Annotated in this window: 55 protein-coding genes (2 of these 55 cut by a window edge); 22 read left to right on the forward strand and 33 right to left on the reverse strand. The window is 40.8% G+C overall.

The features are described from left to right. Positions 1 to 409, reverse strand: partial view of a helix-turn-helix transcriptional regulator gene (locus tag D0T08_RS09895; RefSeq protein WP_116982457.1) — the 5' portion only. Its footprint begins 377 nt before the window's first position; the window shows 409 of its 786 coding nt (coding positions 1-409); its start codon is at positions 407 to 409; its stop codon lies off the left edge, out of view. 123 nt (positions 410 to 532) lie between these two features. Here D0T08_RS09895 and D0T08_RS09900 point away from each other — a divergent pair, with 123 nt between their 5' ends. From D0T08_RS09900 to D0T08_RS09925, 7 genes are all read left to right on the forward strand, one after another. Beyond that, complete coding sequence (locus tag D0T08_RS09900) at positions 533 to 787, forward strand: hypothetical protein (protein ID WP_116982458.1); 255 nt, start codon at positions 533 to 535, stop codon at positions 785 to 787. A gap of 74 nt (positions 788 to 861) precedes the next feature. Then, a complete protein-coding gene (locus D0T08_RS27430; RefSeq protein ID WP_147322744.1) occupies positions 862 to 1,089 on the forward strand; it encodes a hypothetical protein in 228 nt (75 codons plus the stop codon). Between the two features lie 88 nt (positions 1,090 to 1,177). Beyond that, complete coding sequence (locus D0T08_RS09905) at positions 1,178 to 1,423, forward strand: hypothetical protein (protein WP_116982459.1); 246 nt, start codon at positions 1,178 to 1,180, stop codon at positions 1,421 to 1,423. Between the two features lie 4 nt (positions 1,424 to 1,427). Then, positions 1,428 to 1,673: a hypothetical protein gene (locus D0T08_RS09910; protein WP_116982460.1), complete on the forward strand. Its 246-nt coding sequence runs from the start codon at positions 1,428 to 1,430 to the stop codon at positions 1,671 to 1,673. Positions 1,674 to 1,873: 200 nt separating this feature from the next. Then, on the forward strand, positions 1,874 to 2,785 hold the full coding sequence (locus D0T08_RS09915) for a hypothetical protein (protein ID WP_116982461.1): 912 nt from the start codon (positions 1,874 to 1,876) through the stop codon (positions 2,783 to 2,785). 55 nt (positions 2,786 to 2,840) lie between these two features. Next, entirely contained in the window at positions 2,841 to 3,638 is a 798-nt protein-coding gene (locus D0T08_RS09920) for a hypothetical protein (RefSeq protein WP_116982462.1), read from the forward strand. Positions 3,639 to 3,945: 307 nt separating this feature from the next. Next, positions 3,946 to 4,347 carry a hypothetical protein gene (locus D0T08_RS09925; protein WP_116982463.1) on the forward strand — a complete coding sequence of 134 codons (402 nt, stop codon included), beginning with the start codon at positions 3,946 to 3,948 and terminating at the stop codon, positions 4,345 to 4,347. A gap of 179 nt (positions 4,348 to 4,526) precedes the next feature. Here D0T08_RS09925 and D0T08_RS09930 read toward each other — a convergent pair whose 3' ends face one another. The 21 genes from D0T08_RS09930 to D0T08_RS10025 form a co-directional block, all read right to left on the reverse strand. Then, complete coding sequence (locus D0T08_RS09930) at positions 4,527 to 4,913, reverse strand: hypothetical protein (RefSeq protein ID WP_116982464.1); 387 nt, start codon at positions 4,911 to 4,913, stop codon at positions 4,527 to 4,529. After that, positions 4,903 to 5,427, reverse strand: a complete 525-nt coding sequence (locus D0T08_RS09935; protein ID WP_116982465.1) for a phage holin family protein — start codon at positions 5,425 to 5,427, stop codon at positions 4,903 to 4,905. The genes D0T08_RS09930 and D0T08_RS09935 overlap by 11 nt, the downstream gene beginning before the upstream one ends. Positions 5,428 to 5,465: 38 nt before the next feature. Next, positions 5,466 to 5,723, reverse strand: a complete 258-nt coding sequence (locus D0T08_RS09940) for a hypothetical protein (RefSeq protein WP_147322745.1) — start codon at positions 5,721 to 5,723, stop codon at positions 5,466 to 5,468. A gap of 131 nt (positions 5,724 to 5,854) precedes the next feature. After that, on the reverse strand, positions 5,855 to 6,334 hold the full coding sequence (locus D0T08_RS09945; RefSeq protein WP_116982467.1) for a lysozyme: 480 nt from the start codon (positions 6,332 to 6,334) through the stop codon (positions 5,855 to 5,857). Between the two features lie 4 nt (positions 6,335 to 6,338). Then, complete coding sequence (locus D0T08_RS09950; RefSeq protein ID WP_116982468.1) at positions 6,339 to 7,214, reverse strand: hypothetical protein; 876 nt, start codon at positions 7,212 to 7,214, stop codon at positions 6,339 to 6,341. Between the two features lie 23 nt (positions 7,215 to 7,237). After that, positions 7,238 to 9,529: a hypothetical protein gene (locus D0T08_RS09955; protein WP_116982469.1), complete on the reverse strand. Its 2,292-nt coding sequence runs from the start codon at positions 9,527 to 9,529 to the stop codon at positions 7,238 to 7,240. A 1-nt stretch (position 9,530) separates the two neighbouring features. Next, the gene (locus tag D0T08_RS09960) at positions 9,531 to 9,818 is read right to left on the reverse strand and encodes a hypothetical protein (protein ID WP_116982470.1); all 288 of its coding nucleotides are present in this window, start codon (positions 9,816 to 9,818) and stop codon (positions 9,531 to 9,533) included. Positions 9,819 to 9,860: 42 nt separating this feature from the next. Continuing rightward, a complete protein-coding gene (locus D0T08_RS09965; RefSeq protein ID WP_116982471.1) occupies positions 9,861 to 16,382 on the reverse strand; it encodes a hypothetical protein in 6,522 nt (2,173 codons plus the stop codon). Between the two features lie 64 nt (positions 16,383 to 16,446). Further along, positions 16,447 to 17,463 carry a hypothetical protein gene (locus tag D0T08_RS09970; RefSeq protein WP_116982472.1) on the reverse strand — a complete coding sequence of 339 codons (1,017 nt, stop codon included), beginning with the start codon at positions 17,461 to 17,463 and terminating at the stop codon, positions 16,447 to 16,449. Positions 17,464 to 17,466: 3 nt separating this feature from the next. Continuing rightward, positions 17,467 to 19,959, reverse strand: a complete 2,493-nt coding sequence (locus D0T08_RS09975; protein ID WP_116982473.1) for a hypothetical protein — start codon at positions 19,957 to 19,959, stop codon at positions 17,467 to 17,469. A gap of 2 nt (positions 19,960 to 19,961) precedes the next feature. Next, positions 19,962 to 22,670: a hypothetical protein gene (locus D0T08_RS09980; protein WP_116982474.1), complete on the reverse strand. Its 2,709-nt coding sequence runs from the start codon at positions 22,668 to 22,670 to the stop codon at positions 19,962 to 19,964. Continuing rightward, on the reverse strand, positions 22,654 to 22,911 hold the full coding sequence (locus tag D0T08_RS27435; RefSeq protein WP_147322746.1) for a hypothetical protein: 258 nt from the start codon (positions 22,909 to 22,911) through the stop codon (positions 22,654 to 22,656). Before D0T08_RS27435 ends, D0T08_RS09980 begins: the two co-directional genes overlap by 17 nt. Before the next feature lie 53 nt (positions 22,912 to 22,964). Further along, a complete protein-coding gene (locus D0T08_RS09985; protein WP_116982475.1) occupies positions 22,965 to 23,363 on the reverse strand; it encodes a hypothetical protein in 399 nt (132 codons plus the stop codon). 106 nt (positions 23,364 to 23,469) lie between these two features. Beyond that, positions 23,470 to 23,922 (reverse strand): hypothetical protein, encoded by a 453-nt coding sequence (locus D0T08_RS09990; protein ID WP_116982476.1) that lies wholly within the window; start codon positions 23,920 to 23,922, stop codon positions 23,470 to 23,472. A 1-nt stretch (position 23,923) separates the two neighbouring features. Continuing rightward, complete coding sequence (locus D0T08_RS09995; RefSeq protein ID WP_116982477.1) at positions 23,924 to 24,367, reverse strand: hypothetical protein; 444 nt, start codon at positions 24,365 to 24,367, stop codon at positions 23,924 to 23,926. A 142-nt stretch (positions 24,368 to 24,509) separates the two neighbouring features. Further along, on the reverse strand, positions 24,510 to 24,833 hold the full coding sequence (locus D0T08_RS10000; protein WP_116982478.1) for a hypothetical protein: 324 nt from the start codon (positions 24,831 to 24,833) through the stop codon (positions 24,510 to 24,512). 2 nt (positions 24,834 to 24,835) lie between these two features. Beyond that, positions 24,836 to 25,024 carry a hypothetical protein gene (locus D0T08_RS10005; RefSeq protein ID WP_116982479.1) on the reverse strand — a complete coding sequence of 63 codons (189 nt, stop codon included), beginning with the start codon at positions 25,022 to 25,024 and terminating at the stop codon, positions 24,836 to 24,838. Beyond that, a complete protein-coding gene (locus D0T08_RS10010; protein WP_116982480.1) occupies positions 25,021 to 25,554 on the reverse strand; it encodes a hypothetical protein in 534 nt (177 codons plus the stop codon). The genes D0T08_RS10005 and D0T08_RS10010 overlap by 4 nt, the downstream gene beginning before the upstream one ends. 198 nt (positions 25,555 to 25,752) lie before the next feature. Beyond that, entirely contained in the window at positions 25,753 to 26,160 is a 408-nt protein-coding gene (locus tag D0T08_RS10015) for a hypothetical protein (RefSeq protein ID WP_116982481.1), read from the reverse strand. Between the two features lie 183 nt (positions 26,161 to 26,343). After that, positions 26,344 to 27,564: a phage major capsid protein gene (locus D0T08_RS10020; RefSeq protein ID WP_116982482.1), complete on the reverse strand. Its 1,221-nt coding sequence runs from the start codon at positions 27,562 to 27,564 to the stop codon at positions 26,344 to 26,346. A 107-nt stretch (positions 27,565 to 27,671) separates the two neighbouring features. Then, positions 27,672 to 28,406 (reverse strand): HK97 family phage prohead protease, encoded by a 735-nt coding sequence (locus tag D0T08_RS10025; RefSeq protein WP_116982483.1) that lies wholly within the window; start codon positions 28,404 to 28,406, stop codon positions 27,672 to 27,674. Between the two features lie 108 nt (positions 28,407 to 28,514). Between D0T08_RS10025 and D0T08_RS10030 the strand changes: the two genes are divergently transcribed. The 3 genes from D0T08_RS10030 to D0T08_RS10040 all read left to right on the forward strand — a co-directional run bounded on the left by D0T08_RS10030 (position 28,515) and on the right by D0T08_RS10040 (position 31,005). Continuing rightward, a complete protein-coding gene (locus D0T08_RS10030) occupies positions 28,515 to 28,703 on the forward strand; it encodes a hypothetical protein (protein WP_147322747.1) in 189 nt (62 codons plus the stop codon). Positions 28,704 to 28,798: 95 nt separating this feature from the next. Beyond that, positions 28,799 to 30,715 (forward strand): HNH endonuclease, encoded by a 1,917-nt coding sequence (locus tag D0T08_RS10035; protein ID WP_147322748.1) that lies wholly within the window; start codon positions 28,799 to 28,801, stop codon positions 30,713 to 30,715. Positions 30,716 to 30,807: 92 nt separating this feature from the next. Beyond that, on the forward strand, positions 30,808 to 31,005 hold the full coding sequence (locus tag D0T08_RS10040) for a hypothetical protein (protein WP_116982486.1): 198 nt from the start codon (positions 30,808 to 30,810) through the stop codon (positions 31,003 to 31,005). Here the strand turns inward: D0T08_RS10040 and D0T08_RS10045 are convergent. The 3 genes from D0T08_RS10045 to D0T08_RS27580 all read right to left on the reverse strand — a co-directional run bounded on the left by D0T08_RS10045 (position 30,995) and on the right by D0T08_RS27580 (position 34,402). After that, a complete protein-coding gene (locus tag D0T08_RS10045; RefSeq protein WP_116982487.1) occupies positions 30,995 to 31,489 on the reverse strand; it encodes a hypothetical protein in 495 nt (164 codons plus the stop codon). The two genes, D0T08_RS10040 and D0T08_RS10045, sit on opposite strands and share 11 nt — an antisense overlap. A 1,056-nt stretch (positions 31,490 to 32,545) precedes the next feature. Beyond that, on the reverse strand, positions 32,546 to 34,084 hold the full coding sequence (locus D0T08_RS10050; RefSeq protein WP_116982488.1) for an SBBP repeat-containing protein: 1,539 nt from the start codon (positions 34,082 to 34,084) through the stop codon (positions 32,546 to 32,548). 180 nt (positions 34,085 to 34,264) lie between these two features. Next, on the reverse strand, positions 34,265 to 34,402 hold the full coding sequence (locus D0T08_RS27580) for a hypothetical protein (protein WP_158561237.1): 138 nt from the start codon (positions 34,400 to 34,402) through the stop codon (positions 34,265 to 34,267). A gap of 86 nt (positions 34,403 to 34,488) precedes the next feature. Between D0T08_RS27580 and D0T08_RS10055 the strand changes: the two genes are divergently transcribed. Together D0T08_RS10055 and D0T08_RS10060 are read left to right on the forward strand one after the other, a co-directional pair. Beyond that, entirely contained in the window at positions 34,489 to 35,835 is a 1,347-nt protein-coding gene (locus D0T08_RS10055) for a hypothetical protein (RefSeq protein ID WP_116982489.1), read from the forward strand. Positions 35,836 to 36,788: 953 nt separating this feature from the next. After that, positions 36,789 to 37,922, forward strand: a complete 1,134-nt coding sequence (locus D0T08_RS10060) for a tail fiber domain-containing protein (RefSeq protein ID WP_116982490.1) — start codon at positions 36,789 to 36,791, stop codon at positions 37,920 to 37,922. A 120-nt stretch (positions 37,923 to 38,042) separates the two neighbouring features. Here D0T08_RS10060 and D0T08_RS10065 read toward each other — a convergent pair whose 3' ends face one another. Then, positions 38,043 to 38,288: a hypothetical protein gene (locus D0T08_RS10065; protein WP_116982491.1), complete on the reverse strand. Its 246-nt coding sequence runs from the start codon at positions 38,286 to 38,288 to the stop codon at positions 38,043 to 38,045. Between the two features lie 400 nt (positions 38,289 to 38,688). Between D0T08_RS10065 and D0T08_RS10070 the strand changes: the two genes are divergently transcribed. Beyond that, on the forward strand, positions 38,689 to 41,556 hold the full coding sequence (locus D0T08_RS10070) for a PAS domain S-box protein (protein ID WP_116982492.1): 2,868 nt from the start codon (positions 38,689 to 38,691) through the stop codon (positions 41,554 to 41,556). A 150-nt stretch (positions 41,557 to 41,706) separates the two neighbouring features. Here D0T08_RS10070 and D0T08_RS10075 read toward each other — a convergent pair whose 3' ends face one another. Continuing rightward, positions 41,707 to 42,135 (reverse strand): response regulator, encoded by a 429-nt coding sequence (locus D0T08_RS10075; RefSeq protein WP_116982493.1) that lies wholly within the window; start codon positions 42,133 to 42,135, stop codon positions 41,707 to 41,709. A 338-nt stretch (positions 42,136 to 42,473) separates the two neighbouring features. On the opposite strand from D0T08_RS10075, the gene D0T08_RS10080 reads away from it, so the two are divergent. Beyond that, positions 42,474 to 42,863: a hypothetical protein gene (locus D0T08_RS10080; protein ID WP_116982494.1), complete on the forward strand. Its 390-nt coding sequence runs from the start codon at positions 42,474 to 42,476 to the stop codon at positions 42,861 to 42,863. Positions 42,864 to 43,076: 213 nt separating this feature from the next. On the opposite strand, the gene D0T08_RS10085 is transcribed toward D0T08_RS10080, so the two are convergent. Beyond that, positions 43,077 to 44,855 (reverse strand): glycosyl hydrolase family 28-related protein, encoded by a 1,779-nt coding sequence (locus D0T08_RS10085; RefSeq protein ID WP_116982495.1) that lies wholly within the window; start codon positions 44,853 to 44,855, stop codon positions 43,077 to 43,079. A gap of 55 nt (positions 44,856 to 44,910) precedes the next feature. Continuing rightward, a complete protein-coding gene (locus tag D0T08_RS10090; RefSeq protein ID WP_116982496.1) occupies positions 44,911 to 46,323 on the reverse strand; it encodes a phage portal protein in 1,413 nt (470 codons plus the stop codon). A 158-nt stretch (positions 46,324 to 46,481) separates the two neighbouring features. Between D0T08_RS10090 and D0T08_RS10095 the strand changes: the two genes are divergently transcribed. From D0T08_RS10095 to D0T08_RS10105, 3 genes are all read left to right on the forward strand, one after another. After that, positions 46,482 to 46,871 carry a hypothetical protein gene (locus D0T08_RS10095; RefSeq protein ID WP_116982497.1) on the forward strand — a complete coding sequence of 130 codons (390 nt, stop codon included), beginning with the start codon at positions 46,482 to 46,484 and terminating at the stop codon, positions 46,869 to 46,871. A gap of 525 nt (positions 46,872 to 47,396) precedes the next feature. After that, positions 47,397 to 47,933, forward strand: coding sequence for an RNA polymerase sigma-70 factor (locus D0T08_RS10100; RefSeq protein ID WP_116982498.1), 537 nt, complete (start codon positions 47,397 to 47,399; stop codon positions 47,931 to 47,933). A 1-nt stretch (position 47,934) separates the two neighbouring features. Beyond that, positions 47,935 to 49,074, forward strand: coding sequence for a FecR domain-containing protein (locus tag D0T08_RS10105; RefSeq protein WP_116982499.1), 1,140 nt, complete (start codon positions 47,935 to 47,937; stop codon positions 49,072 to 49,074). A gap of 102 nt (positions 49,075 to 49,176) precedes the next feature. Here D0T08_RS10105 and D0T08_RS10110 read toward each other — a convergent pair whose 3' ends face one another. The 3 genes from D0T08_RS10110 to D0T08_RS10120 form a co-directional block, all read right to left on the reverse strand. Further along, positions 49,177 to 52,080, reverse strand: coding sequence for a 3-coathanger stack domain-containing protein (locus D0T08_RS10110; RefSeq protein ID WP_116982500.1), 2,904 nt, complete (start codon positions 52,078 to 52,080; stop codon positions 49,177 to 49,179). A 136-nt stretch (positions 52,081 to 52,216) separates the two neighbouring features. Continuing rightward, positions 52,217 to 52,933 (reverse strand): SHOCT domain-containing protein, encoded by a 717-nt coding sequence (locus D0T08_RS27785; protein WP_199538143.1) that lies wholly within the window; start codon positions 52,931 to 52,933, stop codon positions 52,217 to 52,219. 149 nt (positions 52,934 to 53,082) lie between these two features. Next, positions 53,083 to 53,841, reverse strand: a complete 759-nt coding sequence (locus D0T08_RS10120; RefSeq protein ID WP_199538144.1) for an SHOCT domain-containing protein — start codon at positions 53,839 to 53,841, stop codon at positions 53,083 to 53,085. 209 nt (positions 53,842 to 54,050) lie between these two features. Here D0T08_RS10120 and D0T08_RS10125 point away from each other — a divergent pair, with 209 nt between their 5' ends. The 3 genes from D0T08_RS10125 (at position 54,051) to D0T08_RS10135 (ending at position 56,138) form a co-directional block, all read left to right on the forward strand. Beyond that, the gene (locus D0T08_RS10125; protein WP_116982502.1) at positions 54,051 to 54,626 is read left to right on the forward strand and encodes a Crp/Fnr family transcriptional regulator; all 576 of its coding nucleotides are present in this window, start codon (positions 54,051 to 54,053) and stop codon (positions 54,624 to 54,626) included. Positions 54,627 to 54,735: 109 nt separating this feature from the next. After that, a complete protein-coding gene (locus D0T08_RS10130; RefSeq protein WP_116982503.1) occupies positions 54,736 to 55,383 on the forward strand; it encodes an NADPH-dependent F420 reductase in 648 nt (215 codons plus the stop codon). A gap of 224 nt (positions 55,384 to 55,607) precedes the next feature. Continuing rightward, positions 55,608 to 56,138: a DinB family protein gene (locus D0T08_RS10135; protein ID WP_116982504.1), complete on the forward strand. Its 531-nt coding sequence runs from the start codon at positions 55,608 to 55,610 to the stop codon at positions 56,136 to 56,138. 59 nt (positions 56,139 to 56,197) lie between these two features. On the opposite strand, the gene D0T08_RS10140 is transcribed toward D0T08_RS10135, so the two are convergent. Then, entirely contained in the window at positions 56,198 to 56,515 is a 318-nt protein-coding gene (locus tag D0T08_RS10140) for a hypothetical protein (RefSeq protein ID WP_116982505.1), read from the reverse strand. Positions 56,516 to 56,681: 166 nt separating this feature from the next. Here D0T08_RS10140 and D0T08_RS10145 point away from each other — a divergent pair, with 166 nt between their 5' ends. Both D0T08_RS10145 and D0T08_RS10150 read left to right on the forward strand, forming a co-directional pair. Continuing rightward, the gene (locus tag D0T08_RS10145; protein WP_116982506.1) at positions 56,682 to 57,449 is read left to right on the forward strand and encodes a hypothetical protein; all 768 of its coding nucleotides are present in this window, start codon (positions 56,682 to 56,684) and stop codon (positions 57,447 to 57,449) included. A 109-nt stretch (positions 57,450 to 57,558) separates the two neighbouring features. Continuing rightward, positions 57,559 to 57,671: the 5' portion of an NAD(P)-dependent alcohol dehydrogenase gene (locus tag D0T08_RS10150; RefSeq protein WP_116982507.1), read on the forward strand. Its footprint extends 931 nt past the window's final position; 113 of the gene's 1,044 nt are visible here — the first part of the coding sequence; its start codon is at positions 57,559 to 57,561; its stop codon lies off the right edge, out of view.

Raw genomic sequence — 57,671 nt, forward strand, 5'->3', positions numbered from 1 at the left:
CTTCCGAAATCTCGTCCAGATACCGCGCATAAGCTTCATAGTTCAGCAAAGGCACCTCTATTATTGTTTCGCCGTCTACTCGCGTAAAACGGTTTCCGTGTGTATTTATATACTCTTCTAAAACTTCACTAGTATCAATCGAGACTATGAGCGCATCCGGCTTGTTTACCTCAATTTTCTGTTTTCTTACACGTTCAATCTGCCCTGATTGTTGCAGGGATTCTTCAAACATAATTGTCTGAATTTTTTCTACAAGCTCGTCTGTCAGATTCCGCTCGCCTTTATACAATTTGTACAACAGACTAGTGGAAATACCTAGCCTGGTGGCCACTTCTTCGGTTTTCAAGCGTTTGCTTTTCTGAAAATCAATAAGGTTAATTACCTTATTATCAACGATTTGGGTTTTCATTGGTATGGATGCATAAAAATTGTACAAAAAATTTGTACAATTTGTTGAATTTTGTACAAAAGTGCCGTACATTTGTACAGTTCAATTGTAAGTCTGTATCGTAATACAAAACAAATAAAAAAAATGGACAACACAAAACCATTTCATTCTTTAAATATGATTGCGCTTCCGCCCAGTGTTTATGAGATGTATCAGGCACAATTATCGAAGCGAAAAGGGTCGAAAGAAAAGGCGTTGGCCTACTCGGGTCTCAGCCGATATTCTTATTTTAATGTAATGAGAGGCCGACACGCCAAACGCTCAACTGTACAGCGGGTAGTAAGCGCCAACCTGAAAGTGATTAAATTATTTATTAATCCTGAAACGCATCAGGCGTAAGGGAGTGAATGATAAAATCGTCTTTACTGTGATTAAAAAAAGCACCAAATCCACACAACAAAACACCTACAACCATGCACCTATCCATTAATTTAGCTGATGCACGCCTACTGCTTGCTGTGCTAATACTGGTGAGTCTGTTAGCCCTCACACTGGGGCTGACAGTCTGCCTGAGCAAACCCGAAAACTTGCAATCAAGACAGTATTATTCGCAGGATTTCGACCGGGGGGCTTTTCGTGAATTACTACTCATGGCATTGATACTTCTGCCATTTATTCTGCTGTTTGTGATTGGGAACTGAGAGACCTCCGACATAAGTAAATCTTAATACTACATTTTTTCTGCGCAATAGCGCCGGCCGCACTTGCTTTATATAAACCAAATAACAAATGAATTCAATAGAAGAAAAAATCAATGAACTGACAACGGGCGATGAGGTAATTGTCTACTCGAAAGAAATTACGGCTCATGACACACAGCCATTGCCCGAACAGGGTGTGTTTCTGCAACACCGATTCTCAGAATCGTATCATTACCCGCTCTGGATAGAGATTCTTCAGGAGAGGGGTCATAGGAAAGTTACGCTGACTTTCCCGGTAGCTAATATTCAGTCAATCAAGGTTCTTAATCAATAAAGAGATGTCGAACTACAAAATAGCCAAATCGCTCAAAGAGGGGCAACTGGTCAATATCATTACCACGCTCAAAAACGCGTCGAATCAGAACAAGGAGTTTTACGGCACATTTGTGCGGTTTGAAGAAAAGGGGAGTAACTATAGCATTATTATCCAAAGGAAAACCGATTTCAAGAGCCTCACCGATAAGCCTTTGTATGAAGAACTACGGGTAAGTGGAGAGAATATTTCGAAGATTAATGGATATTAGGTGGGTAATTGAGTGATTTAGTGAATGAGTGAATGATTAATTTTTACTCTTTTACAAATGCTCCTTGCAATGCTTTCATTTAGTATTATTTACTCAATTGTCACAATGTCATTAAATCATAAAATCTATCTCTGCACTGAGCTCATTCAATTCCAACCTAATCACTCATTCACAAAATCACTCAATCACTCAATTTTTAAATGAACGGTTATAATTTATCAAGAAGTTGGTTTGATTGGGCTTTTGAGAATCCTGATATTAATACGCCTGCGCATACAGCTTTGTTTATGTGGGTGATAGAGAAATGGAACAGACTGGGGCAAAAAGAAAAATTCGGACTGTCGACCTCTGAAGCCATGGAGGTGCTGGGTATCCGTTCGGTCAATACCTATAAAAAGGTATTCGATAATCTGGTTGAATGGGGTTTTATTGAGGTAATACAGCAGAGTAAAAATCAGCATACTGCTACCATAGTTGCTTTGTCAAAATTTGATAAAGCAACTGGTAACGCACTTGATAAAGCACTGATAAAGCACGTGACAAAGCAAAGTGAAAGCACCCGACAAAGCACTGTTAGTATAGATAAACCAGAGAATCAGGAAACAAAGAAACCAACTAACCAGGAAACAAGTCAGGATGTCGAAACAGAAGTTCCGACGATAGACACGGTGACAGAGTTTGATGAAACAGCAGAGGAGAAGCCAGAAAATACCTCCCCCCAACTTGCGCCAGGCCCCCCTCCATCAACAGAAGTGATGGGAGAAAGCGTGAGTTTTCAGCAGATATGGGATACTTACGACAAAAAAATCGGCGACAGGCAGCGCTGTGAGAAAAAATGGTATGCCCTGAGCGATAAGGAAAAGTGGCTGGCCTGGCAGCATATTCCGGCGTATGTACGGTCGACGCCTGAGAAGAAATACCGGGCCAATCTGGAAACATACCTGAACCAAAAACGATGGAACAACGAAATCATTCACAGCCATGCAAAACCCGGAAATAAAGCTGCCGGAGCATCCGCGGCGTCAGCAAAACCATTCCTTGAAAAACCAAGAGCTACTAGCGGAAACCCCGTACGCAAAAATATTTTCGGAAAAGAAGAAAAGACTGGCTGAAACCCTACTGCCTCAACTGAAAAATCTCTTTGAAAATGAAGCAAAAACACATGGTGTGGACGAAACCTTTTTAGACAAGCTTTTTGCGACATTGGCTCATGATTTTGCCGGAAACTTCTACTATCAGGTAGCTTGCACGGTTGATGAACAGAAAAAAGTCGAGGAACGTCGCCGCTACGAGGAGTCAGAAAAGGAGCGGTTGGAAGCTCTGAAACCCTTGCAATTAAGTTTTGATGAGTTCAGGGATACGATTATCGGAAAGTGGCGGGCCATTGTAATGCAGGAGGATACAAATGCCGAATTTGCGATTGACCAGTACTGTTCGGCTGAATTAAACGGCCTTCTAGACTATTTCTATGGAAGGAACCTTTTTTCAGGGCTTGATGTGCGCAAGGGTTTTCTGATAATGGGTCCTGTAGGTTGCCGCAAAACCTCAATGATGCAGGCGTTTCAGAATAACCCATTTGCTTCATTCCGGATTGTTGAAGCGCAGGAAATGGTACAAGCCTACAAAGAAGTGGGCGAGGCTGCCTTTAACTATTTTCATATTACGGATAAGCGTAACAAATTCGGACATGAGCATTACGAAATCTGTATCGACGAAGTGGGGCGGGAGGAGCGGAGTGTGATAGCCAAGGGCGCGTCATTTGCATCAACCCATATCAATTTTATAGAAGAGTACATTTTCAGGCTTTATAAGAGCCCAAGGCGATTGCACCTGATTACCAACGCCACTAGTTATGATGATCTGGTGAAGACCTATTCAGAAGCGGCAGCCAGCCGGTTGTTGAAGTTATTCAATGTAGTGATTTTCCCGGAGAACAGCCCGAATTATCGGTTGGTGGGAGTGTAGGGCTACTGTGGCACGCATATACTCGTCCGAAAACGGCCGTGGCACGGGGACACCCAGTCGGTTGAGCAGAGGAGCCTATGCTCTTAATTATTCCGTTTTCTTATACCTCAAAGAAGTATTGAGGGGAGCAGATTTTTAGGAATTGGTAAATGCATACTCCAGATAGAAAGTCAGATAGATATAGTTAATAAAAATATTTCAAGAAAATTTGGTAATAAAAGAATATTTCTGTAAATTTTGGTCAAATGTAAAGAAAAACTGACTGGTACAATTTTTTAGTATTTAAATACATAAAAAATTCTACACAATGAGAAAGAATCATACAAACAAACGGATTTCTGATACGGTTCTGTATGCGTATCTTATGTGTGCGTTTTGCACTGCTAGCTCTTACTTTATTTTCGAGGGAAAATACTTCGAATTAACGTTACAAGTCGCTATTCTTGCATTTCTTTTGATTTGCACCATAACGGCTTTAAAAATATCGTCGATTGACAATTTTTATTTTCCTCCGGTAGAAATACCGGTATCGAATAAACGCTGGCAAAAATGTATAGAATGGTGGAGCAATTTATCTGACGATGAATTGATGGTGAATATCCGCAAGCTAAAGGCAATGAATCAGAAAAATGCCGATACCCTGCTCAGGGCGTTTGAGCATTCAGAACTTTTTGAGAAGTGCTCAATTATCAAGCGTGCGATTAATTAAAATAATTGTATTATAGATTGAAAAGTCCACTTCTATCGGGGTGGCTTTTTTTGTTTTGGGAGTGAGGTGAGTTGAAGGGAATTTATTTGTGCAAATAGGGATATTATACTTAAATGGATCATTCCAAAAAAACACCACCCCAAGGGGGTGGCTTTTCTGAAAACCCAAAAAGTAAAAAGCTATAAGAACTTTCGTTTTTTTCTGGCACTTACTAAGTCCTTTTCTAATTCCAGTACCCTCGCTTCTAAAGTGGCTCTGTCATGATTGATGCTGATGACACTATCCCGCATCACTTTAATGACCGACTGGAACGAGGCAGTCATGCCCTTGGTAAGGGTATATAGTTCAGTGGCATTTTTAGTATCAATCAAGGCTTTTGCCAGCCACTCTTTATGAAGTTGCAATGAGTCAACCAAGACCTTGTTGGTTTGTTGCAGTGCTTTGTTTTGTTTTTCGAACTGGTCGCGTTCTTTGAGTTTCTTAAAGGCATGTTGCAGCCAGAGAGTGGCCGCTACAATGCCTAAGATGCCTGCGCCTGCTATAATGAGTTTCAGCTTATTCATCATGTTTTGATTTAGTTAAGTTGTCAATATCTTTTCCGCCATTGCCTACAAAATGCTCTACTTTCTCGACTACCGAGGCAGGTGTACGAATGCCGAAAGTCCTGGTCACGTTGTCTTTGATAGACAGAAACTCAATTCCGGCAAAGAACAGGATGGTAGTCATCATCGGTACGTTCAGGTAATAGCTATTGATAACGGTTTCACCGTCTTTGATATTCATCAGAAAGAGCATCATTGTGAATGTCCAGAGTGCTATCAGGAACGTGATATAGCCTAATACTTTTTTGACGAATTTGTCTTTCAATACCTTATAATCGTAATTCTGGCGACTTTTGGCCAGTTTAATTCCTGACCATGTATCGATGGCTATCATGATAAACAGGAAAATGAACAGAACACCATCAACCTGCCACGATTGCAGAACGAATTTCAACAAGGTGGAAAGTAATGCCAGAAACGAAACCATATAGGGATGGTTTACGAGCTGGTCTTTTAGCTCTATTAGTGTAGATTTCATGGTTATAAAAATGTGTGGATAATGTATTTAGGTACTTGTCAGTGCCTGAGATGTGTAGACTCAGCACCTGAACCGTGATTTTCAAGACGTCGGTTGATTTGCCTGATTTCCTTGATGATTTTCGTTAAATCAGCATAGATTTCGGCAAAGGTTTTTTCCTGCGATGATTCGGCAGTAAAACAGGCATTCTGGTGTTGCAGCGTGGCGTTGTCTCGTAGAGCCTGATAAAGCTTTAGGCCGAGTAGGAGGCAGGTACCGAAAAGCACCGCTAAGGCTATGGCTAATGTCGGTATCAAATGAGTATCATTAGCATTTTCCATGGTAGTTGTGTGGATGGTGAAAGTTTTTACAGCTTTATTTTACTATTGGTAATGAATGTATGTGAGAAAGGTAACTCTTCGACAAAATTTAATAAAAAGAATTGATTTTATTTATGTCCCTCTTTCGAAGGTTCTACTGTGGTAAAATACAATTTAGCCTCCCGTTTCCGTCTATTCGTCAGACCCTTTGACACCACCTTTTTCCCCTCTTTAGTTACTTTGTTCCATTTCAGAAATTCAGCCTTAATTGTTACGTCGTTCGAATTAGCAAGCACCTTTTTCTTCAGGGTCGATTTATTAAAACCTGCCTTGCCTACATTGTAGATAAAAGAGGCCAGTGCATCATATTGATTCTGGTTAAGACCCTCAGGGATATTTGGGGCAAAATCCTGATTGAATACATGCAGTAGCAATTCGCTGGCCTGTGGTTCTGTTATCGGCGCATCTGTTTTAGTTACTTTTGTTCCATCAGGATAGTAGGTTGAGCCATACCCGATTGTCCAGACACCCACAATATCCTGATAGGGCTTTGCTCTGAAAGCCTCTGATGATTTTATCTCCTTGAGTCCGTTTTCTGATAATTTCATGTTTCTATAGTTTTCCGTTCATGTTTATCTTAATTGCCCTCTTGTATGGAGGCATTTCTCTTAATTCGGCTGTGTGAAGGGTATATATATCCTGCTGATGAATACCCAAATCGGTGCGGTACATTCTTTGTTCATGCCCGTCTTCACTCCAGGGATGATGAATCCAGAAATCGACTATCATATTACCTTTACTGAGTACCTTAATCTGATACGTCCGGTTAATGGGCAGATAGATATTACAATCTTCTTTAAGTCCTGAAAGATACTGTTTATCCGGATGATTATTTCCATAAGACCCACCTAATCTGCTTTCAATACTTGCCTCTTTCTGGATTACCCGCACCCACACTTTGCCCGATAAGTCTGTAATTTCATAATCAACCTTACTTCGCTTGTCGCCGATATTTTCGCCCAGACTAATGCTGTGTATGGCTAGTTGTACGTTCAGCCTGTTATCATTCTTTACTTTTAAGGTTTCATCTGCCAGAAAAATATCTGACACTCCCTCGTATCCATCTATTTGTAACCTTACCATTCCCGCTGGGGCTTCATTAGATAAAGGAGGATAGGAAGGCTCCACAGAGGGTGGCTGAGGTGCCGGAATATTTTCTATTCGTGGTAGAAAATCATAGATATTCGGTGAGATCTGTTGGGTCGGGGCGAATCCCACTAATTCTATCCCGCTATTGGCTTCAATAATCCGTCCAATGGTGGCTTCATCGATAAACACCCTTACGTTGTGGATTTTGTAATAGGTATCAATGCCATCGCCTCTCCGAAACACCAGAAAAGCATTGGTGGCGTCTTTGGGAATCAAAGGTTGTCCCACCGATACAAGGTTGATAAGGGGCAAAAGCCCCAAAAACAATAATTTTCTCATATAATTTTTCAGTTGTGTATGCCCTATGGCCAGAGATTATTATTAATCTTGATTAATCGCTGATGAATATTCGACTGTGTTAGCTGACTCCCGTATATCCTGATAGTCTCTGAGGTCCCGGCAGGTGTATTGGATTTACCCTGATTATAGATGATCCCTCCCGGAGCATTACCATCAGCATGATATACATCGAACCTGCAAGGGGCATCAGCTACCGTAATAATAATATTATAATAATCGGAATGAGACGATGGCAATGGTAGCCAGAAGCGACAGTCTTCTACCAGATTCGGATTGTTCAGAAATCGGTATTCCGGGTGATTATTAGAATAATCAGAAGACCCCTCATTCGGATTTACCCCAAATTGCTGTTCTACTTTCAGCCATTTTACGCCGGAGCTATGGGTAATCTCGATGGTACTTTTGGTTTTTGCTACCCCGGTAGGATAGGTAATGCCAAAGGCCGTAAGTATTATCGGAAATCTGGTTGAGTTATAGTTCTGCTGAAGTGTTGTGTATGGTTTATTGTTGTTTTCGTCTTCAAGGCTCCTGAACCCGTAATAAGAGTTTTTGATGTCGGCTTGTCTGATATAATACCGCTGGTTATCCTTTACCTGAAAGCCAAGTGGGTAGTTGGCGTCTCCTAGTGGCGCAGTGCTATTGGTGAATGTAATATTAATACGATTGTCGGCTCTACCACCACCAAAACTCCATTTCTGGATGCCTCCGGTTTTATGCCCACTATATAATAATTCGCCAAGATTGATAGCCGCAGACCCATTCACCAGCGCTGCCCGGTTGTTGCTGTTATCTCTCAGAAACTCAGGGCTAACGGTACTAAAAACTGGCTTTAATACACTGCTGAACCATAGATCCTGATAGGGACCTCCGATGAATAAAAGGTCTTTTGCTCCGTTGGCTATTGCATCATACCCTGATTGAATCATATTTGCTTTTACTACATCGTAGGGCAAAGGATTGTTTTGGTCGCCAAAATAATCGATATGATGCAGTTCAGTCATTATCTTTTTAGGATAATTCTGTACATAGTCTAAGGTTAAAGAGGTATCATTAAAACGATTGTCGGAAGCAAAAGCGGTCTTCATGCCATCACTTATTTGTCCCCATTTGATAATATTGTAAGTGGCACGCAATGGTACCAGCTCATCGTTAGGCGATACTCCACCAAATGATAAGATAAATTTAATATTGGTATTATAGGTGCTATTGGCAGCGGTGACAGCATTTTTACAATCGCTGGCAAAATCGTACAGCATACTTTCACGGAACAAATACCAGTCAACTCCTCTTTTTGAAGCAAAGACTGTATTTAATTCAGCTACATCTGTTGTTCCTTGTCCCAAACCTGTATTCGGAGGCTCTATCTGACTATCAGCAGTGTATCCGGTACCCCAAGCGGTATTAAGTGCTTCCCGATTTGCGTATGCACCAGGATTTGCCGCTGCATTAAACAACCACGTACGGAAAGCACTTTTTGTGACTCCGGAATAACCAATTATTGCTTTATAAGCAGGGTTACCGTTTTCATAATTAAATCCATATTCTGCCTGTTCAGTTATTGTAGGGATAATATAATTAAACTGGCTGCCGAGCTTGTTAGCATAGTAATTTGTGACCTTTGTAAAAAAGTCTAACATCATACTTCGACCTGCCCCTGCTGTTTTATCAGAAAGTGGTGCGTGTGCGTTTCCATATCCCCATACCCCTAAATCATTATTCCAACAGTCTTTTTCATTGACTGATACAGGCCACCATTTATTGGCATTTCTTCGTTCTGCATCCTGATATATTAGTAGTAATAAACTAATCTTTACGTATGGGTATTTTGTTTGAACAAAGTCAATAGCCAGATTCTGCTTGTTATAGGCAGTTGATGAATTTGTGATTTGTTCGGCATTAGAATCAAAAATATCTGACCATAGAACCGGAATAACGATATTGGTCGCACCGGAGGCAACAAAACTATCCACTCCGGATTTGAATTGTCCTAAATCCTGAAAAGGGTACATATTCATATAAGACAAATACTTGGTAGTAGGCCAGGAGTCTACAAAGGTGCCATATCCGGCGGGCTTGTTAGCTAAGGCCAAAGTATCTGTGGCATGAGTGGTGGTACCACTCATGATATTTGCCCGGTAGTCGGTTATTTCGCCGCTACTATTGGTAGGCAGCCAATAGTATTGAGTAGCGGCAACGCTACTTGTGTTGATTACCCGACGGTTGAATAATCCACAGTAATTCGTGCCGCTATCTTTAAGAACAATCCCCTGAAATACGGGTTTTGAAGTAGCCATTTTAAGCTTTTGTTTTCTTTTCTGTGTCGATAAATACTAATAGCATCTGCGCTTTGGTAAGATTGGGCATCGACTCATGTTTTTCGATGAATTCTTTTACCGTGCTTTGGTCTGACTGGTCTAAGTCGATAACCTCGCCACGATGTAGTTTCGTGGCCATTTCCCAAAGCTTTAATGCATTACCTTTGGTGCTGATAGCCAATTGGTCGGCCAGGATTTTGCCCATGTTTGAGCCTTCGATAACTGTTCCGTCTAAGCCGACGATTGGTTGATTAAAATCAAGTTTCATAAAATTTACTTTTTGGCGGTTCGCCGCCGCGATTGTTATTAATTAATCTGATACAAATGTTAGTTTTTTAACCCCGTTAGTAACTGAAATACGCCCTCTCACATAATGCCCATCCGGAAATGAGTTTATACTATGAAAGTCTATCTCAACCGCGTTGTTGGGCCCGGTTTTTTGAAAATAGAATTGATTTGCTTCTATTTGTAAGAAACTATTTGTTCCCAAAAATAATTGGTCATTAGTGGTAATTCTCAGTCTTTTAGGTGAGCCTACAACCCAAGTAAGATGCTCATATTTTATTTGTGCTCCATAATTATCCCATATAATGGATTTGTCAATAGGCAATAAAATATCATTTGCTACTGCACCGCCGTTCCAGGCTGCATTTCCTCCGCTACCCAGCATATCTACCGTTGCGATACGCGAACGAGTGCCATCCAGTTTTTTATGATAAAGGTTTCCATCGGCAGATAATTGCATACCGAATTCTTTAATGGCATCATTGGCATCGGCAGCATATCCGTGCAAGCCCAGCACCACACCTGTTATTGAATTGGTGAATACAAAAGCATCGGCATAGGTTTTGGCACTATCACTAAACATCTGGAAGCCCTTTTCGCCTGAAATGTCTTCAAGCATAATAAGATTGTTTTTATCCTGAAGCTCACCAGTGTTCAGGTATGCCCATTCATTAGAGCTACCATTGTATTTAATAAACTGGTGGTCGAGACCTGCATTCCCATTGATTTTGAGTTTACCTTTAAAGTCGACATCAGCAGCAAATTCAGTACCTGTACTTTTAAGTATTATCTGAGTCGCATTGTTTCTTTCTAACGAGAAATCAAAGTTATCATTTGTTCCTATAATGATTGCTACGCCAGAGGCATTACCTCCTAAAATCAGACGGTTGTTCACCTGCCCCTGTAATTTCTGGAATGCCTGCAGAATGGTATCCGTAGCTGCTAGGGTCGTATTTGTACCAACTGCATAGCCAGTTAAAGCTGTTGCTAATACGCGTGCAGTAGTAAAATAGAGCCCAGTACCCTCGGCAATGTTGGTAGTAGTAGTAGCCGTAGTAAGATAGGTATTATTATCATAACTGATAGTAGAGCCTGTTATTTTAACAAACCCAGTACCTGACAATTTAGCCTGATAGGCTGTAGTAATATCAGAAATATCAGCCACAGCCAGCGTCTTCCATTCGTTGATGGCAGTAGAGCCGCCTGCGGTAGTTCTTCTTAAAAACTGTCCACTAGTACCATTCGAAAAGGGAACCCCAAGCGCAGGATTACCGACATAAAGTGAGCCATTATAAGCCACATTACCTGTTACATCTAGGTTATAGGCAGCAGTACCGGTTCCTATCTTTAGGCCTGAACTATTGAGCCTGGCCATTTGCGCATCTCCATTAGTATAGAAGTATAAATTTGGGGCAAAAATGTCCAGTGTACCGTTTACGACTGTGGCTATACGTGGGGCTGTTCCCATGTAGTTAAGAATATTTACACTTAATGCAGCTGTTCCAACGTTCAGGCTTGTAATAAGTGTATTACCTTCAATATCCAGGAGAAAATTGCTTTCCGGTGTATTAGTGCCAATACCTATATTGGTGCCATTATCATAGATAAGGCTTGAGCCTACAGTTCCGCTGGCAGTGAATTTAGCAAGATACCCTACAGTTCCTGCGATGGCACTAGTCGTTGCATATCCTGCACTGGCATGATTCCCCCAACTATAAGCAGCATTCCATTGACCAATCCGGGCCGGAGTGATATCATATGTAGTTTTGAATGCGGACCAGACAGGGTCTGTTTCTGCCCCAAAGTCAAGGGCATAGGTAATAGCAGTTGTATTAACTGTAATGGTCGATGTATTTGTGTTAATATATCGTTGATTTGCGTAAGTACCTGCTGTAATGAGGTGATAAGCTCCTTTGATCTCCTCTTCTGAATCATTGTTTGTACTTCGTGTCCAGGTAGTGGCAGACACCACATATACACCGTTGTTGGCCGCTGTACTTTGTCCGGCTACTAATATCAAGTCACCGGCAACCAGTGCAACACTATTAACCGTTTGCGTACCTGAAAGCGTGATATTAGTTAAGGATATTGTTTTGACTGTCTCACCTCTTTTGATAGCAGAACGACTATCGACATAAGCTTTATTTACCAGATGATCTGCATCGGTAGGTGCTGCTTCTCCTATTACGTTTTCAGTAAATCGGGCAGAACCGTTCACATCAAGTTTATATTCAGGCGTAATGGTATTAATACCAACATTGCCATCACCTCTCAGAAACATGAGGTTCAGATTTGGGGTCGGGTTAATGTTTTTGAACAGAATCCCCTCTGTTGTGGTGCTTGAATTATAAGTAATTTGCATACTACGGGCAGTACCATTGACACTGACACCACCTGTGATTGAATTGGTTACAGTTGCGCCACTTCTCAAAGTTAGGGTACCATCCACATCTAATCTACTGACAGGCGTAAGCACACTACTTGATAAAATCATATCACCCGCAGCAGTAATTAACCCCCTAGTAACACCGCTACTTTGGAAAACAACTCTACCAGAAGAAACACCTGCGGAAAGATATAAATCGTTCTGGCTAAGCAACTGTCCATAAGTAAACCCATATAGAGTCATTATGGATGCATTATCAGTAGACTGCAACCTTAGTTGTTTAACACCTGTACCCGAAATATGTACATCTGTACTAGGTGTAATACTATTACCAAAGCCTACTTTACCATCGGCAAGCATAGTCATGTAAAAGGCATTATTTGTACCAATTGACAAGCTATTGTTTTGATAATTCATCAAGCCCATAGCATTACCTGCCCCACCATATCCGAAGTAGCCGTAGTTTAATCCCTCAGCTTTGAATCTTAGGTAGGGTCGCCCTCCGGTGCCATTGGCTTCCAGGTCTATAATGGGTGTGGCTCCTGATAAGCCACCAGTATATACATGGAGTTTGGCCGTCGGTGTGTTAGCTGTACCAATTCCAAGATTACCATTCAGCGCATTGATATAAGAGCTACCATCGGCATTGAGTTGATGTTGTGCATTGGCAGTGCCATCACCTTTGAAAATAGTAAAAATTCTATTACCTGTAGTATTAGTCAATCTGAATAGCCGGAAATTGGCAGAGTTATTTGTTACCTCAGGGAAATCGACATGAATAAAGCTACCGATATTGCCATTCTTCATTAATATATTATTCGTACCAGTGGTTCCGGATAAGGCTATATCTCCAACTACATCAAGTTTTGCTTCAGGTGCAAATGTGCCTATTCCGACATTTCCGTTTCTATCAACTCCAATGGCATTAACTATTGTGTTACTTGCATTTCGACATCTGAAGAAATACCCGCCGGAGGCTTGTCCCATGTCGAAATACATATCGCCTGCCGATGCACTAGTGCCACCACTTATACCAATTATACCATAACCTACCCCGATCCTATTAATTGAAATAATTGGAGCTGTGGTGTCGGCAACAGTGAGTTTTGTGATTGAGTTAATTGTTCCAATCCCTAACCTCCCGCCCAAATAATTACTAGCGCTCCCACCCATATACAAATTCCAAACCCCTGTGTCGGCTTCGAGACCACCGTAAAAACCGTAATTGTTGGTAGCGCCTGTTAATGCTGAACTGGCTACAAAACCATATTGGCTTGAGATATTGCCTGCCAAAGTACCTTGGCTCGCTATATAGTGATAAAACTGGTTGACAGTTGCACCTGCTGAGACATTCGACTGTGAATAATTCAAAAATGCGCTTGTGGCACTTATCTGCACGGTTCCATAGTTGAAAAAACTGTAAGGTGTCGTTGGGGATAGTGGCAAAGCTAATGCAAGATTTCTGTCGGTTAACGAAAGCGTGTTGATACCAATCTTTCCTCCGATAAAGTTATTGGCAGATCCGTCCATATAGAGATTCCAGGCACCAGTTGCATTCCCTATACTTCCTCTGAAAGCAAAGTTGTTGGTTGCTCCTGATAAGGATGGTACATAAAAACCATTCTGGTAGGTTATGCTTCCACTTATAACTCCTTGTACAGCCGTGTAATGTGCATAAGTACTTAAGGTAACATTAGATGCTGCATTTGCTTGCGAGAAAAACTGATGTGCCTGTCCGGTTACGCCTGATTGCACCTGCCCGTTGCTTATCATACCATAGGCCGTTTCATTCCCAATAATAGGTAAGGCAAGTTGGAGGTTTCTATCAGTTAATATATTGGCACCAATCCCCAGACGGCCATTCAAGTAATTACTTCCTGTTCCGGCCATATAAAGATTCCAATTCCCATTGCCTAATGCTCCATAAAAACCATAATTATTGGTAGCACCAGCCATACTGCTTCCGGCATAAAAGCCATATTGTGCTGTAACTGGTCCTGAAAAAGTGCCTTGCTGTGAAGCATAATGAATCAGCGAAGTAACGTTTGCTGTTGAAGCTACTGCCGCACCAGTATTGTAGTAGATTCCGGTAGTCACTCCAGATTGCATTTGCCCCTCGGCAAATATTCCATATCCGTAGCCGCTACTTCCGTTTATTGCTTTACCTATTCTTACAATGATATTACTTAAAGATGGAGTTCCGATTCCTAACGTACCTAATCCATTGACCACCAGCATTTCGGTTGCTGAAGCATTTCTTAATTTTAATATATAGTCGTTAGCAGAGGTTCCTGCATCTACTAATAGACCATAGCTCTGGTCGGTAGTGGTGTTATTGTTATCAAAATAAGCAACTGTGTTTCCATTAGCAATTGCGCCTGTAATAATAAGAGTTGAAGTAAGCCTTGCATTGCCACTGACATCTAATTTGTAAATAGGGGTGCTTGTGCCAATTCCAAGGTTGCCGTCACCGCGCACCCGTATTACCTCTACATTGTTTATAAAGAATTTATGACCAAAGGCTGAGCCGTTTCCGGTACCTGAACGATAAGTTACATAACCTTCCGTGCCGGCTGGACCAAAACCAAAGCCATAGGCAGGTAGTCCACCAGATATGCTTCCTTCTGATAGATTGATGCCTACCGTTTCAGCACTTGAATTCCAGAATGTTCCTAATGATAAACGTGTGCTTGGAGCCATTGTACCTATGCCCAGACTACCGGCCAGATAGTTATTCGCAGTCCCTGACATATAAAGGTTCCAATTAGTTGCTGCTGCGGCAATGTTCCCTCTGAAACCAATATTAGAACTAGCATTTAAAAGGTCATCAACGTAAAAACCTATCTGAGTAGCCACTGCTCCGCCAAATGTAGATTGATTGGCAGAGTAATGCATTATATTAGTTACTGCAGCGGCTGTACTGGCATCAGAACGGAAATAATAGGCTGTAGCACTCACATCGGCTGCTACTTCACCGTCTGACCGTATACCTATGGCTATTCCTCCGCCAAGCCCGGAGGTTGAAATATCTTTGCTGACTTTAAGCGTATTGATACCAGGAACATTAGAACCAATACCTACACCCTGGGTATTCTCAAAAATATTACTATTGCCTAATGTGCCGCTTGCTGTATATTTAGCTAAGTAGTTGGTTGTACCTGTTCCTGAGAGTTTTGAATCTGCATAGCTTTTATTGACCAGATGATTGCCCGAAGTCGGTGCCGTTGATAATAGGGCGTTGGCATCAAAGGTAACATCCTGGCTAAAATGCCCTGTACCTATTACATCGAGTTTATAAGTACCTATGCTGGTACCAATCTTCACACTGCCATCTGCTCCGAAATATACTGAGTTGCTTTCAATCGGAGCACTAGTGGCTGTATCTGCTATCAGTGTGCTATGCGAACCTATTACAAGCATGTCGCCTGCACGCCAATATTCAATGGTTCTTTTGAATTTATCTATAAAGTTGGCTGCATCATAATACCCGAATTTTAATCTGGCTTTTCGTGTGGTATTGCCCGCATTATCATTGGTCGTATGGGCTACCAAGTTCAGGTCATAGCTGCCTTGTATGACAGAATCTCTGCCTCCTATAGTAACGTTTCCTCCAAAAACAGCTAGGCTGTCCCACGATGTTCCTGATAAACCACTGATGCGACCTACAGCCAGTTTTTTTACGTCAGTGATGCCGTCAACCTTCAGGGTTAGGCCTGCAACTGAGTTTCTTATTAACTGAATATTCTGGTCGGTCGTGCTGCCTAATGTACCTGTATTCGAAAGGGCATTGCCACCTAAAGCCCATTTACTATCTAAACTGGTTTGTAAGCCTGTTATGCCCGAAACCCCGATAGCAGGAATATCTCCGGCCACTAATGCTCTGAAAACTGCTGCACCACTACCAGATGCCGGAGCAGCTAAGACATAGTTTTGTGTCCGGCTTGCGGTAATAGAGGGATATTTAGAATCTAAAAAGGTTAAGTCGGCTGCTACAGTTACATCGCCTGTACCGCTGTCGGCTCCGGTAGAGCTACTGATAGCGACCCCATTGCTGGCAATCAGTTTGGTAATAACAGCACTGCCGGAAACGGTCGTGTTCAGATCGCCCCTACCGACTGAGCCATCTAAAACTTGTGATCCTTTGACGTTTGTTCTTGCCATGGAGATTAGTAATTGTGTGATTTAGAGATTGAGCGAATGAGTGATTTGTACACAATTACACTCCTTATTTAAAATAACTAACCACCAGCTTGTCATCTGAGACAGGGGCAGAATTCATAATAATATTGTTTCCTGAAATCGTGTAGTCATTTTGCCCCCCTGGTTCCTGGAGAAGACCATTCAGAAATACCTCTTCTGTACCTGCTGTTGGTGTGAAAGCTAATAAAAATGAGGTATTAGAGTTATTTTTTAGCCCTACAGGTATTTCCCTGGTTATACGATTGGCTGCAATAGTAATGTAAGAAATAGTACTTGCTGCTGTTATTCTTCCGTAAGCATCAACAGTAAAAGTGTTATAGCCCGAGTTCGGTACTACCGCAGTTGTAGCCAGATCTATGGTATCGGCATTGACTACAATGCGCGAGACACTGGCGGTGCCAATATCAAGTGTATTGCCTGATTTGGTGAGACCTGCGCCCGCAATAATTTGTCCCCCACCTGAAAACTGTGTCCAGTTAATAGCAGTTGTGCCCAGAGTAATCGGCCCGTCAGTTGATAAAATCCAGCCGCTATCAGCATATAATGTTCCTTCACTGACGAATACGAATGAACCTGGTTTTAATTCTCCTGCTGTATTTGCATCACTTGCGCGAGTCCAGCTACCTGTTGCACAGATCCAGATACCATTATCAGCCGGACCATTTCCAGTGCCCGCAGTTTGGTTTTTAACCAGTACTCTATCTCCTGCTATCACAGACACCCCATCAATGGTTTGCGCGCCCGACAAGGAAATATTGGCAGTAGTGGCAACTCTTACACTTTCTTTGCCTGAAATTCCGAGCTGGACATTTTGCATATCAATTAAACGAACCGCATCATTAGCTGATACAGGCGCGCCCAAACCAGTAATTTTGAAGCCCCCCATATCCTGGCTGGCGGTGTATGGTACACTCCCGTCTCGTTGAATGAAATTTGCCCCATCGGCCAATTTAGTTGTATTAATTGCTGCCCCTGTTGCTATATCTGCATCAACGATAGCCAGGTTTTCTATCTGCCGTTTTTTAATTTTTGAAGCTGCCATTTGTTATGTGAATTTTATATAATCAATTATTAATCTGTCGTCTGCCTCAGGTGCAATACTCAATTCAATAGTGGTGTTGGTCAATTCCTGATAATCGGCTGTGTTTCCTTTAAATTGCCGCACGCCGTTAAGATACACTCTGGTGCTACCTGCTAAGAATGGCTCGGTAGTCTGGAAAACCGTATTAATACCGTCATGCGCGCCTATCATCCCATAATCGGTTCTGAAATAGGTCGCATCGGGCGGAAAACTCTCGGGCACATCGCTTAAATCATTCCATTGGTTTACCTCAATGTCGCGGTTGGGGAAGCTGTAAGCGCGGTCTTCGGTATTATCACCAATCAGAAATTCTCCCAGAAAATTGTTGTTATTCTTTACTCCAAGCCTTCCTATAATTTCGGTCAGGCTTCCGAGGTTACCGAGTTGTAGTTTTTTTGCTAAGGAAGAACCTAATTTTAAAAGCCCTTTATTTTGTGCCTGCGGACTATCACTATCTTCAGGCAGGGCATCTATTCCACCATCAGAAAAAATGTTGCCGAAAATAGGGCCTCCTCCACCTGCAGTAATTGGGCTGTCAAAATCATTGTTCAGGTTGATACTGGAGGCAATTTGTCCATTACTTACGTCAAGGACTTTATCGTCTTTAAATCGGTCGAGTACTTTTCTGTTAATACTTATCTCATCTACATAGAGTTCGGTTAATAACAGCTCTGTCGTATCTGTCTGCAAACTATATTCGCAGTAAAGTACCATGAAGCGTTTAGTATTATTCGTAAGAAAGGGGGTATCTAAAAGACTTACAAAACCTTTTACTTTTCCCTCAAAAATATCTCCGAATCGGCTATTGGTTGCCAGTCGGTCGATTAATACCGATTCTGCCAGTGTATAAGTGGTAATTTCTGAAGCTCTTTTCCAGGCCGTTGTAAGGGTAGGAGTATCACCTACAAAAAAGCTATTTCTAAAGCTTAATTGTACAGCGCCGATATTATCCTGATAATAAATCGTTTTCTTGTTTGCCTTTTTTGAGTTGGGTAAGCTTGCATTAGCAAACTTGTACTCACGGCCTGTATAATTTATGTCATAATTGCTCCGAAACCCTAATAATTGCAGATTGCGATACCTTACTGTTTTATTGACTGGTACCGTATTACTTGCCTTTACGCCTGGATAAATCCGGATTTTTATACGGTCAACCCCGTCATAATAGGGTGTAGTTGCACCTGAAATAACAAAATTGCAATCAAAGCTAACAGCGCCTTTGTTAAGTAATAAAACCTGTTCTGTTTTCTTGATAGTACCATATTTATCAACATAATATTTTATAGAAGCATTGGTTGATTTATAGAGTATAATGGCAAATTTAATGTTATCAATGTCGCCTTCAACAAGGGCTTCACCTTTAAATTGAAACGAAGAATACTCGGTAATGCTAATGGGTTCAGATTCAAGATATTTTATATCTAGCCCATCGCTTGTGGTGTAAGTGTTTTTTATCACTATCCCTCCACCAGGAATAGACTCAATCTCCATAATAGTCCAGACACCAACTTTTGTCCAGTTCAACGGAGTAGAAGCACTAGAGAAACTTGTGAATTCACCGTTTGGCAGAAGATTGGCTTGTGGACCGACTTCGTAGTAAGAGGAAAATTCCTGATATGGAATATCTTTTCGATTAATAGCGCCTTTGATTACCTTTAGGCCACCTGTGTGTATTACCACATCTGTATTAAAGATAGCTGAGCCAGTAGGGGTGCCGTCGGCTGCATAACCTCTCCCTTGTAGAAATCCATCTGCCGCTTCAATGGCAGAGGCAATAACCCAATGTCCGCCTGATTGAAAAAGCCTTAAGTCGTGTACGGTTAAAAGCCTTTCCAGTAATTCATAATAATTAATATAGGTATTGTCTTTACTTAATAAAGACCTGACATCTATATAAAGCTGGTCTAACGGACAACTGGCTGAAGATTTGGCCATGGCACTATCATACTTATTGTAATAAATAAATAAGGGTAAATCGTGCCCGGTTTCTTTTAATGCTTGTTGTATCAGACTTCGTACTGATTGTTTTTTTGAGGCTACATTCGGGTGTAAATCATTAAAATTAATGTCTTTTAATCGATTGATACCCTCTTTTGCCATTATTTTTATGACAATGACACTGATGTCTTCAAATTCCTGAGAGGAATAGAAAGGCACTAGCCAGCCTGTAAACTCCAGAACATTGGCCTTATAGATTTTTACCTGATATTTTCGTTCATCATCAAATTGTAAATCATCCAGCTGAAAGGTATTAGTACCTTTCAGGTGCATTTCGGCATAGCGGCTTAAAATAGGAGCATATCTGTCTTCTTCCCTGTCGTGGCCGATTCGGATGCCGTTGCCCATCAGGATAAGTTCGGATGAACTGCCCGAATAATCTTTTTCAAGCAGTTCAACTTTCCATTCATCGGGCGATTGCCCGTAGGCAGTGGCGTAATATTTTAATTGATATGCCATGATTAAAATCCTCTGATTACTTCGTAACGTTGACCCGACCAGAATACATCGCCGCCGCGGAGTACGCTCTCATTTGTAGTTTGCTGTGCTGATTGTTTCTGCATGGCGTAAGACGGGGCATTTCCATAACTGAAACCCGGAGATGAGGGGCTTGCATTGGCGCTTCCAGCAGAGCCCATAGAGCCGCCACCTGCAGCCTTGCTCCCCATTCCTTTTAATGCACCACCTAGTGCTATTAAGCCTATGCCCGCAGCAATAGCAATGGCCGGATTAAATGAGGTCAGTGAAAGTTTTATGGCTTGAATACTTAAACCAAGACTAATAGCAGACTTTCCTAAGTCTATCGCAATACTTCCTAACTTTGAGAGCAATCCTGCTCCTATAGCTTTTGCGTCTAATTTTTTACCACCGAATGCTTCTTCCATAAAGCCTGCAATTAAATCAGAGGCAGCACCTACTACCGCATTTAGTGATTCCTGGATAGCATTTGTTAAGGAAGAACCCATTGCCTGAATTTTGCCCAATACCTTATCCGATGCTTTTGTAACATCCAATCCGCTCACCATTGATTGTAAGATTTGCTCGCCATACTCTGAGAAATCGACCATACTGGCATTCTCTCCAAATACTTCCTTAATTTTCTCTACAATCTTCTGGAAACTCTCAAAAATGCTTTGGCCGGCCTCTTCGGGTTTCATGCCATTTTCAATGGATTGTCTGATTTGTGTGCCTAGCAGGCTGAAAGTGGCATCACTTTGCTCGCCGAATTTTTCTTTGATTCTGTCAAAGGTGTTGCTAATCTCCAGGTTAATTTCGTCTGCATTCGAGAGTACTTGCGTTGGCATTTTTATCTGAATAGCATCGAATTTCTTTTGTAAACCGGCTCCAAAATCAACCCCGTTCATAGCATCGTTCAACACAGAAACAAATTGCTCTTTATTCCCTCCGAATACCTCGCCGAGTGTAGTTTTTAACTGTTCGGCGCGCTGTTCCATGTCAGATTTGTCATCTCCTGCGAAAATCAATCCGAACAAGCTGGTTTTTGATTGCAGAGATTCAACATCTCCTAAAGCTTTTGTGAGGGGCTTAGGGGTAGACTGTGTTGTTTTTGTTGGTACTTCTGATTTCTCCCCTGCTTCTTCAGGGTCATCATTTATTTTCGTTTTATAATCAATACCATAGTCTTTTCCTGAGATTATTTTCTTAGGTTTTCCTCCGAAATCGAAACTGAGATCAAGATTGGCTATTTTTTTGGCGAAACTTTCGCCACTTTTAACCAGATCTGCGGTTTTTACCTTAAAGCCATTGGCAAAGGTATCAATCATTGACAGACCAGTCTTAGCCCCTTTTGAAAGACCTTCCATGCCCAGGAAATCATAAAGTTTGATTTGCAACTTCATGACTCCCTTAATGCCACCTGCTATGATGTCAATGATATTGTTCCAGATATCTCCGAGGATGTTTTTTATATTTCCCCATAAGCCAGACCAGTTGCCCTCTAGAATATTACCGAAAGCTTTAACTATCTCAATAATTAAACCTAGGGCATATTTAGCCGCTTTTGTTACCATTTCCCATGCACCGCTATCTTTTAATACTTTGCTGATTTTATCCCAGTTATAGATAATCAAAACAGCGGTAGCAGCCACAGTAGCTCCAATGGCAATTATAGGAAAAGAGAGGCCAGTCAGAGACGGTAGGAGGGTCATAATACCGCTCATTACCTTTTGAAAAACCTTACCCAGAATATCACCAAATTTGATGATAACATTCATAGCTATCTGTAATACCCCGCTTATTTTATCAACAACCAGCATTGCTCCCTGAAAAAGAAGCTTTAACTTATCAAAGCCAACCATTAACGGCCCGATAGAAGCAGCCAGACCACCTACTACAAGAATAGCTTTTTTTACGCCCGGGTCAAGGTCTTTAAAGAACTGAAGTACATCATTCAGGATACTGAGTCCCTGGTTTAAAACAGGCAGTAGTACCTCACCAAAAGAAGCATATAATTCTTTAACAGACTCATTGAAAATCTGCATCTGGCTGGCGGTTCCGTTGCTGTTTTTGGCAAAATCGCCCTGTGCACCAGCGGTTTCATTCATCACGAAGCCATAGCGTAAAGCTGCCTTTTCGGCTTCAGTCATGTGAGCATAGGTTTCTTTAAAGCCCTCACTAAGCGCAAACTGTTCCAGTTTGGCATCGCTCATCGTAATGCCTAATTTCTGAAGCGCATCGGCATCGCCTGTAAAAATACCTTCAAGTGCCGAGCCGGCCACATCAACCTGCACGTTTTTATAAGAGGCCAAATCTGCGGCAAGCGCTGTTAGTCCGGCACCCATTTTGGCTGCTTCTCCCTGGCTAAGCCCCATCATCGAACTCATATCTCCAAAACTGGAAATCATCTCTAAAGCAGAGGATTGGGCAATGCCAAATGAGTTGAGTGAGTTCTGAGCAAAATCTTTAACGATACTACTGCTATCGCCAAAGGTATTTTTAACCCTTCCCAAAGCCCCTTCAAGTTCGTTAGCGTATTTGACGGCCTCAGTTCCGAAAGAGATAAAGGTAGTGCTGAACGAACTAAGGAGTCCTTTAAGGTCTTTGAGTTCGTCTTCAGTCATCCTCAACTTATCTATGATATCCTGCATTTTTTTATTAACCTCTTGCGTATTTGCCTCTACGTCTATTACCTTTTTAGTCTGCTCTTCCATCTGTACGTGCTTTAAAATTTGCTTGGAGTATCTTCGCGAATTCGGTTAATGGCATACTTTTAGCCTCAGGTCTTTTGTCAAAACTCAGCGGGAAAGCCTGCTGCGGTGTGATGCGGTTTCGGGCTACGATATTATACACCAGGGCATATAGCTCCCGCATCGTCCAGATATTCCGCTCAAATTCGTTGTTGACCCTATTGATATAACCCCGACGGATATTCATGGCTTGTCTTCTTGTCATTTCATACCAGAATACATCGGGGGATATACCTACTTCACCACAGAAGAACTCCTCTAGTTCGTCTCTATTGGGTCGTTCGTAGCGGTCAGTTGCTGTGGGTTCTCCTTGATTTGTTTCATTTTTTTTTCAACTCGGTCTACAATGGTTTGTCCCATTTTTTCATAGACTTCAGCTATGTTCGATTCCTCAGCCAGTACTCCATCTTTGGTTATCATTTCCATAAAACTCCCGATGGTATACTTCTGTGTCTGTGCCGGGTTTCGCTGGCAATAGATTTTGTAAGAGAAATAGGCGTAATAGCGGGCAAAGACAGCAAAACTGCCCACGCCATTAAATAATGAGCTGATTTCGGTTTCAGTATCAGCTTCAAATTTAGGAATAGCCAACTCCAGCGATTCGTTACAAACCTGTAGTTTGCCTTGTAATTCTCCGTGTTTTAGTTCAATGATCATATAGCTTGCTTTTTGGATTGAGTGAATGAGTGATTGAGTGAATTAGTGATTGTTTTGATGACTCGAATTAAATTAATCACTCAATCACTCATTCACTCAATTTAATTTACGCCACAGGCGTCAACTCAGGCAGAGTTACGATTTGCAACGAAAAGGTATATTCTACTATACCATTGTTTTCATATTTGTTGCCGATGCTTTCAAAAAAAGCGTCGAATGCCAGTGTGTAGCCGCCTTCTTCTTCGGTGAATATACGCATGCCGTATTTGCCACCATTGGTGTCGGCCTGGGTATTCAACCAGTAGCCATATACGTCTGTATATGATACGAAGCCTGTGCCCGGCGCAGTATCTTCTCTGGCGGTACAGTTGACAGTCGAATCAAGCAGGGTTTTGATATAATCTTTGTGCTTGCCCGTGTCTTTGCTTGAAACTTCTACTTTTTCAGATGAATGAGAAATGTCGAAGCTTATTTCGTGCTTGAATTTTTTCCAGGCTGGTGTGCCTGATGTACCCGTGTTGATTTCGAGTCTGTACTTTTGACCTATTAGTTGTGACATATTATAATTGGTTTACTGTTACTTCAAATGTGATAATTTTACGGACGATTAAGTCGGTATTACTACGGTCGCTAAGATTGACCGATGGGCCACCTGATCTTACATTGACTAGCTGAAACTCGGTACTATTAGCCAACCCTGTTGAAGACGGCGTAGGCAAAATCAGCTGACCAATACCACTGGCAACCTCATTTACTCTATGCTCGGTGCGCTCGCCACCTGTCAGGCGGTTGACGATGTCCAGGTTGATAGATACCTTGCTACCAAAATTAGTTTTAGTATTGAACTCGGTAGTATGAGCAGCATATAACCTTATGAAAAGATTGTCGGTGTCGGCTTCATCCTGCTCTAGCGCAAATACTTTCACGAGCGCACCCTCATGGCTGATAGCCCCGTTGAGCACACGGAAAAATTCGCTGAGGATATAGTTGGTGGCGTCTTTCATGGGAATTTAGTGATTGAGTGAGTTAGCGATTGAGTGATTGATACGCTATTTGTCTTGTTATATTGGTGCAATGGAATTGTGTTTTGGTGATTATAGTGACATTAATAATCGCTCAATCACTAATTCACTCAATTACTCAATATTAAATCCTTGCAACCAGAGTTAATACCTGCTTGGTATGGGTATCGTTTTCAGCGATGGTTTGTATGGTGTATCGCTTGCCTTTCCATTCTACTTGTGTGGTTTCAGTAGGGGTAAAAGCTGGATTCCTCCATACTTCGGCAGTCAGCATCTGATTGAATGTCAACTGACCATCTGCATTGCTAATGGGCAGGGTTTTCTCCTGGATACAAGCCAATGTGCTCAAACTCAGGGTTTCGCCAGTGCGGGTCTTGCCACCCTGGTTATCGGACGACACCGTTGCGTTATAAAACCGAATTTCTTCGGTAAAAGCTAGGCCTGCCATAATTACACTTGTGTTTTGGTTAGTACACCACCCATTTTTAATTGCTTGGTGCGGGGCTTGCCTTTGAGTTCTTTGACAATCCCTCGTTCAATATAGCTTTTCAATACCTCAGCTGAGAGCTTTACTTTTGTTCCGGCAACTTGCTTTTGTCCGGCCCGGTTGGTGGTTTCTACTAATGTTTCGGCATTCATATCGGTAATGCGTTTACGTGCATGGCTAGTGCCTTGTACATGGGTGTTTTGTTGACAAATACCTCATAAACCAGGCTCTTAATCATTTGCTGATGGGTTGGGTCAATCTCTTGTCCACCGGCCTGATAGCTGATTTTTATGCCCTCAGCAAAATCTCCGACGAGTGTTAAAAAGCCCCCTACGCTTTTCAATTCATAGGTTTCTTCTGCTATTTCAGCATCCGATAAATCGGTTACGGTGATAGCACCTACTGCATCGACAGGTAGGTAGGGGAGCTTTGAAAAATCGTAGAACTCTCTCCAAGAGACTACAACCGACCGCGGTATTAGTGATATACCCAGTTTATCTTCAACAAGCCTTCTGCAGGCTGTATTTAAAGCATTCAGTGTATCGTCATGCACGCCAAGGCTGGCATCCATGCTGATAAAACGTTTGATTTCTGAAAGGCTTACAGGCTCTTCAAAGCTATCGGCATCGGTTAATTGTACCGACATACCTCGGGTGATTCTTTCAGTGATTTCAGATTTCATTTGTTTGTTTTTGTTTACAGTCCCTTAGGGACGATATATCGGTAGAAAAAAATAAAAGTAATGTATTGTCTTGAGTCCTGTAGGGACGGTATATTAAAATTGTTGACTTAAAAATATATCGCCCCTACAGGACTTTAGCACTAATGGTGAATGTTTCATTCTACCGATATATCATCCTTACGGGACTGATTTTAAGTCCTAATTCACATGAATCCAGGCATTGAATGCCGTTGATTGCGTGCCTGAACCTATCAGCCTGACACGGTACCAGGGGTAGGCGTGAGTGGTCAGTTTCCAGATTTTTAGTTGTGTTGTGGTATTGCTGATGGCTACGCTGTCTGTTCCTATTTTTTCGTAGCTGATACCATCTACACTGCCCTGAATACTGGCGTATCCGGCGGGAGTACCTGTGCCTTTGGCCAGATTCAGTTGAATCGTGACGGCTGTGGGACTAAATCCGGTTGATTTGATAGGCGCATAGACACTGGCATAAGCATAAGAAGCATTTGTCAGTAAGCCTGTAGTTGGTGTAGGCTTGAGTTTTGCCTGTGCCATAGCACCTATCGAAATCACCAGAAATGTTATGGTTGTGAGTAGTTTTTTCATTGCTCGTTTTTTCAAAATTGTTGTGTTTTGTAGAGACGCAATGCATTGCGTCTTCATGAGATTATGCGTACAACTAGATGATGTATTGTTCTTTAAACCTACTCTCAAATAAAATTCAAAGGATGGTCAAGGTCCCTGAAGACGCAATGCATTGCGTCTCTACGAATGGGAAATACCAAAAAACTACCCAACTTTATTGAGCGCAGCAACCGCTGCGGCGAAGGTTCCTTTTACCAAAACCTGGGTGTCATTGCCGCTAACGAACTGCACTAAACGTTGCTCGACGAGGATGGTTTTTTTGTTGTTGATGAAGTCATCGCCTGATAAACCAATCTGTACCGTTAAGCCCTCGCGGTAGAGTACATTTACTACTGACATATCGCCACCGACAAACTCGCCTGAGGCGATGGCTGTGGTTGGAATAATCTCTAAACCACTGATAACAACGCGACCTGTGCCGGCTACTTCGTATTCTTTCCAGATGGGGTGGCCGTCGGTATCTTTGATTAGCTGGATTTTTGCCCAGTCGGCTGAGTTGACGAATAAGGCATTGCCGATACCATAGGCGAGCTCTACCTGCAAGGCGATTGCTCTGATGACATCCAACTCATTAGCCATCGGGATTTGCGCGGCTAAGTCTCCGGCGCTGAAAGGGGTGGCGTAGTGTGTTAAGCCATATAGGTTATCGTCGGCACCGTCGCCATCAATCAACTGATCTTCTGTTTTTACCGAAAGGCGTTTTGCCATGTTGTTCTGGATGTAGGAGATTAACTGCGGTAAATCGGCCAGCATTTCGGTGGTTACCTTGCCGTAGACTGCAATTTTGCGTACTTCGGCGATTTTCTCGACATACTTTACCGATACTCTGGTTTTGGTTTCACCCTCGGCAATGAATACCGGTACTCCTTGCTCGTCAGTTTCTTCTACCCACAAGGCGCGTGGTGCGCCGATGGTACCCGGAGCGGCTACGCTCAGATAACGCTCTTCGCGCTGACGGATTTTAGAAATTTGACCGGTATTCTGCACGAGAGAATATTGGGTAGCGCCCACGCCAATGGTGTTGGCAGTGGTGAGGTCAACGGCTGCTTTGGTGCCCACCTGAAAAACCAACGGTTCTGTCTGACGGCCATTGGCTTTGACAATTGCCTCGATTTCGGCCTTTTTGGCTTTGGCGGCATTCCATAGCGCATCTTCCAACGATACATAGGTATTTGTTTTCGTATGTGACTGTCCGTTAATTTTGGCCGAGATATCATCGTTCTGGGCTGATAGCATTTCTATGAGCTGGCGTTGCTCGGCTATCTCCTTTTTAGTGGCGGTGGCGGGGTCTAAAGAGATACCCCGTAGTCGTTCGTCAATTAATCCGCCAATTTCTTTTACTGCTGCTTCTGAAAGTTGAGCCATTTTAGTGTTGTGTGTTGTGATGGTTAATCGGGATTCTGGAAATAATTGTTTTCAAAAATGGATTTTTATACATTTTTTATAATTCTTATTTCCTGAAACCTAATAACCTAATGATTATTAAATAAGAACGAGTCAATTTCCTGGCTGACAGATAACGGCTTAGTGGGTGCTGATGTGCCCGGCTGAGTGTTGGCGTGCAGGGTTTTAAACTGACTGATTTTGTCTTCGAGGTTTTGTGTGGTAAACAGCAAATCCTGCTCCGACATATTTTTTCTGAGGTTATATCTGAGTGCCGAGAGGTCCGCTATTATTTCGTTGTATAATAGCTGGGGGTTCTCCTGGTAGGCAGTTTTTACGGCGAGGGTCGGGGTCTCGGGATTGGCTCCCCAAAGCACCACCGAGCCCTCTAATAGTTTTACTTCGGAGATTTCGCGGTGGGTGTCGAAATCGTGGAATTTGATGGGGATGATGCCCACGCTGTGCTGGTTGAAATAGCCTCTTTTGTATTTTGAATAGTTGAGCATCTCGATGGGGTCGGACTCGTTGAAACGGGTGATGCCTATGAGTTGAGAGCCTTCTACGTATAAATCCTGTAGCTTGCCGACGATGCTGTCGGTGCGCCAGATGTGGTCTTTGAGGTGGTATATTTTTGAGCTGCGGCTTTTGGGGCCGTTCTCGGCGATGGTTTTGGTATAGGCACCACTCAGGATGACTTCGTTGTCGAAATCAATCATATCAAGGGTACTGAAAACCACCTTGACGGTCTTGTCGGCCTCTCCGAAATCGACGGTTGCGCTGATGGCTTTGGTGTACATTTTAGTCGGCAGCTGTTGTGGGTGCATGTGGTAAAGTATGATATTTTAACTTTGCGACAGCTAAATTATGGCAATAAAAAGTAAGAAACTAACTTGCAGCACCAATCCACACATAACAACACAATAATGCACTTTATGACACTTTCAGAAAATTCGGTAGTAAGAGTAAAAGACGTACAGGAGCTATTTCAATGCTCGGAGCGCACGGCCAAGATTAAAATGCGGATGGTACGGGAGGCTTTAGGGAAGCCTGTTAATAAGGATGGCAAGAAGGGTGGCGGAGCTATTACCTTGCGGCAGGTGAAGGGGGTTTTTGGGTTGTGAGGGGGGATAAAAATAAGATTTTGAATTGTGCCGGAAAATAAATATATTTGAATTGTAGTACGTATAAAGGTATCGGTTTTAAGGATAATAGATTTATGAATACTTCCTCAAATAAAATATGTGTTTTCTGTGATTCAGAGCTGACTAATAATAATCGAAGTAAGGAACATGTGATACCTAAATGGCTTCTTAATTTTTTAAATATTGGAAAAACTCCTGTACAGCCCTCCCATATAACATTTGAAGGACGGCTAAAATCGCAACGTTCACACACTTTGCAAGCATTATTAGCTGGAAGTGTTTGTAGTGACTGTAATAATAATTGGATGAGCCGTTTGGAAAATGAGGCAATGCCAATTTTAAAACCTCTTATTAGAGGAGAAAAAGGAGTAGTAGAATTAAATGAAAAAGAAAGAATGATAGTAAGTAGGTGGACTGCAAAAACTGCCTACGCTTTACATTGTTCATCTGACTTTGTAAAAATTGTTCCTAATGAGCATTACAAGTATATTAAAGATAATCTTAATACTCTTCCTGATAACGTTTGGGTATTTGGACAACAACATCATGGGAAAAGACCTTTTAATTGGCAGCAATCATCTCTTATAGATACAGTAGAGGAAGATGGAAAATCTTCAAGCAATAAGGAGAAACTAATAAAAACGTATAAAATTTCTTTTCAATTTGGTAAATTAATGCTTATGATAGCCTTTATGCCACATGAGAATATTAAAATGGCAATATGGGCAGGTATCCATATTCCATTAATTTTTAAATCAGTTAATTGTTATTGGTATCATAAACAAGAATTTCCTTGGTACAATAGTGAAAAAGCATTTTTAGAATTTGATTTAGGTTTACACGTATTAAAAAATAATAATTTAAAGCCTCTTCATTTAAGTAGCAAGCAAATCATTGACGCTGAATTATTTAATGAAAATCAAGGTCTAATAATGAAACTACCTTCAGGAACAATTATTGACGAAGATGGAAAAATATTGTTTTATTCTATTAAGGAGTTTTACGACAGAATTATCATAGGCGATGATTGCTTTATTTGCGGAGCATCAAAAGTTTCTAAAAAATTTAATGCAGAACATATTCTCCCTAATTGGTTATTAACAAAATATAACTTGCACAACAAATCTATAACATTGCCAAACGGTATTGCAGTTAAATATGGACATTATACAGTTCCTTGCTGTAAAGAATGTAATAGTAATTTAGGCAAACACATTGAGAAGCCGATTAGCGAACTATTAAAATTATCCTATAATGAATTTGGAGATGCCCTATCTTCTGATTTCAAAAATTTACAGTTACTCTACAAATGGCTAACGCTAGTTTTCTTTAAAATTCATCTAAAGGATAGCGAACTTTTCTGGAATTTAGATAAGCGAAAGGGAGGAGAGAAAATTAGTGAAATGTATGAATGGGAGACAATGCATCATATTCATTGTATGGTCAGAGGGGAGTATACTAATGCCAAAATTGATTATAAAACACTTGGTTCTATTTTTATTTTACCTGCTTTACAACATGAATTAATTGATTCATTTGATGTAGTTACTGATAGCAAAGGTAAAACAATTATGATTCGACTTAATGAACTTTGTATTGTTTGTGTTTTAAATGATTCATGTGCAGTGTATAATCTTTTTCAAAATATATTCCAAGAAATAAAAGGTGCATTAACTCCTTTTCAGTTAAAAGAAGTCTTTGCTCATATGGTATACATTAATACTCATATTAAGGATAGACCAATTTTTTACTCGAATTTTTCGGAAAATAGGGAGCATCATATAAATGTTAAAATTCCTGATAATTTACAGCTAATTCCTGATAATGAGGAGGTACTTACACTTGGAGAAATTTTACACTTTTATATTAAAGACATGATTGGTCAAATTGAAAATAGAGAAGAAGTATTAGCCCAAATAAAAGAGGGTAAGCGTAGTTATTTGTTTGATTCTAATGGAGATTTTTTGAATTTGGGTAAAGAACTCTATTAGATTTTATTTAACTACCTATATCTCTGCATATTGAAACAGGTGTCAAGAAACCTACCTTTCGCCTAACAGCCAAAATCACCAAAGCTTTGAAAGTGGATTGGAAAGAACTGGCTTTTTCGCCTATTACCAAGAAAATTGAATCTTTGGATATTTCGGAGCAGGAAAAACAGAAGCTGAATACGGTTCTGTGTAGTATGTATTGGTGGGGCGCTTTTTACTATATCTTTAGCTTACTTCTATGCTCCAAAGCAGGCGTAAATGGCTGCTTTTTTTGTTTTATCAGCTATTAGCTAGTAATATTTCTTTATATTTCTTCACATTTGCTGCATCATGGCTTTCTGTGCCATCATCATATCTTTCATTAAGTATTATATCAAAGACTGAAAGGATTTTTTCTTTTGTGTCAGGATATCTTCTGGCAATTTTAACGAATAGTAAACCCTCTGGTTCATTGTAAGTCCACTGGGTAAAAAGGGTTCTGGCCCAACCGATGGCATGGGGGAAAAGTATTGAGAGATTTGATAGGAAAACTTCAAAAAAGGTTTCTTTGTCAGTCTTTTTATATATGTCTGCAAACGAATGCCTGAAACTATAAATAGCTGATTGATCTTCAGATTCATCATCAAATGCGAGCAGAATTAAATCAAGATGCTCAATCCCAAAATCATTGGATGCTACGAGCAATGTATTGGATAATTCATAATCAGATTCTTTTTTATACTTTCTGATTTCGCTCAAATGGGTTTTGAAAAAGTTTATTTCTTCGGGGTTCATAGTAATTGCATTTTCTTTAATAGTTGTTTTGGAATAATTGTAAATATTCTTTAAACAAACAACAAAAACAAACTTTTTATCAATATCGGCGTTGAGAAACCAACCTTTCGCCTCACCGTCAAAATCGCCAAAGCATTGAAAGTAGACTGGAAAGAATTGGCTATTTCGCCTAGACTGGGCGTCCCCTTACCAAGAAAATTGAATCTTTGGATATTTCTGAGCGGGAAAAGAAGCAATTGAATGCGGTTTTGGGTAGTATTGGTGGGGCTATTTCGTAATATATAGACCCTTGCGACAGAGTCCCCTTGCCTGGTATAGGCACACGCACACGGGAGACTCTGCCGGGATATTAAGCATTAGTAGCGCTCTTTCTTAAACATATCTTAGCATGGTATACTCTAAAGCTGGCGTGAATGCCTGCTTTTAAATCCCTCACTCAAACCTCTCAAAGTCTGTTTTTAGAAAAATAGTCGTCCTGACAGTATGATTCTAAGAACTTCATTTGTCTGAAAGAAAGCTTTTAGGTAAATTTGTTAAGGGCTTGATTATCAGTTTGTTGTTTGAATTTGGGTGGTTTTAAAGGTGACTGTTATGGTGGTAACCTTTTTATTACTAATATATTATCATCTTTAAAAATTAGTTTAATGTATTAATTATCGGTCTGTTATTTGAAATTTAGGGGTATTAAAGCTTGAATTTATGGACAGAATCTTCTTTTTTGCTTTCGAATTAACTTATTTTGTCTTTAAAAATATATCTAATATATTGATTATCAGTGCATTAGTTGAAATATTTATGGCTTAAAAAATTGTTATATGGACGAAACCTTTTTTTGAATTTAAATAGTACATTTTAAATTTTAGAAGTTTTTGTAATGAATTGATTATCAGTTTGTTGTTTGAAATATTGGAGACCTTAAAAGGTGGCGGTTTTGGACAGCGCCTTTTTGATGTGGGCGGAGGATTTAGTTGATTGCTTCTTGTTGTGAATGTGGCTTAGGTGGCTGCTTTTTTACCCTGAAACAGCTATAGACGAGCCTGTTTAAGTACCTGACTTTCACTTATCAAACCTCAATACAAAAGCATCTTCAAGCCCCTGAGAGGTTTTATTGATTCTGCCGAATGTTACTGTGCCTGAATAACCACCCGTTGCATAGCCGTTACCATTGCTGTCTATGGCTACGGCGCGTCCGTCGTCGTTGCCACTACTTCCCATTGCCTGTACCCAGAAAATACGCCCGTTGTTACTATATTTGGCCACAAAAATGTCAATACCGCCTTCAGCGCTTTTAAGTATTGAGCCAAAAGTGGATGTATTTCTAAAAGAACCTGCTATATATACATTGCCGCTACCATCTATAGTAACGTCGTTTCCTACGTCAGAAGATTCTCCACCTGCCGACTGTACCCATGCTACCTCGCCATTGGTGTTATACTTCGCTACGAAAGCATCATTACTCCCCTGGCTAGTTTTTGAAAAGAGCCAAAAAGAGGCTGAACCTGTATATAAACCTGTTACATATGCATTGCCACTGGCATCTACTGTTATTCCTTGTCCCTGGTCAAAAGCTGATCCACCTGCAGATTGTACCCAAACCAAAGCGCCATTGGTATTATATCTGGCAACAAAAATATCACCTCCTCCTGCAGAAGTTTTTGTGGTTGTCTCAAAAGTAGCTGAAACTATATAGTAGCCTGTAACAGATACAGTGCCTGCGGCATCTGCCGCTATACTGTAGCCGATGTCTTCGTATGCTCCACCTGCTGATACCACCCAATAAAAGCTACCATTGCTGGCATATTTAGCCACAAAGATATCAGCCTCTCCTGCTGCGGTTGTGGCAAGTACGCCAAAGATGGCTGTCCCTCTGTAACGACCTGTTACGTATACATTGCTATTGGCATCTAATGCTATGCCAAAGCCGGTATCTTCCTCTGCGCCACCTGCCGACCGCACCCACTGAAAAACGCCATTGGTGTTATATTTGGCTATAAAAATGTCGCTATTAGAACCTCCTGAAGCCGTAATCGTTGTTGACTCAAACGTAGCCTGGCCGTTATAAGTACCTGTGATATAGACATTGCCACCTGCATCTACTGCTATACTTCTTGCATAATCTATACTAGTGCCACCTGCCGACCTGACCCATTGTACAACACCGCTTTTATTATATTTGACTATAAAAATATCGTTACTCCCTACTGCTGTTTTGGTGATTGACCCAAAAGTGGCGGTTTGGTTATAAAAGCCTGTTATATAGATATTGCCTGAGTTATCAGTGGCGATGTCAGTCCCGTAATCCTGAGCGTTTCCTCCTGCCGAGGCAAATGCTGTGATGTTGGCGGCGTAATTGGAAGGGTCCTGATAACTACAGAGCCATTTACCTGCGGTGTAGACGCGCATACACTGGAAGGTGACATCATAGGCCTGGTCGCCGTTTTGTGGAGAGGGCAAGGCCAGAATGGCATCGTAACTGATACGGGGAATGGTACTATTCTGAGCAGGAGTGATGCCTCCGGGGGTGATGGTTACGTTCTGGGCAACAATTGTGAGAGTAAAAAAAAGGGAGCAACAGAGAGATAGTATGTATTTCATGGCTGATGATGGATTTCAATTGATGTAAGCAATCAAAGATAAATAAAGAACTTACTGGTAAGCAAACAAAACCTAAGTAATTTACTAGATGGTATTTAGGTGCAGATGGGTGTCCTTGTGGAAAATGGGAGAGGTAGCAGACAGGCTGTTTCAGGCTGTCTTGTTCTGAAATAAGCTTGACTAATATATTTCAGAATAAACCAGATAACTAATATCCGGCCTGAATGCCTGCTTTTTTTGTTTTGTTGTGGGCTTTACGCCATTTAATAAATAATTTTTGATTTTTAGCTCTTCTCTGATTATTTTTATAGTTTTCATAAAGCTTTGGTTATCAGGCAATAGACATCTTTCAAGGTTCTTTTATTTACCCGTAATTCAATGAGTCAAACCTCCAATATAATACCATGAGAAAAATCTTTATTCTTTTACTTTTTGTTGTTAGCACAGCTCTGGGACAGTCAGTATCCATCTCTCCGACTGACCCTTCACATCTCATCATTAGTAAACCTGCCGGAACCGCACAATTAACTTTAAAAGGAGAAAGTGCAGGAGAATTTGTTGCCGCACACACAAAAATCAATCTCGAAGGTTGGGTACCTTACGGCAACTCCACCAGTAATACCATAAACTTTGGTAATCAATATAACCTTATACACTCTATCATTACGGGTTCAGGTGCGTTTCCGGGCGATTTCGGAATTTACAGATCATCTGTTCCTTTGCTTTACCATAGTTTCAATACCGGACTTGAGTTAGTATCAACTACATTTAAGGAGGTGAAAGAGGATTTGGCGGTGTTTTATAATACGCAAGCATTAAGTGCAGGCCTCAATAGTAGTATTTATTTTAAAACCGGTAATTATCATACGGGCGGTATTAAAACCACTGGTACAGGTAGTAATGCTGCACGCTTAGGTCTTTTTACTTCTGCCGGTACTTTTCCGACCAATTTAGTTGAAAGGCTTTCGATAACAAATGCCGGGCTTGTAGGTATTGGTTTAACAAACCCGAATGACCTGCTGGATGTGAATGGTCGGGCCCGGATCCGTCATAACGGTGCCACCGCAGGTATCTGGATGAGTAATAGTACGAATAGCCTTACTATGGCTGATGGCGCATTTTATGGCAACAAAGGGGATACTGAAACAGGTATCTGGATTGGGAATGGCTGGCGTTTCTGGGTAAACAGTACAGGTAATGCAACTATAACAGGACTTGCCGGTACAGGCACCAGAAATGTATATGCTGATGCCAATGGGATGCTTACTACTACGGCTCCGGCTCCCAAAACCGATTATTATTCTGTTGCTCCGGCGTCATTCAAGCCTGTATATAATAATAGCGGTACTTTTACGGCAGATGATCTCTATTCCCAATGTTTGATGTCAAATGGCTCTACTGACAAACTTGTAGCAGGTATTAATTTGCCTCATGGTGCTACAGTTACCCAGATAGAAGTGTATTATACGAATACAATTGGCGCAAAAAGGTTTGATGTTTCTTTATATAAGTCGGCCTACAATGATATACTCACTTCTACAGTTGTTTCAGGGGAAACTGACCAGGCCGGAGTAAGCAGTAATGATATTAAAAGTAATGTCTTTGTTGTGCCGAATCCAAGTGTCGGAGCTGTTAATAATACTACACATACCTATAAATTGTGGATTAGTGTTGAAACCACAGCAGGGGCTGAAACGAGTTGGTCGAGCGGTATGGGAATTAAGGGGGTAAAGATAACTTATACTTTGTAGTTGGATACTAATTGATAGAGCTTTTAGTCCTGCAACAGGTACTTATACATCTATTGCGGACGGCTTAACAACTATCAAGAAACCCATCTTTCGCCTCACGGTCAAAATCGTTAAAGCAAGTATACTGGAAAGAATTAGCTATTCAAAAGCTCAATGCGGTCTTAGGTAGTATTAGTGGTGCGTTTTCGTAGATATATATTCGCATATCGATATGCTATGAAGCAGGCGTAAATGCCTGCTTTTTTGTTTTGTCTATTTAAATTATTCAAACTCATAGTTTAGGGCGCGGCAGAGTCCTCTTGCTTTACTAATAGCTTGTGCACACAGGAGGCTCTACCGTGGCTGTAAAAATGATTTATCTAAACCTATTTGTATTCTGATTTCAGGCGAATGATTAGCCTACAGTATGATTTAAAGAACTTGGATTGTGTGGGAGAGATTTTATGATTAAATTTGTTAAGGTGTTGATTATCAGTTTATTAATAGAAATGGTGATGGTCTAAAAGGTGACCGTTATGGTGGGAACCTTTTTGATTCACTTCACCCCTGACCCCTCTCATTTTTGAGGAGAGGGGGGTAAAAATTTCTCTCATTTGAGGAGATTTAGAGTAGATGCTGTGCGGGGTGAAGCGAAAGTTTAGATAAAAACGCCCAAAAAACATGTTTCTATGGACGGAACCTTTTTTTTATAGTTGCAGGTCTTTAATGGTATCCGGAACGATAAAAAAACAACTTTATTTTTCCGGTATTATTTTGCTGAAATTTAGTTATATTTGACTAATTAATCACCAACGCATGCTTACCATGAAAAAACACCCGTTCATCTTAGAAAATACTGCTTCAGGCTTTTTTTAACATGAGCCAATAGACAAGTATTTATATCCTTACAGCAAACTCCGGTAGGCCGGAAAAATCTTTATTTAGAATCAATTCCATCTAACAATTTCTTATTTATGAAAAAACATCTCCTTATTTTGGGCCTCATGGCAGGCTCTATTCAGTTTACCTATGCACAATCGGCTACGGTTACGCCACATACATCTGATTTTTTTAACCATACTTCGGAGGAAGATGCTTATGCCCTGAAAGGGACTGTGACGAATTATGTAGGTGGTGCTAATGCCAAGGGAGTTTGGGGGCATAGTATTGCTTTCAGTACTTTGAGTGCAGGCGTATATGGCTCACACGTTTCGGGTGGAATAGGGGTAAAAGGTGAAGCACCTTATGGTAGTGGAGTATACGGGTTGACTTCCACCGGGATTGCTGTTTCGGCGAATGCCATTGGGGGTGGGGTAGGGCTTATTAGTACAGCAGCAGGTAATAATGCTGCAAGATTTCAGATAACTAATCCAGATAATGGATATACTGCGGTTGAAATCACTACTCAGGGCAATGGAACTGGTATAGAAACAACTGTATATGGCAATGGGGCTGGTGCCTTTTTCAGAAATGTAAATCCTAACGGAAATGGTGCCGGACTGGTTGTACAGAAAACCAAGCCTTATATTATTAACTATACACAAAACCCCAACGCAGACCTGGAAGTGAGGCATCCGACGGGTTATTTTGGCATGACAGGTGTGAGAATCCTGAATACAGATACGAACCTCAATAGTTGGACTCTCTATACTAATAATGACGACGGTGCTTTATTTTTATATGCCAAAGGCGAAAAGAGAGGGAGTTTTAATGCTACCACAGGTGCTTACACAGCCACATCTGATGTTCGTTTGAAAAAGAATATGAGCAACTATGCGAGTATTTTAAAGAACATTATGAAAATGGATGTAATGACGTATCAGTTGCTAAATTCGGACAAAACGGAGGTTGGTCTGATGGCTCAACAGACGATGAAGTATTTCCCGGAAGTGGTTTATGACAATAGGAATGAGCGCGGAGAACAGTATTACAGCATGGATTACTCACGGATTGGGGTGTTAGCTATCAAAGCTGTACAAGAGCAACAAATGATTATTCAGAAACAGCAGAAGGAAATTAACACATTGAAGGAGCAGGTAAAAGAGATTGATGCTTTAAAAAGTGAAATGGAGGAACTGAAAAAATTGATAAAGTCGGCGAGAAGATAAGTAGTTGGAATAATAGAGATATGTTGGAAAGCTCCGCGAGGGGCTTTCTATATTCCCATCCATAGTAAGTAAATAATGAGGGTTTTGTCTGGCTAATATTTGTAATAGCAGATTTCTGAATCATGCCTCAAAGCTGTGCTTTTTTGTGTCTTTGCTAAAAACCACCAAAACAAAACCCGTGGCAATGAGTAAGCCTGAGATAGTAAGGCGTTTCTTTTGCCTTTGTATATAATCTGTCTGGGTTTCGTGGCCGGGTATGGCATAATATCTTCTCGGAAAAGGAGTATCAAAGGCCATGCCTACAATTATGGAATAAAATACGTGGAGTAACCCCAGAATGAGTACGCTCAGTCCAAAAGTTTTCATTGTGTAGTTTTTTTATAAGGGATAAATATAGGTATTTTCTGAGAAATAAAAGAGAAGTGCGGTTTTGATTTTGAGGGGGATTGAATAGATTTGGAGGTTGGCAAACATTAATCAAATAAAACACAAATTGATTTACTCTAAGGTACCTTTTAGGGAATGTGGCTGCATATGCAGTTTTTTGTTGATTCTTATTAAATCGATAAACAACTTGGCAGTTTGTCTGTTTTGATTTTAAGTATAATTTGCTACTTTTGTTTAACATTATTTTTGCTAAAATCACATTTGCCTAAACAACGCTATCTTCTTAAGCTGTAAAAAAACATTGAGGTGCTTACTTATCTGTATGTAGATAGGGAATGCAGCTTAATTGTTTAGTATACATTGAAAAAAAGATAAACGCATGAAGTCTAAAACCACAACAAGTATTACTGCTACTGAATTTATAATGGGCGGGGGTGAAATGGGTGAACTAACCCGCCAGAAAGATTGGAGCCAAACCGAAGTCGGGAGTCCTGAAAACTGGCCGGCGGGTTTAAAAACAATCGTCAATTTTCTGCTTAATTCCAAGTTTCCGATGTTTTTATGGTGGGGGCCCGGTTTAACCTGTTTTTATAACGATGCCTATCGGCCCAGTTTGGGTAATGACGGGAAGCATCCGCATATTTTAGGCATGAAAGCGCAGGAAGCCTGGCCAGAAATATGGGATATTATTAAACCTCTAATTGATCAGGTATTAGCCACTGGAGAAGCTACCTGGAGTGAGAATCAACTAGTGCCTATTTATAGAAATGGAGGTATTGAAGATGTCTACTGGACTTACAGTTATAGCCCTGTCAACGACGATTTTAATAAGCCTACTGGTGTATTTGTTACCTGCGTAGAAACTACACAGCAAGTGGAAACCCTAAAAAAGATTGAGGTACGTGAAGAGCAGCTGCAGTTTACGATTGATGCAGCCAAATTAGGTACGTGGGATCTGAATCCTGTTACTAATAAATTCTCAGGTAACGATCGTCTGAAAAACTGGTTTGCTCTTCCGCTTGAAGAAGATATAGACCTACCCCTAGCTTTAAGCAGAATTATTGAAAAAGACCGACAAAAAGTGACGGAGGCTATACAGTCAGCCATGCAATATGAGTCTGGTGGTAATTATGATACTGAATATACGATTCATAATCCAATTACCAATCAGGAAATAACGGTATTGGCAAAGGGTAAAGCTTTGTTCGACGAGAATCAGGTGGCTTATCGTTTTAGTGGTACACTGCAGGATATTACTCCACAGGTGAATACCGTAAAAAAACTTCGTGAAAATGAGGAGCGCCTGTCTATCGTGATTGAAGCCAGTGAACTGGGTACCTGGGAACTGAACCTGCTAAACAATGAACTTCATTATGGCGGGCGATATCTGGAAATTTTTGGCCATCAGGAAGATGCTCCGGTAAGTTATCAGTATCTCAGTCAGCAAATTCATCCTGACGATGAGATAATACGATTGAATGCTTTTAACAGATCGCTTAAAACCGGTACGCTCCATTTCAGAAGTCGTATTATCTGGGATGACCAGTCGATACATTGGGTAGAAGTGAAAGGGACGGTATCATATGATGAAGCCTATACGCCTGTCAGGGTGGTTGGTACCATACAGGATATCACCGAAGAACAGAATTACCAGCAGGCATTGCGCGAAAGTGAGCAGAAATTCAGACTACTGGCTGATTCAATGCCGCAATTTGTCTGGACGAGCGATCCGCAGGGAAATCTTAACTATTATAATCAGTCGATTTTTAATTATTCGGGTATTCCACCTGAAAAAGTGAGAATGGATAAGTGGCTTGATCTGGTGCATCCTGATGATAGAGAAGAGAATCTGCGAAGATGGATGGAGGCTATCAACACAGGGCAGGAATATGCTTTTGAACATCGTTTTCTTAATAAAGACGGCAATTATTACTGGCATCTGAGCCGGGCTATTCCGCAGAAAGATGCCAAGGGAAATATCCAGATGTGGGTAGGCACCAGCGCCGATATTCATGCCCAGAAAGCAAATACCTCTAAACTGGAAAAGAACGTGCAGGAGCAGATTAAAGAGCTGAAACGCCTGAATGAAGCCCTGAAAAAGAGCGAAGAACGCTATCACCAGATGGTAGAAGAGGTACAGGACTATGCGATTTTTTCGCTGAATGAACTAGGGATCGTTGAAAACTGGAACAAGGGTGCTGAGAATATCAAAGGCTATACTTCACAGGAAATTGTAGGCAGGAATTTCTCAACTTTCTATCCGGAACAAGATCGGTTGGGGCAGTTACCTGAGCAATTGCTGGAACTGGCAAGATTATCCGGCAGAGCCAGTCATGAGGGTTGGCGGGTGCGCAAAAACGGAGAGTTATTCTGGGCCAATGTGGTGATTACGGCCATACATAATGACCAGAACGAGGTGATTGGTTTCTCGAAAGTGACACACGACCTGACCGATAAAAAAGCTGCCGAAGACCGTATAAAAGCTAATGCTCAGCAATTGGAAGACAAAAACAGGGAGCTTGAACGAATGAATACCGAGCTACAATCGTTTGCCTATGTGTCGAGCCACGATTTGCAGGAGCCTCTCAGAAAAATAAAGACTTTTTCGGGACGACTACTGGATAAAGAGAAAGAGAATTTGTCGGATAGCGGGAAAGATATTTTGAACCGGATTAATAATGCCGTAATGCGTATGCAGACCCTCATTGAAGATATTCTGGCGTATTCGCGCACGAATACCGGTGAAAGGATTTTTGCCAAAGTGGATATTCGGGAGATAGTGAATGAAATAAAGGAAGATATTAAAGAAGTTATTGCTGAAAAAAATGCGATGATTGAGCTAAAATCATCATGTCAGACTGAGGTGATACCGTATCAGTTTAAACAATTGCTGATGAACCTAATCAGCAATTCGCTTAAGTTTTCAAAACCAGAAGTTAAGCCGCATATTCAGATAAATTGCATGGCCAGGATGGGGAGCAGTATAGATAACTTAACAGTGAATCCTGACAAGAAGTATTGCCAGATAACCATAGAAGATAATGGTATTGGGTTTGAGGAAGAATACAATGAGCGAATCTTCGAGATTTTCCAACGCCTGCACGGTAAAAGTGAATACACAGGCACAGGTATCGGGCTGGCGATTGTGAAAAAGATAGTTGAAAACCATAATGGGTTTATCACCGCCTCAGGTGTTCCCAATGAAGGAGCCAGGTTTGATGTTTATCTACCTTGTGGTTTGAATTGATAAGAGGGAGATTATCAGGTCTCTATAATGAGTAGTAAACTTTCTCAATCGGAAGATAAGTAGTACAAAATTTGTGATTTAATTAAAGCCTCTCCGAACAGAGAGGCTTTGGTGCTTAAGATAAGGGCATGACATCTCCAAACCAGGTACTTAATTAAACGTATTATTCGAATGCTTGCACAATGCCCAGTAATCGAGTATCGTGCGTAAGTTGTTCTTCATGATACCGAAGTCGTTGCTTTTCTGCACATAGCCTTGAACATTCAACTGCAAATAGGCCTCATTGACCAGTTCAGACTGATCGGAAGTGGTATAAAAAACAAAGGGGATGCTCTTTTTCCTGAGTTGTTCGTTGCCTTGTATTTCCCTTTTCAACTCTATACCTGTTTGCTTGGGCAGATTGATATCGCAAAGAATCAGGAAAGGAATTTCCTTTGTTGAGTAAAGATAATCTCTCGCAGCCTGGCAGTCATTGAACCAGATCAGTGGATGTGTTACTTCTAAGGCAGAGAAAGCATCTTCCAGAAAGAGTTTATCATCGATGTCATCCTCAATCAGTATGACGGGTCTTTTATCCATTATTTTCTATAGTTGTGATGAAACATATAACAGATATACGCGAAAAAAGTTTTTGGGGATTCCGAATAACTGATATTAGAATCTCATTAGAGATCGACTAAGATGAGTGAAAAAGCCCAAATGAATGGGCTTTTATCTGAACTACTTTTAACGTATATCGATAGTAAGAAAAAATAGAACGAGGTAAAGTAAGCAAAATTATCTGGTAAAAGACAATGGCCTCTAACCTTTGATAAGATTTTTCATGGCGATGTAAGTATTGAAGTTCATGGAAACCCCCTCTAAAAAGTAAATATCCTGTTGATTATACATTTGAAACCGAAAAGCCAATAGATAGAGTGCTAAACAGTATCAGAGAGTATTGCTCGAAAAATTCTTTAAAAGTTGCCTCAGAAGATAAAAGTACAGGAATTGTAATTGCCGAAGATTACAGAGCCAGTTTTTTTACTTTTGAAAATCCTGATGGTACTCCACAAGTAACCAATGCTCATATTGTTTTAGGTTGCGAAAAACCCGAGGGTAAATATAAATGTCTCACACCTGAGTTAGTTAAATCAGATATAAACTTTAAAGTAAGGGAAAACAATGGTAAAACGGCAGTTTCTATTTCCCTAACAAATATTAAAGCAAGCTGGGGATTAAATAATAAAACGGGCCAGCCATATTATTTCAGAGATGTAAAGTCTACCGGTGTTTTTGAAAAAGAAATTGCTGGTTTTTTGAAATAGACAAAATTATGGATACTTCGCAAATACTTTATATACAATCTCTTGATTAAGCACCACTAATCTGAGGATTAGTAGCGATTGTTTTTAATACAGGTCACCTGATAATCCTCACTTTCAAAGTCCCCGAGGCAAGGTCTAATGTTGTACCCCGGCTATTATAAAATAAGACCGTAATTGTATTGGCTGAACTCACATAAACTGAGACTTAGAGGGTCAGTCAAACTCAATACAGTTGACAGTCAATGAAATATCATTCGTAGTAGGAGTGCCATTATTACATTTCGCTTCAAAATATAGTACATCACCCTTAGCAAAATCATAGGTAGATTGTGTTTGTCCGGTTGTCACCTGCGCATTCCCTGAGTTAGTACCTGTAGTTGAGTAAGAACGTGTTCCAAGTAGACTTCCGTTCTTATAGATATTTATCTGATAAAACCCTGCGGTTAACGGCGCATTTACAGCAACATCCAGATTAGTCAATCGTACGTTCTTTCTGAATATATATTCAAAACCTCCGTTACCCATTTTTAATTTTACGTAGGAAGACCCCAGCGATGACCCAGAGAACGTTGGCAAGGGGTCGTTCTGATAAAAATGACTGCCGCTTACTGCATTATCAGCCTGTGTGCCGGTAAACACATTATCCTTGAAAATACAATCCTGAATTGCTGTATAATTTTTAGCAATATTTCCTATGATTTTGTTGGCATCATAAGCTGCATTTAAATTGATTGATCCATCGCACCTGTTATTAACAATCGTTATATTTCGGCTATAAGCATTTCCGGAAGGATCAATAAGAGTAGGGTCAACAAACCCGGTCAATGTTTGATTCTCAACTAAAATTTGGGCTAAAGTATTGGGATTGAGACCTAGATTGTAAAGAGCGTTATCTTTAATCAGAACATTTCTGCCGCTTTTTATTCTGATGCCATAATTGCTAGCAGAACTTGAACTTTGATAAATAACCTCATTGCCGATAATTGAGATATTCTCACAAACGCGAGGTGTAGCTACAGATTCTACTTCAACTAATATCCCCATTCCCGATTCTGAGAGGTTGGTATGAATTATTTTGTTGTATAGAATCTTAATATTCCGGGAATTTGAAACATAAATTCTACCATTGAATGTTTCAATATAGTTATTCTGAACAACCACATTTTCGACAAAATGCAAACCCAGATCATCGCCCGCTGCTCCTAAAATTGAATTATTATCAATGAGTATATTTTTTGAGCGGCCACCAAATCCTATAGACTCCCCGTCGGTACTACTCATATATAGCACATTATCTCTCACAACTACGTTATCGCGCGGATAAGTCACATTCGGGATTACATAGTCGGCGTTATTATTCCCGCTGATAAGCTTATTAGTAATGAGGCCATGTGAGTTAATAATACAATTTTCAATGCTGCAATTCTTTCCTAAATGAATAGAAAGTGCTATTTGAATACTTGTATTTACATCAAAGCTAAGGTTGCGTATCGAGCCTGTCCAGACATTTGGGCTACCTCCATAACTGTCTGTACCAATTACAACCCAATAAGCATAAGGAATTTCATCTGTTAATTTAATAATACAATATTCCTTACTGTTACCACAAAGAGAAACCTTATTGTAGAGATATAGATTGTCATTAGCGATATAGGTGCCTTTAGGAAAATAGACGATACTTTCCAGGCTAATAGCACAATAATCAATAGCTTTTTGTATGGCCATAGAGTCATCTGTTGCGCCATCTCCTTTGGCTCCAAACCATCTTACACTAACCTCATCAGACACTATTCTTAACCATCGGCCTGTTGATACACCTGTTGCCTGAATAACCGTTCCACCGTTGTCGGTAGCAGTGCTGGCAGCATCCCAATAAAATTGGCCGCCACCACCATCATTAACGGCATAATAACCTAAAACATCAGCCACATCATTACTTGAGCCTGTAATTGTTCTGAGCGTAGAAATGTCGCTCACTACTTGAATTGACATAATTGTGAGATTTAATTATTTGTGAATTGATTTAATATTCTAAGCAATGAATGGCTTACTTACTATCTTCTTTAGCCATCCCAACAACCTTTCCATCTCCCCACAACCCGCGCGGCACATCCGCCTTTGCATCAGCTAAAGGCCCGTAATCCAGCCATGCTCTTTTTTCGTTATCGCTCAGAAAGTCCATGTTGCGGAGGGCTTCTGATTGGTATTTGATGTCTTGGCTGAATTCTTCGAAAACATCGTAGTCGAACTGGAGTTCGTGGTCTTTTAAGGATGGCTGCACGACGAATTCATGCAAAGCTTCGCAGAGTTCGCGCATTTCGGGGAAAACTCCATCACGCAGGGAGATTTTACTCACTTCCTTGAGATTGTTGTAGCTGGATGCTTCCTGCGACCCCAACAACACCGGATTGATATGCCATACAGCCCCCAGAATCTCCCGGATAGTCTTCTGAGCCTCCTGCGTACGCGACTCCGAAAGTGGAGCATCCAGGCGAATGGCATCTAGAGGGAAACCTGACACAGCCACATTATGGCGGTTTTTCTGACCAAACATGCGTAGGATTACATCTTTGAAACTCTGTTTTTCTTGTGGCGACTGCTGATTGTAGGCCTCTGATACCTCCTTATCACGTGGGAAAAGGATATTGGTGCTATCTCCGGTCTGGAAACCGTATAGCTCCCTGAGTTTTGAGGCTTTGTAGGTATCAATCTCGTTCAATGCCGCTTGTATACGCGGGGTGCCATAGAGGAAGCCTCCCTGATTATCATAATTGAACGAATGGTTCCGAAGCAAAAAGGCGCTGTCCACATCCAGCACCTTTTGATAGGTAGCATTGATGATTTTATAACCCTGAATGGGTTCAAACTGTGTGCCACCAATGATTTGCACCAGATGTGAGGGTAGGGGATTCAGGCTCTCGATATTGACTTTGCTCAGGCTTTTGCTTACCCTATTGGCCCATATAACACAGAAACCCGCCACATCGCGCGAGGCCATGTAGTGATACACAAACTGTTTCCAACTGAACAATGGCGCAGGCTGACGAAACAGCTTCTTGAGTTTGCCATAGGTGAGGTCGGTGGCCGAAACGGCCGACAGGTCTATTTCGGTATAAGAGCGTTCTTTGAGCGTAGCCAGTTGCTTGCGCTCGTAGTCGCTGACGTAAATGCCGTTGAACTTACGGTATTCTTTGGCAAGGGCCTTGTCTTTTATCTCGTAAAGACAGGGGCGTATTTCGGATGCCCGACTGGCTTTCCAGTCGATTAAGGCAAATACCAGCGAGTTGTTGGCGTATGTTCGGGTGTATTCGTGGAGGTTATATTCGGTGGTGATGGGCATACCCCGATACGGAATGCTGAAAAGTAATTGATTGTACAAATTGGCCGTATTCACGGCGGCCGACGAAGCGGCGGAGTTAATTGTTTTTTTGTTGGACGCGCCAAAACCTAAGAATCCCATATCTGTCTGAAAAGATTATGGGCATATCACTAATGAGTCTGTTGGAGAGATGCACAAAGGTAAGATGGTGGGAGGGGGGGTGCAAGTTTTTGAAAGGGATATTGGGATTTTCATACTGTTGGGGGTAATTTGAGGAATTCTTTTAAAATCTGGCTGATATGAAAATCAAAAAACTTCTGATTACTATAGTTATTTTTGTTTGCATAGGATTTGGGATATTTTACTTAGTAGCCATGTTTATGACTACTGCGCTTATTGATGGAGATAACAAGGAGTTTAACCAGAATCTATGGAAAGATGATTTTGAGGGAGAGACAAGGGCTGTTATGTTAAGCGATTTAGAAAATAAACATCTGAAGAAAGGAATGACCAAAGACGAAGTAATTAAGCTTCTGGGAGAACCGGATGGAAGACATCCTGATGGAGAAAATTATACGTGGAAAAAAGAATTAGGCTATGATTTAGGAAATAGTTTTGACCCCTGTGAATTTATTATTTATCTCGATGAAAATCTAAAGGTGGTTTCCTGGAAGAAATATTGTAGCTGAGTCTTATCTGATTAAAAAAATATTTCTTAAAGCCACCGTCGGAACTTCAGTTTCGACAAGATACATTGTTTAATAGTTATACTATTTATTTATTTCTTTGTTTATATATACTATAAATGCTTTGACTAGTGCTTTCACGTTGCTTTGTTAGGTGCTTTCACTTTGCTTTCGCTAGTGCTTTGGTAGGTGCTTTAGCAATTTTTGATAGGGCATTCAGGTAAATTCATACTGATTTTCATACGGTTTTATCACTGTTTTTGTTCCCTCAGAGTCTCCCGTGTGCGATTGCCCTTAGTAAAGCAAGGGGACTCTGAGGGTTAAGATTTGTCCCAATATAGCTAAGGCCCCCGCCCCAGAGTCTCTCGTAGGAACGGTACGCCATAGCAGGGGACTCTGGGGAATCGCAATCCGCTTATTAAATCCCCAAAAAAATATTTGGCACCAAATATAGGGGTATTTCAACCCCTTATCGTCTTACCAGCAAAAGTTTCTAAATTTACTTTGTATCAGTTACCGGAAGATTGAATGATTGTAAAGAATATCAATACCAGAGAGCTCGAAAAGCTTTTTAATGCGTATTACTCGCCAGTATTGTTATACAGCCTCACTATCGTAAAAAACAGAGACGACGCCGAAGACATTGTTCAGCAGGCGTTTATTGGCCTATGGCAAAAAATGGGTGCTGCTGATTTTCATACCTCGGCAAGAGCGTATTTGTATAAAACGGTCTATCATGCAAGTCTCGATTTTCTGAAGCATGAAAAAGTAAAGAAACGGCATGAGGCAGAAGTCTTACATAACGCTGATGAAATGCCTGATACCTATAAAAATGAGGAAGAAGACCTCTATACAAAACTGGAGCAGGCCATTGAAACATTACCGGAGCAATGCCGCAGAATATTCAGAATGAGCCGGTTTGATGGACTAAAATACAAGGAAATAGCGGCTGAACTCGCCATCTCCGAAAAAACAGTAGAAAACCAGATGGGCAAGGCTTTGAAGATGCTGAGAGGAACACTGAAAAATTATTACCCACTATTACTGATCTTATTAAGTCTCTGATATGCAACAGGATACCGAAATAGATACATTAATTGCTAAGTTTTTCTCTGGTGAGGCCTCGCCGGAAGAAGCCATGCAATTGGAAGATTGGGCTGAAATCTCGCCCGAAAACAGGTCTTATTTAAACACATCAGCTAATTTTTTTACTATGAATCTTACATTAAATACCATCGAAAACCAACAACAGGTTTGGGAGAATGTACGCAAGGCTGTAGATAAGCCTATTGTACCAAGTGGCTGGCTCATGAACTGGCGCGGACTCAATGTAGCAGCCTCAGTTATGTTGCTACTTGCTATTGGCTTGCTGTATTATACTTTTTCAAATCAGCAGATTAATGATACTATTTATGAGGCAAGTTCGGTGGCAAAAACGGTTAGTCTTGCAGACAGGTCTGAAATTATTATCTCGCCCAATTCATCTATTACAGTTGATAAAAATTACGGGGTAAATAGCAGAAAAATACAACTACAAGGCTCGGCTCAGTTTTCGGTAATACACGATGCCAGGCGGCCATTCATTGTTGATGTAAACAACATTCATATCAAAGACCTTGGAACAGCGTTCACTGTGAAAACGACGCCAAACGGCAATTTTATTCTGATTGATGTCACAGAGGGTGAAGTATCTGTCTCTGACGATTATGGTTATTCAAAAAGTATCAAAGCAGGAGAAAAAGCAACGTATAGCCAGACACAAAAGCATCTTCATTTGATTAATTTTGAACAACCAAAAAAGCCTTTGGTACCTGAAATCAAAGAAAAGAATGCTATTATACAAGTACCCGACACTACCCGTAAAAAGAAATCCAGTGTGAGTGTATCTACCTCAGTTTCAACCGAAAAAGATGGATCCTCTCATTCCTACTCATCAAGCTATTCGACTGATAATAGTAATACACCTGAGGGGCAGCAGGAACTGATTGACAAAGCCGATAAAACAACCAAAAGAATTCTGGCTGATATACGCAAAGACGGATTAATTGGAGATAGTAAAAATGTATCTTTTACAATCAGCAATAAAGGCTTTTTCATTAATGGCGAAAAACAGAGCGAAGCAGTTTTCCGTCGATACGAGAAAAAATATAATCCGGCAATAAATACCAACGGCGTATGGTCATGGACTTATACTGCTAATGATTAGGGTCGATCATAAATAAAACGTTGCCCCAGAGACTCTTACGTACCTACGGGAGACTCTGGGGAACACAGAAAGTAATCAATCGAAATAGGCTTTCTACCAACTCTAATTATTATCATCCGCACAACCATTAATATAAGCCTGATAAATACCTCCGTTCTGAACCTGAAAACCGGGGTTCAGAATGATAGCTTTGCCTGCATCGTGTTTAATGGAAGCGCCTTCCATGATAATACTGGTAGCTGTAATTTTGTCTGAAACCTCCAGTTTTTTTATTACTCCATTCAGATAGTTATCAGTAATGTTTTTTTCGATAGAGCATACTTTATAGACCCATAACTCTTCTCCATGCACGCCATCATTGGCTGCAAAAAAAAGTTTTCCGTTTGTCAGAAGGAAATTCCTCGGATTTGAACTACCTGCCCCTACATGAATGTCTTTTACACGATAGGTATTGACATTGTCCGATTTCCAGAGTTCACAACCATTGGCATCACAGCCTTTAAAAAACAGGTCTTCTTCGGAGCTTACCAGATTTGAACACGGTATCGACAGGTGCACTTGTGTTCCGGCATTGGTACCATCACTTTTCCAGAGTTGAGTGTCTGCCTTAAAGAAGAGTAAGTTTTTAAAGACCACTATCTCAAAATCAGTTGCTGAACTCAGGTTTAAGGTGATAGGCCTAACCAGTTCTAACGTACTGCCATCAGTTCGCCACAAACCCTCACCATTACCGGGGTCGTTGGCCACAAAATAAGTAAAACCCTGACGATAGGCGAACGCATTATAAATAAGACCGCTGCCGAAGTTTTTAAGCATTATAGTACCTGCATCGGTGCCATCGCTTTTCCATAGTTTTTTGCCATTATCGGTAATAAACAATAAGGTTCCGTTGGCGTTATAGAGATAGTTGAAAACAGTACCTGTTCTTCCGGCTGTAATTTCTTTTACCTTCACTGTGCCATTCGATTCTCCGTTGCTTTTCCAGAGTTCATAACCAGTATTGTAGGTATGCGCCGCAAAAAATACTGTTCCGTTTACATCAGTTAATAAAATAGGCTTTGACCCGCCAACGTCAGTACTGATGGTTTTTACTTTAGAACTTACCGTCCCCATGTATGACGACCACAACTCAATGCCCTGCCCGTCTTCCATCGTAAAGAATATCCGGTTAGTAGAAGGAGTGAAATTGGCCGGATAAGAACCAGTACGCACATTTTGCCTGTCAATACTCACGCCAAAAGATTTGATTTGCCATAAATACCTGCTTTCGGTCAGTATCAGCCCTTTATTATTATAGGCAGCCATCCCGTTAAAATTCTGAGTAGTGTCGGTCGTAAATTCTTTATGAAGCGATGCTGCAAGGGTTTTGGTGTCTACTTTCCATAATTCCGTACCGGTTTTTTCGTTTCTGGCCAGAAAATACACTTTATCATCAAGCGCAATCAGGTTGCCCGGCGAAGACGAAGCCTTTTCGGTTCTGATATCTTTCAGCATAAAAGTACCTGCCACCGTACCATCCGAACGCCATATTTCATGGCCATGGATATCGTCATAAGCCAGAAAATAGACAAGGCGAGAGGTTTGTCCTAATAGTTTTCTGAATATAAATCCGGGTTTATCCTGTGGAGTCAATTCGGTAGCGGTGGTACCATCGCAAACAAAAAGTTTTTGCACATAAGCTTCATTCCGGCCTATATATAGCAATCGGTTATTTACTGCCAGATACTGAAATACACCAAAAGCAGAGGTATTGGTAAAAAACTTGCTGGTAGTTATGCCATTGGTTCGCCAGATATCGTCATAAGCCGAAAAATAGAGCTGATTATTGAGCTTAGCATAGTTTGGAGAGGTATGGTAATAGGTGTAGTCTGGCAGATTTATATCATACGCACTCCCTATACCACCTGTTAATGTAAAAATGCGTGTCTGATTGGCAATATAAGCGGTGCCTAATAACTGATTATCAATCACAACAAATCCCTCTGGTCGGGAGCTACTACCTGCGCCGGCAAATTCTGAAACCATACGCGTACCGGAAGCAGTACCGTCGGTTTTCCAAAGTTCAGCTTTACTATGATCGGCACCTGTATAATATATAGCGCCATTCATTTCTATGTATTCCTTGAAATTATAGGTAGGCGCAAAACTTGCATTATATTCGGTATACTTTGCAGTTCCACCGGGTGTGCCGTTGCTCTTCCAGAGTTCAAGCAGATTAGTAAATCCGTTTTCATTTACATGAAAGCGCTCGAGTATTAACTGATTACCTAGTTTAAGCAGCCTTTGGGTTGAGAATGTCGCTGGCTTGGCGGTTAAGTTAGCCAGAAATGTAAGCGTATTCCCGTCAGTTTTCCAGAGTTGTTCTGTACGGATGGCTAAATCGTCATGAAATGCAATGAAATAGAATTGTCCGTTTATATCAATATAAGCTTCATTTATCAGGCTATTAGTATAAAGGCTTTTCAAAAACACTGTTCCCTGGGCTGTTCCGTCAGTCCTCCATAAATCGATGCCATTATAGTTGGCGGGGTCTCGGTTGGATATGAAAAAGAGGTAATTCTTCCCCTGAAAGAAAATCTTGTACTCATCCTGCTCTGTAGTAGAGCCTATATCAGCCTGAATTTTTTTTGTACCAATTGCCGTTCCATCGCTTACCCATAAGGCTTTATGGTATTCATCGCCTGACGTAAAAAAGAGTTTACCTTTCCAGGCAGTCATTTTCTGGAAATTGACAGGGGCATTTGACTGACTTGAGTTTATTAATTCTATTGTTCCGTTGGTTTGCCCGTCTGTTCGCCATAATGATTTAACACCTGTTTCGAGGTTTTTGGTTGAAAAATAGAATGTACTATCAACCATACAGGTATTTTCTATCACAATACTTTTGGTAGATGGCGCTATATCGTGCACTAATTCCTGCGCTGATAGGGCATATGTAGCCAATAGTAGAATAAAAGAGAGACAGGTTGCCCGTGATTTGATTTTAATAGCAGCAGCAGTGAACATATAGGATAATACTTTTATATGAATTTTCAGGGAGTGGTAACTTTATTTAGACCGCCTTAACAGTTGGCAAATATACCAAAAAAATGAATAAAGGTAAAGGGTGAAAAGGCTGATTAATACAAAAGTAAAACGATATTTACCCATTCAGAACCTTTGCCTTTTGTGTGTCAAATTCTTCCTGCGTAAGTGCTCCCTGGTCTAAGAGGTTTTTTAGTTTCAGAATTTCATCAGCAACAGGTGGGGTTTGATGCTGAGCGAGGATACTGGAAACCAGTTGGGCAACTTGCGGCGTTGCTGAGGCATCAGCCGTTATATTGATGGTGGTACTAGAATGGGTGATTGTATCAGTTTCCTCTTTTTCTATGGCATGATGTACAAATAATTTGTGCCATACATTAAATAATTCATAGGCTTTATGATAAGCAGCTGAGTTTTCCTGAGTAGCCTTTGTTATAAACAGAAGTTTGTATTGCGTTTTTTCAGTATTGTTCATGGTTATTATCAGGCCCAGGCTATCACACATTTTATAGGTATCTCCGGGTTTATCCATCGAACCGATTTCACCACTTACTCTGGTTGTTACGGCATATCTTCGATCACCTGATTTCGATGCCAGATAGGATTGATTGATTACCTCACATTTTAATACATCCCTGAAATCGAAATAAGCCGGCTTGAAATCTTTTACAAAGCAGAATTTTCTTCTTTCGTTATCAATGGCCACAGAATCTCCCTCAATTCCACCTAAATGAAAAGCATCGACTTTAAAGTCTGGAAGTTTATCAAAAATCGTCCTTTTTATATGCTTATTCCAGTTATAAAACAGGACAAAAACAGATAAAAGAACAAACATGACTATAACCCAGATTATGAATGATTTAAACAAATGAGCATTGTCCATAAAAGTATAAGTTTTTTGAGCGTAGACAAATCTATCAGGTTTCTGAGGATAGAATCAACGGATTTTTTAATCGATTTCAGTTTCGGGGTGCGCAAAAGTTCTTAGCCGTTAAGAATCTTTGCCTTTTGTGCTTCAAATTCTTCTTGTGTAAGCGCTCCCTGGTCTAAGAGGTTTTTTAGTTTCAGAATTTCGTCGGCAATAGATGAGGAAGCCACTTGGGTACCTGAAGTCAATTTGGAAGCAAAAGACGATGTTGACCCATCAAGAGTTAAGCTAACAGTGCGATTGTTTGAATCTGTTTTGTCTTTTTCAATGGCATGAGAATCAAAAAAACTATCCCACTCCAGACAGAGGTCATACGCTGTTTCATACGTATCTGAATTGACATAGGTTGGCTGTGATATGAATAAAGCGGTATATACAGGTCTATAATCATTTTTTATTGTTATTTCCAGCCCCATCTTATCACATATTTTGTGTATGTCTCCGAGTACGCTCACCGAGCCTCTCACTTTTACGCGTTCACCATTTACTTTGGCCGTTCCGGTAAAACTCCCGGTTTTAGACTCCCTTTCATAATAGGTCTGAACAAATGAGTCACATTTATATATCTGATTAAAATCGTAAAAAACAGGCTTAAGCCTCTTAACGAAGCATATTTTTTTTCTTTCTTTATCAATCGCAAATGAATAGCTTTTTTTACCCCCTAAATGAAAAGCGTCTACTTTAAAGTCGTGCAAGGTATCAAATAACTTTTTTGTTGCCTTATTCCAATCAAACATCATCCATCGAAAAAGCGCGACAATAATACCGATTGTAATAACAAATCGTAGAACATCATACCAATTTGTGGAGTTCATATTTGTATAGGGTTTTTAAATGCAGGTCGGGAATATTTAATGAGAGAATCTGCCCGAAAATCTTATCACAAATATATTAAAAAATCAGACGTTAGCAGCCTTACTAAAGGCAATTCGGGCATAACTATTCTACCATTTTTTCATTATCTGAGAGATATTTAGCCTATTAGCAACGCATTCACTAATTTAGCAGCAAACAACTAATAATCATGCAAGCCCTCATTGACCATTTTAAGCAGATTCTCCCACTTGACGATGATGAACTGGCATTATTAGATGGTAGGGTGAACGCCCGGAAAATCAAAAGAAAACAGATGATTCTGCAAGAGGGGTTTGTATGTAAACACTATACTTTTGTGGTGGAGGGTTGCTTTAAAATGTATGGAGTTGATGATAAAGGCTATGAACACAATATCCAGTTTGCCGCCGAGGGTGACTGGATTGCCGATATAGGCAGTTTTCACTCAAAAAAGCCCAGCAAACTATTTATTGAAGCCATTGAACCTGCCGAAATCCTGCAGATTGAAATAAAGGATTTATACTTTCTCTATAACAACATCGCCAAACTCAATCGCATCTTTAAGGTGATTATCGAAAACAAATTCGTAGAACTCCAGAACAGGGTTTTGCAGAATTTCAGCTCCACTGCCGAGCAACGCTACCTCAGTTTCCTCGAACAATACCCTAACCTCGCCAATCGCTTGCCTAATACACAAATTGCTTCTTATCTTGGCATTACGCCTGAGTTTCTGAGCAAGATTCGTAAGGACTTGATGAAGAAGTAAGCATTACCCTTAATCTACCTTAAGCCTATTTCTTAAGATACCTTAAGAGCGCGAACGACCTGCCCGCAGTAATTTTGCATTATCAAATTAACAGAAAAAAACGAAGATCATGCAAGCAATAAACAATCAAAAAATAGCCGTTATCGGCCTTGGCAATATTGGTCAGGTAGTAGCAACGAATCTCGCCAAAAACAATCGCACGGTAATAGTAGCCGATAGAAATATTGAAAAAGCCAATAGAATGGCCGTCCATTTAGGCAGCATAGCAACCCCACTTAGTATCGAAGAAGCTATCAAAGCGGCCGACATCATCGTCTTATCAGTCTGGTTTTCGGCTATCAAAGAGGTTTTCGAGCAATACGATTCCCTGCTACAAGGCAAAATCATCATCGATCCATCAAACCCTATTGCACCTAACGACAAAGGTGGTTTTGATAAAATCATCGGAGAAACTGAATCTGCCGGACAAATTAATGCTACCCTCTTACCAAAAGGCGCAAAACTGGCAAAAGCCCTGGGCACATTAGGGGCAACTAACTTAGCCAATGCTGCCAACCAACAACCTGAAAACGTATTGTTTTATGCCACAGACGATACTACCATCAACGAAGCTGTAGAAAGCCTGATACAAGCCAATGGTTTTGCTCCTGTGAGAGTAGGTGGGATAGACCAGTCTATTCGTATAGAGGTATTCGGAGATTTACATGAGTATGGGGCATTGGGTAAAACAGTGACACTGGCAGAAGTTAAAATCTAATATCCAAAACCGTGTCACGGTCGGGCGGCGTACGCTATACTCGCAAGAAAAAGGCCGTGGCACGGTTAAAGGCGCTCTTTGATTCAGGCACCCAACAAGCAAGCCGTGCGACAATAAAGGATAAACCCTAAAGTAATTCAAACTAAAATCTTAATATACATTAAGAGCAACAATTATTTATTTCCTGTACATTTACCCAATCATTAAACATAAACCTTATTACAATGAAAATCTCAAAATTACTCACTACCCTTTGCTTTGTATTGGGAGTATCTTTCATGGCTCAGGCACAGGGCTCTGTTGATGCCATAGTAAAAGAATGGGAACGCGCCAAAGTGTATACGCAGGAGTACCTGGATGCTATGCCTGAATCAGGTTATGCCTTGAAACCAACGCCAGAAATGCGCTCATTTGCTGACCAGATGTTCCACTTATCAGACGGGAACTACGGTTTTATCTCGTCTGTAACAGGCGAAAAAAGTCCTTATGGCATGGGAGGATTAGAAAAAAGTACCGACAAGTCGAAAGCTACCGTAACGAAGCTGGTGCTGGAAAGTTATGATTTTGTTATCAACAATATCAAAAAAATGACTCCGGCGCAGTTGGAAGAAAATGCTAAGGTTTTTGGCAGATTCGAAATGACTAAAGGTATGGCTATTGCCAAATGCTTTGAGCACCAGACTCACCACCGCGGCCAAACCACCGTTTATATCCGTATGGCAGGCGTAAAACCACCACAGGAGAAATTGTTTTAATAATAATAAAATGAACTTGTTGGGTAAAGCTTGTAATAGATCTTCACCCAACAAGTCGCTTAATTCAACCGATATTCATGAGGTGTAATGCCCACTTTCTGCTCATAGAGCTGATGTAACTCACCATCAGGCTCAACCGTAATTACCTGCCCCGGCGCAAAAAATACAATCGTTCCCTCGGCATAGTCATAATAATTATTGCCATATCGCAAATCCCCGCAGATACTTTCTTTGATAATAACGGCATAAAACTCCATCATAAACTTTTCTCGCTTTATCATACCCGCTTTGCCCAGCTCTACCAGGCTGATAAGCGGATGTAAAGTCGGGTTATTGAAAGACTTGTTGTATTTTCTAACGGTATCATATACAACCATTTTCTTGCTTTTTATTTGATTTTCAATCAAAATTATCCGTAATTTTCTGTATCTGTATCGCTACCTGTGAAATTGGTAAGTAATTCCGTAAAATGTATAAGATTTCATGGATGGCTATCCGGTAATTTTGTAACTGCCATTAACCTATTATTTAACTTAACTAAACATGAAGCTCTTTAAAGTATTGGCAACCGCTTCTATCGTATCGATTCAAGCGGTTTACTCGCAGCAAGCCGATAGTACACAAAACACTATTAACTTCTCGGGTTCTGTAGGCATTACTAACAACGGCTTTTCAATTATTCCTACTTTTTCGTTGAATAGCCCTGCCGTTATCATTCTTCCCTCGTGGCGCAAAAAGCGTTTGAGTTTCGACCCTGACATTCGCCTGGTGCTCGATGGCCGCAAAGGCGGTATGGTATTCTGGCTGAGGTATCGGCTCATTGAGCAAAAGAAATTTAGTCTGCGTCTCGGCGTCCATCCGGCTTTTTCTTTTATCCGGAAAACCATTGATGATAATGGCAAACCGCTTGAAATTACCGAAATGTTGAGATTTGCCGCAGGAGAGGTAGTTCCGGCCTATGAGATTACGCCCAACTGGCGTGTGGAAGCGACTTATTTTCATGGGAGCGCTCTACAAAAATATGGCCCGCGATATGCCGATGTTTTGTTTTTCAATACCAGTATATCCAATATCAGATTAAGCAAACACCTCAGGTTCCAACTGACTCCGATGGTGTATTTTTTAGATACAGACGGGTATCAAGGCAATTATATCTTGATTACAGGGGTCTTATCACATAAAAATTTGCCGTTCAGCATACAATCCTCTATCAATCAGACCTTCAGTTCTGATATTCCCGGTAACAAAGATTTTATGTGGATGGTGCTGTTAAATTATCATTTCAACAAGAACTTTAAACGGGTAAAATAGTAATACCTGTAAGTTTAACGGTAGATTTTATTTTTCATTAATCAAAACCCTCATTTTTTAGTTATCAGTTTAACTCAAACCATTTTCAAAATTAAACCAAAGAATAGCTATGATCAGTGCTAAAGGGTACGCAGCGCAAACACATGAATCAGATTTAGCTCCCTGGGAGTTTCAACGTCGGGAGGTGGGCCCTCACGACGTGCAGTTTGATATTCTATATTG

It is taken from the genome of Emticicia sp. C21, from assembly GCF_003418935.1.
GTDB lineage: Bacteria > Bacteroidota > Bacteroidia > Cytophagales > Spirosomataceae > Emticicia.

Excerpts from the sequence above, each read along its gene's own strand:
- D0T08_RS27785 (WP_199538143.1), bottom strand. The coding sequence starts at position 52,933 with ATGTTTGTTCTTTTATCTGTTTTTGTCCTGTTTTATAACTGGAATAAG.
- D0T08_RS10075 (WP_116982493.1), bottom strand. The coding sequence starts at position 42,135 with ATGGATAAAAGACCCGTCATACTGATTGAGGATGACATCGATGATAAA.
- D0T08_RS27430 (WP_147322744.1), top strand. The coding sequence starts at position 862 with ATGCACCTATCCATTAATTTAGCTGATGCACGCCTACTGCTTGCTGTG.
- D0T08_RS10125 (WP_116982502.1), top strand. The coding sequence starts at position 54,051 with ATGCAAGCCCTCATTGACCATTTTAAGCAGATTCTCCCACTTGACGAT.
- D0T08_RS09925 (WP_116982463.1), top strand. The coding sequence starts at position 3,946 with ATGAGAAAGAATCATACAAACAAACGGATTTCTGATACGGTTCTGTAT.
- D0T08_RS10030 (WP_147322747.1), top strand. The coding sequence starts at position 28,515 with ATGACACTTTCAGAAAATTCGGTAGTAAGAGTAAAAGACGTACAGGAG.
- D0T08_RS09910 (WP_116982460.1), top strand. The coding sequence starts at position 1,428 with ATGTCGAACTACAAAATAGCCAAATCGCTCAAAGAGGGGCAACTGGTC.
- D0T08_RS09965 (WP_116982471.1), bottom strand. The coding sequence starts at position 16,382 with ATGGCAAGAACAAACGTCAAAGGATCACAAGTTTTAGATGGCTCAGTC.
- D0T08_RS10005 (WP_116982479.1), bottom strand. The coding sequence starts at position 25,024 with ATGAATGCCGAAACATTAGTAGAAACCACCAACCGGGCCGGACAAAAG.
- D0T08_RS09905 (WP_116982459.1), top strand. The coding sequence starts at position 1,178 with ATGAATTCAATAGAAGAAAAAATCAATGAACTGACAACGGGCGATGAG.
- D0T08_RS10140 (WP_116982505.1), bottom strand. The coding sequence starts at position 56,515 with ATGGTTGTATATGATACCGTTAGAAAATACAACAAGTCTTTCAATAAC.
- D0T08_RS10010 (WP_116982480.1), bottom strand. The coding sequence starts at position 25,554 with ATGAAATCTGAAATCACTGAAAGAATCACCCGAGGTATGTCGGTACAA.
- D0T08_RS09985 (WP_116982475.1), bottom strand. The coding sequence starts at position 23,363 with ATGATCATTGAACTAAAACACGGAGAATTACAAGGCAAACTACAGGTT.
- D0T08_RS09980 (WP_116982474.1), bottom strand. The coding sequence starts at position 22,670 with ATGGAAGAGCAGACTAAAAAGGTAATAGACGTAGAGGCAAATACGCAA.
- D0T08_RS10015 (WP_116982481.1), bottom strand. The coding sequence starts at position 26,160 with ATGAAAAAACTACTCACAACCATAACATTTCTGGTGATTTCGATAGGT.
- D0T08_RS10045 (WP_116982487.1), bottom strand. The coding sequence starts at position 31,489 with ATGAACCCCGAAGAAATAAACTTTTTCAAAACCCATTTGAGCGAAATC.
- D0T08_RS09930 (WP_116982464.1), bottom strand. The coding sequence starts at position 4,913 with ATGATGAATAAGCTGAAACTCATTATAGCAGGCGCAGGCATCTTAGGC.
- D0T08_RS10135 (WP_116982504.1), top strand. The coding sequence starts at position 55,608 with ATGAAAATCTCAAAATTACTCACTACCCTTTGCTTTGTATTGGGAGTA.
- D0T08_RS10120 (WP_199538144.1), bottom strand. The coding sequence starts at position 53,841 with ATGAACTCCACAAATTGGTATGATGTTCTACGATTTGTTATTACAATC.
- D0T08_RS10090 (WP_116982496.1), bottom strand. The coding sequence starts at position 46,323 with ATGGGATTCTTAGGTTTTGGCGCGTCCAACAAAAAAACAATTAACTCC.
- D0T08_RS09990 (WP_116982476.1), bottom strand. The coding sequence starts at position 23,922 with ATGTCACAACTAATAGGTCAAAAGTACAGACTCGAAATCAACACGGGT.
- D0T08_RS10060 (WP_116982490.1), top strand. The coding sequence starts at position 36,789 with ATGAAAAAACATCTCCTTATTTTGGGCCTCATGGCAGGCTCTATTCAG.
- D0T08_RS10000 (WP_116982478.1), bottom strand. The coding sequence starts at position 24,833 with ATGGCAGGCCTAGCTTTTACCGAAGAAATTCGGTTTTATAACGCAACG.
- D0T08_RS09915 (WP_116982461.1), top strand. The coding sequence starts at position 1,874 with ATGAACGGTTATAATTTATCAAGAAGTTGGTTTGATTGGGCTTTTGAG.
- D0T08_RS09995 (WP_116982477.1), bottom strand. The coding sequence starts at position 24,367 with ATGAAAGACGCCACCAACTATATCCTCAGCGAATTTTTCCGTGTGCTC.
- D0T08_RS10020 (WP_116982482.1), bottom strand. The coding sequence starts at position 27,564 with ATGGCTCAACTTTCAGAAGCAGCAGTAAAAGAAATTGGCGGATTAATT.
- D0T08_RS10130 (WP_116982503.1), top strand. The coding sequence starts at position 54,736 with ATGCAAGCAATAAACAATCAAAAAATAGCCGTTATCGGCCTTGGCAAT.
- D0T08_RS10025 (WP_116982483.1), bottom strand. The coding sequence starts at position 28,406 with ATGCACCCACAACAGCTGCCGACTAAAATGTACACCAAAGCCATCAGC.
- D0T08_RS09975 (WP_116982473.1), bottom strand. The coding sequence starts at position 19,959 with ATGGCATATCAATTAAAATATTACGCCACTGCCTACGGGCAATCGCCC.
- D0T08_RS10145 (WP_116982506.1), top strand. The coding sequence starts at position 56,682 with ATGAAGCTCTTTAAAGTATTGGCAACCGCTTCTATCGTATCGATTCAA.
- D0T08_RS09970 (WP_116982472.1), bottom strand. The coding sequence starts at position 17,463 with ATGGCAGCTTCAAAAATTAAAAAACGGCAGATAGAAAACCTGGCTATC.
- D0T08_RS10035 (WP_147322748.1), top strand. The coding sequence starts at position 28,799 with ATGAATACTTCCTCAAATAAAATATGTGTTTTCTGTGATTCAGAGCTG.
- D0T08_RS09950 (WP_116982468.1), bottom strand. The coding sequence starts at position 7,214 with ATGAGAAAATTATTGTTTTTGGGGCTTTTGCCCCTTATCAACCTTGTA.
- D0T08_RS10095 (WP_116982497.1), top strand. The coding sequence starts at position 46,482 with ATGAAAATCAAAAAACTTCTGATTACTATAGTTATTTTTGTTTGCATA.
- D0T08_RS09900 (WP_116982458.1), top strand. The coding sequence starts at position 533 with ATGGACAACACAAAACCATTTCATTCTTTAAATATGATTGCGCTTCCG.
- D0T08_RS09960 (WP_116982470.1), bottom strand. The coding sequence starts at position 9,818 with ATGAAACTTGATTTTAATCAACCAATCGTCGGCTTAGACGGAACAGTT.
- D0T08_RS10085 (WP_116982495.1), bottom strand. The coding sequence starts at position 44,855 with ATGTCAATTCAAGTAGTGAGCGACATTTCTACGCTCAGAACAATTACA.
- D0T08_RS10055 (WP_116982489.1), top strand. The coding sequence starts at position 34,489 with ATGAGAAAAATCTTTATTCTTTTACTTTTTGTTGTTAGCACAGCTCTG.
- D0T08_RS10050 (WP_116982488.1), bottom strand. The coding sequence starts at position 34,084 with ATGAAATACATACTATCTCTCTGTTGCTCCCTTTTTTTTACTCTCACA.
- D0T08_RS10070 (WP_116982492.1), top strand. The coding sequence starts at position 38,689 with ATGAAGTCTAAAACCACAACAAGTATTACTGCTACTGAATTTATAATG.
- D0T08_RS27435 (WP_147322746.1), bottom strand. The coding sequence starts at position 22,911 with ATGACAAGAAGACAAGCCATGAATATCCGTCGGGGTTATATCAATAGG.
- D0T08_RS10100 (WP_116982498.1), top strand. The coding sequence starts at position 47,397 with ATGATTGTAAAGAATATCAATACCAGAGAGCTCGAAAAGCTTTTTAAT.
- D0T08_RS10065 (WP_116982491.1), bottom strand. The coding sequence starts at position 38,288 with ATGAAAACTTTTGGACTGAGCGTACTCATTCTGGGGTTACTCCACGTA.
- D0T08_RS09935 (WP_116982465.1), bottom strand. The coding sequence starts at position 5,427 with ATGAAATCTACACTAATAGAGCTAAAAGACCAGCTCGTAAACCATCCC.
- D0T08_RS09955 (WP_116982469.1), bottom strand. The coding sequence starts at position 9,529 with ATGGCTACTTCAAAACCCGTATTTCAGGGGATTGTTCTTAAAGATAGC.
- D0T08_RS10110 (WP_116982500.1), bottom strand. The coding sequence starts at position 52,080 with ATGTTCACTGCTGCTGCTATTAAAATCAAATCACGGGCAACCTGTCTC.
- D0T08_RS27580 (WP_158561237.1), bottom strand. The coding sequence starts at position 34,402 with ATGAAAACTATAAAAATAATCAGAGAAGAGCTAAAAATCAAAAATTAT.
- D0T08_RS09945 (WP_116982467.1), bottom strand. The coding sequence starts at position 6,334 with ATGAAATTATCAGAAAACGGACTCAAGGAGATAAAATCATCAGAGGCT.
- D0T08_RS10105 (WP_116982499.1), top strand. The coding sequence starts at position 47,935 with ATGCAACAGGATACCGAAATAGATACATTAATTGCTAAGTTTTTCTCT.